The organism is Occallatibacter sp. (genome assembly GCF_035317045.1).
Lineage (GTDB): Bacteria > Acidobacteriota > Terriglobia > Terriglobales > Acidobacteriaceae > Telmatobacter.
In genome coordinates this window covers 57,672-114,842 of sequence record NZ_DATHHT010000042.1, presented here as the reverse complement: position 1 = coordinate 114,842, position 57,171 = coordinate 57,672, and the positions used below count along the sequence as shown (strand labels likewise).

The 57,171-nt window shown below is 59.0% G+C and carries 54 protein-coding genes (2 of these 54 running past the window's edge); 36 read left to right on the top strand and 18 right to left on the bottom strand.

Annotated features, from left to right (window positions below):
* Positions 1-815 carry the 5' portion of a hypothetical protein gene (locus VK574_RS21590; protein WP_472801952.1) on the bottom strand. 187 nt of this gene lie to the left of the window's left edge, so the window shows 815 of its 1,002 coding nt (coding positions 1-815); the start codon lies at positions 813-815; its stop codon lies off the left edge, out of view.
* A gap of 299 nt (positions 816-1,114) precedes the next feature.
* Here VK574_RS21590 and VK574_RS21585 point away from each other — a divergent pair, with 299 nt between their 5' ends.
* The 3 genes from VK574_RS21585 to VK574_RS21575 all read left to right on the top strand — a co-directional run bounded on the left by VK574_RS21585 (position 1,115) and on the right by VK574_RS21575 (position 5,273).
* Complete coding sequence (locus tag VK574_RS21585; protein ID WP_472801951.1) at positions 1,115-3,907, top strand: ATP-dependent helicase; 2,793 nt, start codon at positions 1,115-1,117, stop codon at positions 3,905-3,907.
* A gap of 60 nt (positions 3,908-3,967) precedes the next feature.
* Entirely contained in the window at positions 3,968-4,660 is a 693-nt protein-coding gene (locus tag VK574_RS21580) for a dienelactone hydrolase family protein (RefSeq protein WP_472801950.1), read from the top strand.
* 145 nt (positions 4,661-4,805) lie between these two features.
* The gene (locus VK574_RS21575) at positions 4,806-5,273 is read left to right on the top strand and encodes a hypothetical protein (protein WP_472801949.1); all 468 of its coding nucleotides are present in this window, start codon (positions 4,806-4,808) and stop codon (positions 5,271-5,273) included.
* 79 nt (positions 5,274-5,352) lie between these two features.
* Here VK574_RS21575 and buk read toward each other — a convergent pair whose 3' ends face one another.
* A complete protein-coding gene (gene buk / locus VK574_RS21570) occupies positions 5,353-6,483 on the bottom strand; it encodes a butyrate kinase (RefSeq protein ID WP_472801948.1) in 1,131 nt (376 codons plus the stop codon).
* 138 nt (positions 6,484-6,621) lie between these two features.
* Between buk and VK574_RS21565 the strand changes: the two genes are divergently transcribed.
* The 3 genes from VK574_RS21565 to VK574_RS21555 all read left to right on the top strand — a co-directional run bounded on the left by VK574_RS21565 (position 6,622) and on the right by VK574_RS21555 (position 8,352).
* Positions 6,622-6,822, top strand: a complete 201-nt coding sequence (locus VK574_RS21565) for a cold-shock protein (protein ID WP_472801947.1) — start codon at positions 6,622-6,624, stop codon at positions 6,820-6,822.
* Between the two features lie 527 nt (positions 6,823-7,349).
* Positions 7,350-7,838, top strand: coding sequence for a cytochrome P460 family protein (locus VK574_RS21560; protein WP_472801946.1), 489 nt, complete (start codon positions 7,350-7,352; stop codon positions 7,836-7,838).
* A 166-nt stretch (positions 7,839-8,004) separates the two neighbouring features.
* The gene (locus VK574_RS21555; protein WP_472801945.1) at positions 8,005-8,352 is read left to right on the top strand and encodes a hypothetical protein; all 348 of its coding nucleotides are present in this window, start codon (positions 8,005-8,007) and stop codon (positions 8,350-8,352) included.
* Positions 8,353-8,536: 184 nt separating this feature from the next.
* On the opposite strand, the gene VK574_RS21550 is transcribed toward VK574_RS21555, so the two are convergent.
* Both VK574_RS21550 and VK574_RS21545 read right to left on the bottom strand, forming a co-directional pair.
* Positions 8,537-9,325, bottom strand: a complete 789-nt coding sequence (locus VK574_RS21550) for a LytR/AlgR family response regulator transcription factor (RefSeq protein WP_472801944.1) — start codon at positions 9,323-9,325, stop codon at positions 8,537-8,539.
* Complete coding sequence (locus VK574_RS21545; protein ID WP_472801943.1) at positions 9,306-10,589, bottom strand: sensor histidine kinase; 1,284 nt, start codon at positions 10,587-10,589, stop codon at positions 9,306-9,308. The genes VK574_RS21550 and VK574_RS21545 overlap by 20 nt, the downstream gene beginning before the upstream one ends.
* 337 nt (positions 10,590-10,926) lie before the next feature.
* On the opposite strand from VK574_RS21545, the gene VK574_RS21540 reads away from it, so the two are divergent.
* Complete coding sequence (locus VK574_RS21540; RefSeq protein ID WP_472801942.1) at positions 10,927-11,127, top strand: cold-shock protein; 201 nt, start codon at positions 10,927-10,929, stop codon at positions 11,125-11,127.
* A 93-nt stretch (positions 11,128-11,220) separates the two neighbouring features.
* Here the strand turns inward: VK574_RS21540 and VK574_RS21535 are convergent, their stop codons facing one another.
* Positions 11,221-11,445 carry a DNA-directed RNA polymerase subunit omega gene (locus VK574_RS21535; protein WP_472801941.1) on the bottom strand — a complete coding sequence of 75 codons (225 nt, stop codon included), beginning with the start codon at positions 11,443-11,445 and terminating at the stop codon, positions 11,221-11,223.
* Between the two features lie 336 nt (positions 11,446-11,781).
* Between VK574_RS21535 and VK574_RS21530 the strand changes: the two genes are divergently transcribed.
* The 3 genes from VK574_RS21530 to VK574_RS21520 all read left to right on the top strand — a co-directional run bounded on the left by VK574_RS21530 (position 11,782) and on the right by VK574_RS21520 (position 14,439).
* Positions 11,782-11,937, top strand: coding sequence for a hypothetical protein (locus tag VK574_RS21530; protein ID WP_348264133.1), 156 nt, complete (start codon positions 11,782-11,784; stop codon positions 11,935-11,937).
* A gap of 180 nt (positions 11,938-12,117) precedes the next feature.
* Positions 12,118-13,695, top strand: coding sequence for an amino acid permease (locus VK574_RS21525; RefSeq protein ID WP_472801940.1), 1,578 nt, complete (start codon positions 12,118-12,120; stop codon positions 13,693-13,695).
* 186 nt (positions 13,696-13,881) lie between these two features.
* The gene (locus VK574_RS21520; protein WP_472801939.1) at positions 13,882-14,439 is read left to right on the top strand and encodes a thioredoxin family protein; all 558 of its coding nucleotides are present in this window, start codon (positions 13,882-13,884) and stop codon (positions 14,437-14,439) included.
* On the opposite strand, the gene VK574_RS21515 is transcribed toward VK574_RS21520, so the two are convergent.
* Entirely contained in the window at positions 14,436-14,813 is a 378-nt protein-coding gene (locus tag VK574_RS21515) for a DUF4406 domain-containing protein (protein WP_472801938.1), read from the bottom strand. The two genes, VK574_RS21520 and VK574_RS21515, sit on opposite strands and share 4 nt — an antisense overlap.
* A gap of 91 nt (positions 14,814-14,904) precedes the next feature.
* Here VK574_RS21515 and VK574_RS21510 point away from each other — a divergent pair, with 91 nt between their 5' ends.
* The 10 genes from VK574_RS21510 (at position 14,905) to VK574_RS21465 (ending at position 25,107) form a co-directional block, all read left to right on the top strand.
* Positions 14,905-15,681: a DeoR/GlpR family DNA-binding transcription regulator gene (locus tag VK574_RS21510; protein ID WP_472801937.1), complete on the top strand. Its 777-nt coding sequence runs from the start codon at positions 14,905-14,907 to the stop codon at positions 15,679-15,681.
* Positions 15,682-15,775: 94 nt separating this feature from the next.
* Positions 15,776-16,789, top strand: coding sequence for an adenosine deaminase (gene add / locus VK574_RS21505; protein WP_472801936.1), 1,014 nt, complete (start codon positions 15,776-15,778; stop codon positions 16,787-16,789).
* A gap of 139 nt (positions 16,790-16,928) precedes the next feature.
* Positions 16,929-17,150, top strand: a complete 222-nt coding sequence (locus tag VK574_RS21500; RefSeq protein WP_472801935.1) for a hypothetical protein — start codon at positions 16,929-16,931, stop codon at positions 17,148-17,150.
* A gap of 549 nt (positions 17,151-17,699) precedes the next feature.
* Entirely contained in the window at positions 17,700-18,089 is a 390-nt protein-coding gene (locus VK574_RS21495; RefSeq protein WP_472801934.1) for a zinc metalloprotease, read from the top strand.
* A gap of 111 nt (positions 18,090-18,200) precedes the next feature.
* Positions 18,201-20,261 carry a DNA mismatch repair endonuclease MutL gene (gene mutL / locus VK574_RS21490; protein WP_472801933.1) on the top strand — a complete coding sequence of 687 codons (2,061 nt, stop codon included), beginning with the start codon at positions 18,201-18,203 and terminating at the stop codon, positions 20,259-20,261.
* A gap of 158 nt (positions 20,262-20,419) precedes the next feature.
* Positions 20,420-22,000 (top strand): hypothetical protein, encoded by a 1,581-nt coding sequence (locus tag VK574_RS21485; RefSeq protein WP_472801932.1) that lies wholly within the window; start codon positions 20,420-20,422, stop codon positions 21,998-22,000.
* On the top strand, positions 21,997-22,743 hold the full coding sequence (gene cmk, locus VK574_RS21480) for a (d)CMP kinase (protein WP_472801931.1): 747 nt from the start codon (positions 21,997-21,999) through the stop codon (positions 22,741-22,743). The genes VK574_RS21485 and cmk overlap by 4 nt, the downstream gene beginning before the upstream one ends.
* A 634-nt stretch (positions 22,744-23,377) precedes the next feature.
* Positions 23,378-23,941 (top strand): hypothetical protein, encoded by a 564-nt coding sequence (locus VK574_RS21475; RefSeq protein WP_472801930.1) that lies wholly within the window; start codon positions 23,378-23,380, stop codon positions 23,939-23,941.
* Between the two features lie 235 nt (positions 23,942-24,176).
* The gene (locus tag VK574_RS21470; protein WP_472801929.1) at positions 24,177-24,383 is read left to right on the top strand and encodes a hypothetical protein; all 207 of its coding nucleotides are present in this window, start codon (positions 24,177-24,179) and stop codon (positions 24,381-24,383) included.
* A 157-nt stretch (positions 24,384-24,540) separates the two neighbouring features.
* The gene (locus tag VK574_RS21465) at positions 24,541-25,107 is read left to right on the top strand and encodes a DinB family protein (protein ID WP_472801970.1); all 567 of its coding nucleotides are present in this window, start codon (positions 24,541-24,543) and stop codon (positions 25,105-25,107) included.
* Between the two features lie 259 nt (positions 25,108-25,366).
* Here the strand turns inward: VK574_RS21465 and VK574_RS21460 are convergent, their stop codons facing one another.
* On the bottom strand, positions 25,367-26,677 hold the full coding sequence (locus VK574_RS21460) for a vanadium-dependent haloperoxidase (RefSeq protein ID WP_472801928.1): 1,311 nt from the start codon (positions 26,675-26,677) through the stop codon (positions 25,367-25,369).
* A 127-nt stretch (positions 26,678-26,804) separates the two neighbouring features.
* On the opposite strand from VK574_RS21460, the gene VK574_RS21455 reads away from it, so the two are divergent.
* The 4 genes from VK574_RS21455 to VK574_RS21440 all read left to right on the top strand — a co-directional run bounded on the left by VK574_RS21455 (position 26,805) and on the right by VK574_RS21440 (position 32,029).
* Positions 26,805-28,781 (top strand): winged helix-turn-helix domain-containing tetratricopeptide repeat protein, encoded by a 1,977-nt coding sequence (locus tag VK574_RS21455; RefSeq protein ID WP_472801927.1) that lies wholly within the window; start codon positions 26,805-26,807, stop codon positions 28,779-28,781.
* Positions 28,782-29,045: 264 nt separating this feature from the next.
* Positions 29,046-29,615 (top strand): bifunctional pyr operon transcriptional regulator/uracil phosphoribosyltransferase PyrR, encoded by a 570-nt coding sequence (gene pyrR, locus VK574_RS21450; protein ID WP_472801926.1) that lies wholly within the window; start codon positions 29,046-29,048, stop codon positions 29,613-29,615.
* An 87-nt stretch (positions 29,616-29,702) separates the two neighbouring features.
* On the top strand, positions 29,703-30,734 hold the full coding sequence (locus VK574_RS21445) for an aspartate carbamoyltransferase catalytic subunit (protein WP_472801925.1): 1,032 nt from the start codon (positions 29,703-29,705) through the stop codon (positions 30,732-30,734).
* A complete protein-coding gene (locus VK574_RS21440) occupies positions 30,731-32,029 on the top strand; it encodes a dihydroorotase (RefSeq protein ID WP_472801924.1) in 1,299 nt (432 codons plus the stop codon). Before VK574_RS21445 ends, VK574_RS21440 begins: the two co-directional genes overlap by 4 nt.
* A 66-nt stretch (positions 32,030-32,095) precedes the next feature.
* Here the strand turns inward: VK574_RS21440 and VK574_RS21435 are convergent, their stop codons facing one another.
* Positions 32,096-32,332, bottom strand: a complete 237-nt coding sequence (locus VK574_RS21435; RefSeq protein WP_472801923.1) for a DUF2934 domain-containing protein — start codon at positions 32,330-32,332, stop codon at positions 32,096-32,098.
* A gap of 308 nt (positions 32,333-32,640) precedes the next feature.
* Between VK574_RS21435 and VK574_RS21430 the strand changes: the two genes are divergently transcribed.
* Positions 32,641-33,573, top strand: a complete 933-nt coding sequence (locus tag VK574_RS21430; protein WP_472801922.1) for a hypothetical protein — start codon at positions 32,641-32,643, stop codon at positions 33,571-33,573.
* A gap of 21 nt (positions 33,574-33,594) precedes the next feature.
* On the opposite strand, the gene VK574_RS21425 is transcribed toward VK574_RS21430, so the two are convergent.
* Positions 33,595-34,551, bottom strand: a complete 957-nt coding sequence (locus tag VK574_RS21425) for an AraC family transcriptional regulator (RefSeq protein ID WP_472801921.1) — start codon at positions 34,549-34,551, stop codon at positions 33,595-33,597.
* Positions 34,552-34,703: 152 nt separating this feature from the next.
* Here VK574_RS21425 and VK574_RS21420 point away from each other — a divergent pair, with 152 nt between their 5' ends.
* The 3 genes from VK574_RS21420 to VK574_RS21410 all read left to right on the top strand — a co-directional run bounded on the left by VK574_RS21420 (position 34,704) and on the right by VK574_RS21410 (position 37,395).
* Positions 34,704-35,687, top strand: coding sequence for an aldo/keto reductase (locus VK574_RS21420; protein ID WP_472801920.1), 984 nt, complete (start codon positions 34,704-34,706; stop codon positions 35,685-35,687).
* Positions 35,688-35,880: 193 nt separating this feature from the next.
* Entirely contained in the window at positions 35,881-36,849 is a 969-nt protein-coding gene (locus VK574_RS21415; protein ID WP_472801919.1) for an alpha/beta hydrolase, read from the top strand.
* Positions 36,850-36,933: 84 nt separating this feature from the next.
* A complete protein-coding gene (locus VK574_RS21410) occupies positions 36,934-37,395 on the top strand; it encodes a cupin domain-containing protein (protein WP_472801918.1) in 462 nt (153 codons plus the stop codon).
* 753 nt (positions 37,396-38,148) lie between these two features.
* On the opposite strand, the gene VK574_RS21405 is transcribed toward VK574_RS21410, so the two are convergent.
* Positions 38,149-38,901 carry a hypothetical protein gene (locus tag VK574_RS21405; protein WP_472801917.1) on the bottom strand — a complete coding sequence of 251 codons (753 nt, stop codon included), beginning with the start codon at positions 38,899-38,901 and terminating at the stop codon, positions 38,149-38,151.
* Positions 38,902-38,934: 33 nt separating this feature from the next.
* On the opposite strand from VK574_RS21405, the gene VK574_RS21400 reads away from it, so the two are divergent.
* Positions 38,935-39,228: a hypothetical protein gene (locus VK574_RS21400; protein ID WP_472801916.1), complete on the top strand. Its 294-nt coding sequence runs from the start codon at positions 38,935-38,937 to the stop codon at positions 39,226-39,228.
* A gap of 70 nt (positions 39,229-39,298) precedes the next feature.
* Here VK574_RS21400 and VK574_RS21395 read toward each other — a convergent pair whose 3' ends face one another.
* Together VK574_RS21395 and VK574_RS21390 are read right to left on the bottom strand one after the other, a co-directional pair.
* On the bottom strand, positions 39,299-40,291 hold the full coding sequence (locus VK574_RS21395; RefSeq protein WP_472801915.1) for an acyl-CoA desaturase: 993 nt from the start codon (positions 40,289-40,291) through the stop codon (positions 39,299-39,301).
* A 301-nt stretch (positions 40,292-40,592) separates the two neighbouring features.
* Positions 40,593-42,017 (bottom strand): hypothetical protein, encoded by a 1,425-nt coding sequence (locus VK574_RS21390; RefSeq protein ID WP_472801914.1) that lies wholly within the window; start codon positions 42,015-42,017, stop codon positions 40,593-40,595.
* Between the two features lie 83 nt (positions 42,018-42,100).
* Here VK574_RS21390 and bcp point away from each other — a divergent pair, with 83 nt between their 5' ends.
* The 5 genes from bcp to VK574_RS21365 all read left to right on the top strand — a co-directional run bounded on the left by bcp (position 42,101) and on the right by VK574_RS21365 (position 47,716).
* Positions 42,101-42,574 carry a thioredoxin-dependent thiol peroxidase gene (gene bcp, locus VK574_RS21385; protein ID WP_472801913.1) on the top strand — a complete coding sequence of 158 codons (474 nt, stop codon included), beginning with the start codon at positions 42,101-42,103 and terminating at the stop codon, positions 42,572-42,574.
* Entirely contained in the window at positions 42,553-43,263 is a 711-nt protein-coding gene (locus tag VK574_RS21380; RefSeq protein WP_472801912.1) for a DNA-3-methyladenine glycosylase, read from the top strand. Before bcp ends, VK574_RS21380 begins: the two co-directional genes overlap by 22 nt.
* Positions 43,264-43,294: 31 nt before the next feature.
* Positions 43,295-43,816 (top strand): c-type cytochrome, encoded by a 522-nt coding sequence (locus tag VK574_RS21375; RefSeq protein ID WP_472801911.1) that lies wholly within the window; start codon positions 43,295-43,297, stop codon positions 43,814-43,816.
* 896 nt (positions 43,817-44,712) lie between these two features.
* The gene (locus VK574_RS21370) at positions 44,713-45,072 is read left to right on the top strand and encodes a PadR family transcriptional regulator (RefSeq protein ID WP_472801910.1); all 360 of its coding nucleotides are present in this window, start codon (positions 44,713-44,715) and stop codon (positions 45,070-45,072) included.
* Position 45,073: 1 nt separating this feature from the next.
* The gene (locus tag VK574_RS21365) at positions 45,074-47,716 is read left to right on the top strand and encodes an ABC transporter permease (RefSeq protein WP_472801909.1); all 2,643 of its coding nucleotides are present in this window, start codon (positions 45,074-45,076) and stop codon (positions 47,714-47,716) included.
* A 249-nt stretch (positions 47,717-47,965) separates the two neighbouring features.
* On the opposite strand, the gene greB is transcribed toward VK574_RS21365, so the two are convergent.
* Entirely contained in the window at positions 47,966-48,574 is a 609-nt protein-coding gene (greB, locus tag VK574_RS21360) for a transcription elongation factor GreB (RefSeq protein WP_472801908.1), read from the bottom strand.
* A gap of 352 nt (positions 48,575-48,926) precedes the next feature.
* Between greB and VK574_RS21355 the strand changes: the two genes are divergently transcribed.
* Positions 48,927-49,256: a PadR family transcriptional regulator gene (locus tag VK574_RS21355; protein ID WP_472801907.1), complete on the top strand. Its 330-nt coding sequence runs from the start codon at positions 48,927-48,929 to the stop codon at positions 49,254-49,256.
* 24 nt (positions 49,257-49,280) lie between these two features.
* The gene (locus tag VK574_RS21350; RefSeq protein WP_472801906.1) at positions 49,281-52,010 is read left to right on the top strand and encodes an ADOP family duplicated permease; all 2,730 of its coding nucleotides are present in this window, start codon (positions 49,281-49,283) and stop codon (positions 52,008-52,010) included.
* A 45-nt stretch (positions 52,011-52,055) separates the two neighbouring features.
* Here VK574_RS21350 and VK574_RS21345 read toward each other — a convergent pair whose 3' ends face one another.
* The 5 genes from VK574_RS21345 to VK574_RS21325 form a co-directional block, all read right to left on the bottom strand.
* The gene (locus tag VK574_RS21345; RefSeq protein WP_472801905.1) at positions 52,056-52,688 is read right to left on the bottom strand and encodes an ankyrin repeat domain-containing protein; all 633 of its coding nucleotides are present in this window, start codon (positions 52,686-52,688) and stop codon (positions 52,056-52,058) included.
* 40 nt (positions 52,689-52,728) lie between these two features.
* Positions 52,729-53,265 (bottom strand): cyclic pyranopterin monophosphate synthase MoaC, encoded by a 537-nt coding sequence (gene moaC / locus VK574_RS21340; RefSeq protein WP_472801904.1) that lies wholly within the window; start codon positions 53,263-53,265, stop codon positions 52,729-52,731.
* Between the two features lie 9 nt (positions 53,266-53,274).
* The gene (locus VK574_RS21335) at positions 53,275-54,531 is read right to left on the bottom strand and encodes a molybdopterin molybdotransferase MoeA (protein ID WP_472801903.1); all 1,257 of its coding nucleotides are present in this window, start codon (positions 54,529-54,531) and stop codon (positions 53,275-53,277) included.
* A gap of 500 nt (positions 54,532-55,031) precedes the next feature.
* Positions 55,032-56,987 (bottom strand): CocE/NonD family hydrolase, encoded by a 1,956-nt coding sequence (locus VK574_RS21330; protein ID WP_472801902.1) that lies wholly within the window; start codon positions 56,985-56,987, stop codon positions 55,032-55,034.
* 147 nt (positions 56,988-57,134) lie between these two features.
* Positions 57,135-57,171 carry the end of a tetratricopeptide repeat protein gene (locus tag VK574_RS21325; RefSeq protein ID WP_472801901.1) on the bottom strand. 1,172 nt of this gene lie beyond the right edge of the window, so only the last 37 of its 1,209 coding nucleotides appear in the window; its start codon lies off the right edge, out of view; the stop codon is at positions 57,135-57,137.

Below are 57,171 nucleotides of genomic sequence, written 5' to 3'. Positions count from 1 at the left end.
TCTTTCGCAAAGACGTCTGCGAGCGATGCTGGCTTTTCCGTCAAGAATTCGCTCTGATGATCGTTGCGACCGTGAAGTGAAAAATCCACGCGAATTCTGGCACTGAAGCGTGCGCCAATCATCAAGACTTCCGCACCATCGAGCAGCCGCGTCAACACGCTATTCGGTTGCGTGAGAGCAAGACTCCCTTCGGTTTTTGGGGATCCCATGAGAATCGTCCACGAAGTTACGTCGCGACGCATCTGCGCCAGCCGTTCCATGAGCGGCATATCAATGTCGGCATGAGTGGCGTAGCGCCGCAATGCGCTTTGAACCATCGTTCGTGTGCCCAGCATCGCGATGTGGTCGTTCAGGATCACCAGCCAGCGCGCGTCCAGCATCTCTCCCTGTTCGCGGTCGAATGGTTTGATGAGCAGAGCCGTTTCGCCCTGGAACTCGCTGCGTTGCGCGCCGTTCAATTCGGCGGCTTTAAAGATTCTCTCCCGATTGAAATGTCCCGCCACCAACAGGAGGTGTTCGGTGAGTCTTCCACTCGCGGAAGAGGCGGCCACTTCGATCACTTCATCGATAACCCTTTTGCTGTCGACTCCCGCAAGCCCTTGCCAGTCGTCCAGGTCAAGCCGGTCGTTATGCGTGGACAGCAATAGCCGGCCGTGCTCGTGACCAGTTGGGTGGTTGTCGAACCCCGCAACGATCTCTGCGCCGGGCGGAACCAATGGAAGTAGCGGGTTATTCAGCGGCGAAGCGAAGCCGGATGCAGCGAAGACAACAGTCGAAACCAGTATCCATAAAAGCCTGTAAATATAAGGGCGCACGGGCCAACCCTTTTCCCTGGGTGGTCTCCATGTGACCTCGGATCATTCCTGATTCCGTGGCTGAGGCGACGCTACCAGATCCAAAGTTGAATCTCTGGAGTGAACGAGCAGAGCGTACTCCGCCTTTTCCCCTCGTGCTATGTCAGCGATCACATGAACGGTCGATGGGAAAGAAGTCCAGCTAAATTACTTCGATCAAAGCGGTTTCAGGTTGATCCCACGCGTAAATCCTCTCGATCGGTGTGGTCATCGCGCGGCAGGTAAACTAGAGGGAGGAACCTTTCCGCCGGACGCCACCTTTGTCGCAGTCGCTCATCGAAAATCTGAACCCAGAACAGCGCGCCGCCGTTGAAACCACGGACGGTCCACTGCTTATCCTGGCCGGCGCAGGATCAGGCAAAACGCGCGTCATCACCAGCCGTATCGCGTGGCTCATCCAGGAGAAGGGCGTAGCGCCCGATTCGATTCTGGCGGTTACGTTTACCAACAAGGCCTCAGCCGAGATGGCGGAACGTGTGGAGCGCCTGATCGGCCACTCTTCGCTTTCCAAACCGCTGATCTCCACGTTCCACTCGCTTTGCGTACGCATTCTGCGCCGTGATATCGAAGCCTTGAAGGTGGACGGTCAAGGCCTCACCCGCTCCTTCGCCATCTACGATGAGAACGATCAGCAAGGCATTGTCAAACAGGTCATGCGCCGCATGGGACTCGATACCAAGCAACTCACCCCGCGCACCGTCCTGGGTCGCATCTCGTGGGCCAAGAACCACATGGTCGATCCGCAGGATTATTACCTCGGCGCAAAGGACCCCGACAGCGAGCGCATCGCGCACATCTACAAGGGCTACAAGGAAGAGTTGCGCAAGAACAACGCGCTCGACTTCGACGATCTGCTGCTGGAGGCGGCGCGGCTGCTCAAGGTTTCCGCTCCCACCCGCGAGTACTACCAGCGGCGCTATCGCTACATCCTCGTCGACGAGTATCAGGACACCAATCGCCCGCAGTATGAACTGATGAAGCTGCTTGCCGGCGAGCACAAGAACGTGTGCGCCGTCGGTGATGAGGACCAGAGTATCTACTCCTGGCGCGGCGCCGACATCCGCAACATTCTCGAATTCGAGAAGGACTTTCCCAATGCGCACATCGTCCGCCTCGAACAGAACTACCGCTCCACGCAGATCATCCTCGAAGCGGCCGGTGCGGTGGTCGCGAACAATCTTCGCCGCAAAGGCAAAAAGTTGTGGACCGATCGCCAGGGCGGCTCGCTGATCGGCTACTACGAAGCCCCCGACGGTGAAAATGAAGCCCTGTTCATCGCCGATCGCATCCAGAAGTTTCTCCGCGCATCGATCGAAGCCGGCGACGAGGCGCATTGCGCCGTTTTGTATCGGACTAACTCGCAATCGCGGCTGGTTGAAGAGGCGTTGCGCCGCTACGGCATCAAGTACACCATGGTTGGCGGATTCAGCTTCTACGAGCGCGCCGAAATCAAGGACCTGCTGTGCTATCTGCGTCTGATTCGCAATCCGCACGACTCCATGGCACTCAACCGCGTTATCAATACCCCCGCACGCGGTATCGGCAAAACCACGTTGGAGACGCTGGAGCGCCTGGCGCTTGAAACCGGCCAGTCCACGTGGGAAGCACTGGGAACGGCGATTGGGCAAAGGCTGATTCCAACGCGCGCGCAGATGGCTCTCGAGTCGTTCCGCCAGCTCATTCTCGATGCGCAGGCCATGATGGATCCGGACTTCGCGGGTAAGCTCTCCGCGGATGTGGGAGCCGACGATGCCGGCACCGACTTTTCCTTCGGGACGACCGAGCCCGGCCCGGAAGAGAAGCAGCAAGTCACCGACGCGCTTGAAGCGGCAACCGAATTCAGCTTTGGCGATAACGAGAATCAGATTCCTCTGCTCGACCCAAGCCACTTTTCGCCCTTCACAGAAAAGTCCTTTGCCGAAAAAAAGGCACGCCCCTTCCTCCAGATGCCGAAGCAGACCGCGCGGCCAGACCAGGCAACAACCAGGGTGCCCCCGGTCTCGAATTTGAAACCGGGGATGGATGCGTCGAGTATCGAGAGCGACAGGTCATCGTCCGAAGAAACCCCGGAAGCATTTCGCAAACCCGGCGATCCTGCCACCCTTCCCGAACTCATTCGCTTCCTCATCGATCGCACCGGCTACATCAAGGCGCTAGAAGCCGAGGCATCGCCCGAAGCGTTCAGTCGAATTGAAAACCTGAAAGAGCTGGCCAACGCCGCCCACGACGCCGAGGTCCGCGGCGAAACGCTCGCTGAATTCCTCGATCATGCCGCGCTGGCCTCCGATACCGATCAGTTCGATCCCAGCGCGCGCGTTACATTGATGACCCTCCACGCCGCCAAGGGTCTGGAATTTCCTCTCGTCTTTCTCGCGGGACTCGAAGAGGGCCTGTTCCCGCATTCACGCACACTCATGAATCCCGAAGAGCTCGAAGAAGAGCGGCGCCTGTGCTATGTCGGCATGACCCGCGCCATGAACACGCTGATCCTCACCCGCGCACACTACCGCCGCCGCTACGGCAACGACGCGCCGGAGCAAAGCGTCCCATCGCGCTTCCTCGAAGAAGTTCCGAACCAGCTTGTCGAGAATCTCGGCGGTCGGTCGCCGGCATGGTCCGTTCCCGCCTACGGAAACGGCCGTGGAAGCGGTTATGGCGGACGGCGAAGAGGAGAATCGAACGAGATTGACAGCCGGCACTACAACTACGAGGACGAGAGCCAGGAAGTGACAAGGATTTCGGGCAGCCAAAACTCAACTCCAAAGAGTAAAAGCCCGGAGGGCTCGATCGACAACATTGCGCACTTCTTCGGCGGAAAAGCAGTTAAGCCCGGCTCGTTTGTGCGGCCAACCTCCCGCCCGAAGATGGATATTCCCGCGCCCACCGGTGCTGCCGGCCTCAAGAGAGGGCAGCGGGTGCGCCATAGCAAATATGGCGAAGGGCAGATTGTGATGCGCGAGGGCGACGGCGACGAAGCCAAGCTTACCGTGCTCTTTTCGCGGCATGGCATGAAGAAGCTGATGGAGAAGTTCGCCAACCTCGAGAAGCTCTAGCCACCCGCCCGCAGTAGAATCCATGCGATGCTTTGCAAGCTGAAATTGCCGTGGCCTGCAGTGAAACTCAGGTTGCTGGCGCTAATCACAATTTCGTTTTTCTCTCTTCCAACGCTTGCGCAATCTCAGCAAGTCGCCCACTTCACCAGCGGAGAACGGCAAGTCTCCTACGAGATCTTTGGACCTGCGAATACCGGCCCCATCGTCATCATGTTGCACGGAGTGGGCGGACCCGATGTTCCCCTCTACCGTGGACTGGCGCAATACCTCGCAACGAAGAATTACACAGTCCTTTTCCTGCATTACTTCGACGCGACAGACACCCATCGTGCCTCGGACCAGAATTATGTTGCCTGGGAAAAGGCAGTCAGCGATCTTGTCGACGAATGCCGCAAGAATCCCGCGTGGGCCAAACGCCGGATCGCGCTTCTGGGTTTCTCGCTCGGGGCATCCGTCGCGCTGGCTGCCGGCTCGCAGGCCCTTCCCGTCGATGCGGTAGCGGAGTGGTACGGCAGTCTGCCCGATGAATTCTTTTACAAATTGAAGGGCATGCCCCCGCTGCTGATTCTGCATGGCCAGCACGACGACAACATTCCCGTGGCGAATGCGCAGCAGATCCTGCAACTCTGCGGGATGAAAAAATTCACCTGCGAAAGCCACATCTATCCCGACCAGGGGCATGGATTTCTGCCACCCGCCTACGATGACGCGGTGAAGCGCACGCTCGATTTCTTCTCGCGCCAACTCAAATAGGAAGCCGAGATTCCCATCCGTATTGCAGGAGAATTGAGCCGCCCCGCCCGCCCGCGCATCCGTCCCGTCGCAAACACATTGCCCCATCGATCAAGATCAGCGACGATGTCCTCACTAAGAACGCACCGCCTTACCCGAGGTCGCGATGTCCACAGCTTCTATCTCCGCAGCGGCGCGAAAGACCAGCCTTGCGCTTCCGATTCTGGTGGGAGGCGGGGTCGCCGGCCTGCTCGACATGACTTCCGCCTACATCAGCTTTGGCCGCTACATGCCGATTGGAATCGCCGGCGGCCTGGTCGGTGCAGCGGGGCGTCATGTGTCGGTCGGTCAGTACATCCTCGGCCTCGGCATCCACTACTTCATTGCCTTCTCAGCCGCCGCCGCATATTGCCTTGCCAGCAAAAAACTGGACTTCCTGCGTGACCACTTCATCGTCTGCGGGCTCTTCTACGGGATCGGGTTCTTCCTGTTCATGCAACTGGTTGTGCTGCCGCTCAGCGCTTACCATGCGATGGGGCCGTACCAATACCGCGGCCTGGTTCAGGGCCTGCTCGTACACATGTTTCTCATCGGCCTGCCGATCGCAGCCAGCCTCCGCATGTTTTCGCGCTGACTTGATGCGGAACTCAGATCCGGGGTTGGGTCGCCTCGGAGCCGTGCAGGTCCCGAGCACGCAATTCCAGCCGCCTGATCTACTCCAGCCCGATCACCAGCGCTTCGCGGCACTTGGCTGCCGCCTCATGCGTCGTCAACCGCCTGGCTGGTTCCTCGCCGTTCAGTACGCGAAACACACCCTCAGCGAGCGCCTGTAATTCATCTTCCCCCGGATACACAGTCACCGGCGCGATCCATTCAATGTACTTGCGGAGGCCGTTCACCATGCGGTCGGAGTGGGCCATGCCACCGGTCAGCAGCAACGCATCCACGCGTCCCTCCAGAACTGCAGCCATCGCGCCACACTCTTTCGCGACCTGATAAATCATGGCTTCGTAAACGGCTGCTGCCTTCGCGTCGCCTGCATCGATTCGATGTTCCACCTCCACGAGATTGCGTGTCCCGAGGTAGGCAAATAAACCGCCCTCGCCGAAGACCTTGCGATCAAGCTGCGCCTCAAAAAACTCGCCGCTGAAGCAGAGCTTGATCAGTTCGCGTACCGGCAGCGATCCCGTCCGGTCCGGCCCAAGCGGTCCTTCCTCAGGCGTGTTGTTGTCGATCATCCTTCCACCGCGGTGAGCCGAGACGGTGATGCCGCTCCCCAGGTGCGCGATGATCAGTCGCAAATCGGAGTACACACGGCCTGTCTCGCGTGCAAATCGCCGCGCGACGGCCTTGATATTCAGTGCGTGGCCAATACAGGATCGTTGAATCTGCGGCAACCCGGAGATTCGCGCGCAATCCTGCCATTCGTCCACGGTGACGGGATCGACGATGTAGGCATTCACTCCGGCGGCTTGAGCGAAGTGAAGAGCCAGAACGGCTCCCAGATTGCATGCATGTTCACCCCGGCGCGCGAGACGGAGTTCCTCAACCATCGCCTTGTCCACCAGGTATGTCCCGCAAGCCATCGGCGGTAGTAATCCACCTCGACCGCCGACGGCAGCGAAGTCCTTTGCATCGTATCCCGCCTCCGCCAATGCCTTTCCAATGAGCCCGGCACGGTAACCGGTTCGTGCCAGCATCGAGCGCCCGCGAAACTGCTCAATCTCCTCGTCGCCATGAGGAACTGACCTCTCCCATTCCGCCCCTTCGGCCGTGAAAACACCGTACTTAGTCGAAGTGGAACCGGGATTGATGACAAGGACGCGGTTACTCTGGTGTGGCACGAAATTCTCCCCAGCCATGCTACACTCTTTACCAATCCCAGAATTCGATTAGAAGTTCTTGCCTGTTCCGAGTTACCGCTCCACACGCAACACTTCCACATTGCGTTCGCGGTAATAGCATCAAAGGAGCATTTTCAAATGGAACAAGGCACAGTCAAGTGGTTCAATGACGCAAAAGGTTTTGGTTTTATCACCCGCCAGAATGGCGAGGACGTATTCGTCCATCACACCGCCATTCAGTCGCAGGGCTTCCGCTCGCTGGCGGAAGGCCAGCAGGTTCAGTTCAACGTGGTCAAGGGACCCAAGGGCTGGCAAGCTGAGAACGTTCAGGCTCTCTAATTCAGAGCTATAAGATCCGAAACAGCAAGAGGGACGGCCAAACAGCCGCCCCTCTTTTTAGTGCCACTGTTGCAAATCTGGCGCCCGCCACTCAAGACAAAACTTAGCTGTACCTTCCCAATTGGCCACAGACCACTCCTTGGAAATTGCGCGGGGATTTATGAAGTCTTCTTTCACCCTGGGCCAGAGATCGGACTCAAGACGCGCGTGCTAAGGGGCACCGCATCAATCGATACTTTGCGCCTCAATATCGAAAGTAGCGAGGGCAGTTCATTTATTCCGTCGGCGCAAATCAATGTGGTTGATTTATTTCGCCTTCACGGTACGATGCGCGTGATCCGCGTCGATCATCGGAGCGGCTGGAACGTCTCGCGAAGTCCAACTGAACACCGAGCTGGGGCGTTGATCAACAATCCTTTCTGACTGTTCTGTGGTCCAGTTCGTCAGATCATTTCACCGCCCGGTCAAAATCAACTTTTCGCAGCCGTTGGCTGTGGTAGAGACTGCCTTCAGAATGGAGGTAACGAGTGAAAAGAAATTTGGTTTTGCTCCTTGCCACCGCAGTCTCCGCCGGTGGCTTTTCTCTGTTAGCGCAACTCGACGATGCCGCTCCATTCCCTAAGGAATTCCGCACGTGGGCCCACGTCAAGAGTGTGCTCGTCGGGCCTCAGAGTGCCGCCTTTGCGACCGAGGGTGGAATCCACCACATATACGCAAACGATAAAGCCCTTGAGGGCTATGAGACGGGCAAGTTTCCTGACGGCTCTGTGATTGTCTATGACTTGCTTGAAACCAAGGAGGTCGCGGGCAATACCGTTGAAGGGCCAACGCGCCGGATTGATGTAATGGTGAAGCAGGGCGAGCTCTATCGCGCAACGGCTGGCTGGGGATTCATGAGTTTCCCAAGTGGCAATCCGGCTGAGGGGAGGCTAACGGCCGAGCGCCAAGCGGCCTGTGCAGCTTGCCACGCGAAGCGCGATGACCATGATTCCGTCTTCAGCGAATTCCGCAAGTAAAACCTGGCGATTCTGCCTTGCACTGCTCAGGTTGTGTGTCCGGCAACCGGGACACTGAGGCCAAATTCTTGAAGACGTCAGCATTGCCGACAATACGGACCCAGGCAGTAGACTCCAATCAACATCGAAAATGAAATTCAATTGGCTCGAATCTAAAGTAGTCTCCATGCTGATTTTCTGGTCGATTGTCGTGTGCTTAACCTGTTTTGCGTATGGCCTCTCATTCGCAGTGCCGTGGATTCGAAACTTCTTGAACACCTCATCGGCTAACAATGGCCTGGGGAATCTATTCGCCGCGCTAGTCGTCCTGACGATTCCCTGTATGCTTATTGTCTCCTTCGGCATGGCGATGTTCTGTGCATTTACGGATCGTTCACCAGTCTGTGTAAAGGTGCTTTGGTTTCTCCTCTTCCTGGTGACTTGGCCCTTTGGATCAATGGTGTATTACTTCACGGCGTATCGGGCTTTTATCAAGAGGAAAAGTACGGGTGGTGCGCCGGTCCGCGAGTCGTGAGCATATAAATTCAATCGAGCAGGAGCAGAAGCCCGGACATCTTTTGGGAGCTTTGCGGCACGCGACCCACTCCGTGGGTTCCCCCAGTCGTGCCCTGTTTCAAAACCGATCTGCGCGATTGGGTCACCCCGCTGAGAAAGTATGCACCTTTCACGACGACCCGATTTGGCTCGCTCGCTCAGTTCTACAGCGGCTGGCCAAGCCGCTTTTCCAGTTGCACCCGATACGTCCGGCTGACCCGAGTACGAGAGCCATTCTTGAGGACCGCTTCAAACTCCCCGTGCGAAATCGGCTCCAGTTGCAGAACGCTTTCGATATTGATCAGCGCCGAGCGATGCACGCGCACAAAACGCCGCGGATCGAGCTTTTCAGCCAGATCGTTCAGTGCCGCCCGGTACAGCAGTTCCTTGCCCCCCACATGCAGCGTGACGTAGACGCCTGCGGCTTCAATCCAGTCGATATCGATGACGCGCACAAAGCGGGTAGTTCCCCCGGCCTTTACCACCAGCCGGTCGAGCCTGCGCTCTTGTGCGGCCGGTGCGGTGCTCACCATCTTCACCACGCGCTGGCCAAACTCCTTCATGCTGCGCTCATCAAGCCGAGCTTTGGCGCGCGTCATCGTTGCTTCGAATCGCTCGTCGCTGAAGGGTTTCAGCAGGTAATCGAGCGCGTTGGCTTCAAACGCCCGAATGGCATGCTGATCGTACGCAGTCACGAATACGGTAAGCGGCATCTGTGCCGCGCCGATGGCATCGATCACGGCCAGTCCGTCCAATTCCGGCATCTGCACATCGAGAAACAACAGGTCCGGATTTTGCCGCTGAATCATCTCCACCGCGGTTTCTCCGTCTGCAGCCTCACTCACTGAATTCACCTGCTCATCGCGTCGCAGCAGGTCCATCAGACGCTGACGCGCGGGAAGCTCGTCGTCAGCTACGAGAACGTGAATGGGCTCAAGCGTAGGCGCGTTCATTCGCTACCTCTCCCAGGCGCAACGGCAGCGAAACCTCTACCTCGGTCCCGCCGTCTGCGCGATTTCTCACCACAAACCGGCTCGCTCCATTTGGATGAAGGCCGGCGATCCGTTGTCGGGTGATCGACAGGCCAAGCCCTTCGGAACTCTCCAGCGTCCAACCTAGCGGCAGACCAACCCCGTCGTCCATCACGCGAACTTCCAGCCGGTCGCCCAACGGTTTTGCGCGTACTACCAGGGTTCCACCGGAAGCGCGGCGCGAAATGCCGTGGCGAATCGCGTTCTCCACCAGTGGCTGAATGAACATCGAAGGCACCGCGGCGTACTTCACCTCCGGCGCAATATCCATCACCACGCGAAGCTGATCGCCAAAGCGGATCTTCTGGATCTCCAGATAATGTTCCAGGAATGCCAGTTCCTCAGCCAGGGGCACTTCCTGCCGGTCTTTCGATTCGAGGGACATGCGCAGCAGGTCGCCGAGGTGCTCGATCATGCGGCGGGTCAGTTTCGGATCGCGCTCTACATGCGACGAAATGGTGTTCAGCGCGTTGAAAAGAAAATGCGGATCGAGCTGCATGCGCAGCGCATTCAGCCGCGCCTCGCTGTAGCTGTGCTCCAGCCGCTCCAAGCGCAATTCGCTGTTCATGTAGCGCTGGTAGTAGTGGTACGCCTGTATGCCGCCCAGAATAATCCAATAGATCAGCCAGCACCAGATCTGCCACCCAATCACCGCGGGGCTGAAAAGCTGCGAAACTCGAAGCGAACTCCACGGCGTAACACCCACAAGGGCGCGCATCGTTGTAAAGAGGCAAAAGTAGATCTCGGTAAAGACGATGCTCGCCAGGATATGAGCTCCCAGGCGGCGGCCCAATTCGCGCTCGGGAATCGGCAAGCTCCTGTCCAGCAAAACGATGGCGGGGGTCAGGAGTCCCCAACTCCAGAATTGTGCGAGATAAGTCCGCAATTCATCGTGCCAGTGACTCGTACCCAGAGTCGGCAAAGCAAACAGGGTTCCGGCTCCCGTGCACACTACCGCTCCCAGCAGCGCCATACCCCACCACCGGCTGCAGAGCCGGCCGAGGAGGGTGGTTTGCGGCTGAACCGCGTCAGTACCGCCCCATTCTCCGGAAGTCGTGTTCTTTACTCGCACGTTCTCTCTCACCCGTCGCCATTCCTCGCCCGTTGCCCGCCGGCCGGCATCCCCAATCCCTGAAGCGCCCGCATCGACGGCGACCATATTATCTCGCAGCGATCCTTTTCGCATTCAATCGGGCCTTCTATCCACCTGTTTGTGGGTTCGCGCAGACGATCTGCCAGACTGCAACATACCCGGATGTCCGCCTCCCAGCCACCGATATGTCATCATCAGGTCCGGTCACAGCGCAGGACGGTTCCCTTGTTCTTTCAATGGGGCGGGCCATTTGTCTTAGGCCCGCCGCCCCTCAGAAACGAGTTTTTTTGAAGTCAACAAGCGTCCTGTGTTACACTTGAGGTAATCGTAGAATTCGATCTAGAAGTCATTGCCTGTTTCGCTTACCCGCTCACTCGCAAACTTCCTCATTGCGTTCGGACGGTAATTTGCAACAAAGGAACAACACACAATGGAAACAGGCACAGTCAAGTGGTTTAATGACGCCAAGGGATTTGGATTTTTGAGCCGTGAAAACGGCGAGGACGTCTTCGTCCATCACACCGCCATCCAGGCAAACGGCTTCCGTTCGCTTCAGGAAGGCCAGAAGGTCCAGTTCAACGTGACCAAGGGCCCCAAGGGCTGGCAGGCAGAGAACGTACAGCCTGTCTAAGTTTGGACGAGAGTTCGAAGTGAGACCAAAAAAGGACGGCATAACAGCCGTCCTTCTCATTTTTATGCGTATGTATTGCTAAAGTACGCCGGCCTACGCGGCCGGTTTCAGGGATTTGTCACCGGGCTTGTTCGATATGGGGTGCATGGACTTCTGATCCGACTTGTGGGTACCCAGAAATTCCAGAGCACTGTTGATGGTGTCTTCGAATCGCCCACCTGTCTTGTGCGTGGCCTTCACGCCTTTTGAAACAAGCTGGCACATTTCAAATCGGTTCATCCCTTGCTTAAGGGCGCGATGTATCTGATCAGAACGCATGAAGAACTCCGTTCACGAGGAGAATGCCGACAGTTGAACCGACGACATGTGATTGCTGCGTGGGCTACGGGGCTCGTCTGAAGCAAGGGGAACGGCCAAAGGCCGAGCAGGCTGGGTAATACCAGATTGCGTCTTACCTTCATTCTACGCTGAGATTCGACGAATTCAGCGTGAATTCGCTCGTTGCTGTGCCGCTATTTACGCTTTTCGAGGCTGTTTACGAGAGCCGCAGCGGGTCTGCGGGCTTTTCCCTGCACATCTATCCCTGTTACCATAAGGTTCACATCGCCCGTTCACACGGGACACATTGATTTGACTCAGTAAGAGAGGTTGTCATTGGCAAATACCAAGAAGATTGAAGACAAGCTGGAACGCAAAAAAGTGAAACGCGCCTCCCGCAAGAAGGCCGCACCGAAGGCCAAGCGCACGACGCCGCGCGGGTCCAACAAGAAGAAACTCAAGAAAGCGGCACGCGGCCAGTCGAAGCGCTAAACGATCAGTTCGCATAAACAATAAGGGCCCGGATCGGCAACCAGCCGGTCCGGGCCTTGCCGTGTAATCCCTTTCTACGCAACGATCCTGCCTCACATCGCACCTCTCTCCTGGTCCAATCCCCATCATGTACACTGCCGCATAAGGCTTCCCACAGCACATCGGAACCGCCTGCACTGCATGCCGGACCGGACGAGGAGAACTGCCCTGCCAAGCCAACTGCTTGCCTGCAAGTCCATCGATAAGCTGATCCGCGAGTCGGAAGAACCCGAACACGCGCTGAAGAAGACACTCGGCCCCTGGTCGCTTACCGCGCTCGGCATCGGCGCCGTCATCGGCTCCGGCATCTTCACCGTCATCGGCACCGCCATGGCGGGACAGAAATTCGACACCCCTGAAGTCAGCAATACCCCCCTGATCCACTACCTGCTCACCCACACCGCCATGGCCGGAAGGCCCGGCGCAGGTCCTGCACTCGCGTTGTCACTCGTTCTAGTGGCCATCGTCTGCGTCTTTACCGGCCTCTGCTATGCCGAACTGGCTTCGATGATCCCCATCGCCGGTTCAGCCTATACCTACACCTACGCCACGCTAGGCGAACTCGTCGCCTGGATCATCGGCTGGGATTTGATCCTCGAATACGCATTCTCCAACATGAGCGTCAGCGTCGGCTTCGCCGCGCACATCGAGGCGCTGCTGGAGTGGTTCGGATTGCATCCGGATCTCAAGTGGATTTCGCCCGCTTACCTGCCCACCGGCCTGCAGGATCTCGCCGGCAAAGATCTCTATGCCCCCGGCTGGCACTTCGGGTTCAACATCCCTGCCTTCCTCGTGGTCATGGTCCTCACCGTCGTACTGGTGCGCGGCATTCGCGAGTCGGCACGCACCAACAACATCCTCGTCCTCGTCAAGATTGTCGCCATCCTCACCTTCATCGGCGCGGCAGCCAGCTTCGTCAAGCCGGTTTACTGGCATCCGTTCATGCCCAATGGCTGGACCGGCATGCTCTCCGGCGGTTCCATCATCTTCTTCACCTACATCGGATTCGATTCCGTCTCGACCGCTGCCGAAGAGTGCAAACAGCCACAGCGCGATCTGCCCTTCGGCATCCTCGCCACGCTCGTAGCCTGTACGCTGCTCTACGGTGGTGTCGCCATCTGTCTCAGCGGCATCGTGCCGTGGAACTCCATCATGGGCGATGGCGCCCCGGTGGTGAACGCCCTCAAGCGCCTCTCGCTCCAGCCCGGCGGCAGCAGCCTGCGCTGGGTCGAACTGGTCGTACTGATCGGCGCCATGCTGGGCATGATCTCGTCGATTCTCGTCTTTCAACTCGGTCAGGCGCGCGTGTGGTTTGCCATGTCCCGCGACGGACTGCTGCCCAAGGTCTTCGGCAAGATCCACTCCCGCTATCGCACCCCCGCCGTCGCCACCTGGGTCGCGGGATTCGTCGTCGGCATCCCTGCTGGCCTGCTCGACATCGGCACCGTGTCGAACCTCTCCAACATCGGCACGCTCTTCGCGTTTGTCCTGGTCTCGATCGCCGTACTCATCCTGCGCTATCGTGAACCGGAGCGCCCCCGCTCCTTCCGCGCCCCATGGGGACCGGTGTTCCCCGTGCTCAGCATCATCTTCTGCATCATGCTGATGATGGGTCTCGAAGTCCTCACATGGGAGGCGTTCTTCATCTGGCTCTTCACCGGCCTGCTGATCTACTTCTTCTACAGCCGCCACCGGTCCGAGTTCGCTCCACAACGCTGATCGCCAACTCCTCACAAAGCGTGTCATCCTGAGCGGAGCAGCTTGAAGCCCTGCGATTGCGCAGCAATCGCGGGGAGGGCGGAGCGAAGGACCTGCTTTCTAAAGTCCTGGCGGTGAGCGCGAATCAATCGGGATCACCTTCGTCCCCGCGCTATCATGCTTTCAACCTCATCTTGGAGACCTGCGTTGACAAGGAACAGAAAGCTCATCCTGACCGCGATATTTGCCTGCGCAACCGTGCTGGCCGCACCTGCGCTCGCAGCGCCGCCTCAAACCGCCGACTCCATGTTTGCCCATGCCAAGACCCAAGCACAGAGCGAGCACAAACGCATCCTTCTGGTTTTTTCCGCTTCATGGTGCGGTCCGTGCAAACTCTACGAGCGCTTCCTTCAGGACCCGCAGATGAAACCCATCACGGAGAAGGCTTTCGTGGTCCAGCGCATCGACGTTGGCGAGTTCAAGAATGACACCAAACACGCCAATACTCCCGGCGGCACCGAACTGCGCACGGCCCTCGGCGGCGTGGGCGAGCCCGGCTTCCCCTTCCTCGTCATGACCGACGAGAACGGAACAGCCCTCGTCAACTCCTACCTCGATGGAAAAACATCTGGAAACGTCGGCTATCCGGCACTACCGGAAGAGGTCGACTGGTACATCGAAATGATGAAACGCGCCGCGCCGTCCGTGTCGCCCGCAGAACTCGCCGCGACGCATACATGGCTGCAGAAGCACGCGCCGCACTAATTCGCAAGAACCGGCACATCCTCAAGGCTGGAATAAACCGGCAGACCACGCTCACGCGCAATCCGCACGTCTTCGTCTGCACCCTTCGACGCTCCTTCAATGCGCAACACCGCATCGCAGCGCTCCAGCAACCGCCCCGCCACGGGATAAAGATACTGTTCAGATATGGCATCGCCCAACGCGATCGATCCCGCCTGCTTCATGACCGGCAGCGCAACCCATTCGCCAATCATCGGTATGTGTCCGGCGCGATAGATGGGCAGCGCAAACGATTCGAGCCGCTCCAGATTCTGCGCCATTAAGTAGGGATCGTCGTTTGTGCCCGAACGATAGGGCCCGGCAATCAGGATGATCAAGGGTCTAAGCGTGTCCATTACGGCCTCCGTTTTTCACACGGTACCAGAAAAATGCAGTTTCGTGCAATATCGTGCTATTTCGTGCAACAAGGATCCGAAATGTGCGATAGTGGCGGAAGTGCTTACCACTCATCGCAAGCAACACATTCTCGAGGTTCTCCGCCAGTCCGGCCAGGTTGTCGCCAAGGATCTGAGCCAGGAACTGGGGCTCTCAGAAGACACGATCCGCCGCGATCTGAGAGAACTGGCGGCGGAAGGCCTGCTGCAGCGGGTTCACGGCGGAGCCCTTCCCGCCTCACCTGCCATGGGGAATTTCGCTTCGCGCCTCAGTGTGGCAACCGACGAAAAAAGGCTGATCGGACGGGCGGCGGCCGGCATGGTTCGCGCCGGCCAGGTTGTCATTCTTGACGGCGGAACAACGGCTGTCCAGATCGCGCGCCATCTTCCCCCGGATCTGAAAGCCACTGTCGTGACTCACAGCCCAACCATCGCGATCGAATTGGTGGAACATCGGAATATCGAAGTGATTCTTATTGGCGGAAGACTCTTCAAACACTCCGTCGTTGCCGTGGGCGCCCCGGCCATTGAGAACATCGCAAGAATCCGAGCCGAGATTTACTTCATGGGCGTAACCGGGATCCATCCCGAGGCCGGGCTAACGACTGGCGACTTTGAAGAGGCGCACGTGAAAAGAGCTTTGAGCGCCAGTGCCGCAGAAACGATCGTGCTTGCTTCTCCTGAAAAGCTGAATGCGGTTTCGCCTTATGTCATTGCCCCACTTTCTGAAATCACCGGCATGATCGTCGCCGCCCAGACAAAGCAGAAGATCCTCGCGCCCTATGCGCGGTTGGGAATCACAATCACAAAGGCTCCCGCCCAGGATTGAATGACGCACCTGCAACAGCGTTCTTCCGTGACTCAGCCAATGCAGGAGTAGCCCGTGCATTTGAACCGCACCTGAACTCGCCTACACTGGAGGAATGGACGATATTCAGGCGTTCATCCGCCGCCTTCCCAAGGCTGAACTGCATCTCCACCTCGAAGGCACCATTACCCCCGCCACACTCGTCGAGCTGAGCCAGCGCCACGACGCCACGCCTATCACTCTTCGCGAAGCCGAAGCCCTCTATCGTTTCACCAACTTCACCGAATTCATCAATGCCTTCCGCGCCGTTACAAAGCAACTGATCCACGCTGACGACTATGAGCTTGCCGCCTGGCGCATGATGCAGCATCTCGCCGAGCAGGGTGTGGTCCACGCCGAAGTCTTCATCTCCGTCGGGGTCATTTACATGTGGCGCAATCACGACCCGGCCTGCTTTGAGCCGATCTTCGCTGGATTGGAGCGCGCCCGCCTCCGCGCCGTGGGCGAACTAGGTCTCTCGGTCTACTGGATCTTCGACGCTGTGCGCCATTTCACCGTGCCGGAGGCCGAGCGCGTCTTCGCGAAAGCCGCAGCGATGCGCGCCGAGTTTCCCTCCATCGTCGGCATCGGTCTTGGTGGCGACGAGCGCCAGTGCGGCTCTGAACCGTTTCGCGACATGTATGCGCATGCCAAAGAAGCCGGCCTGCATCTCACCAACCACGCCGGCGAAACCACCGGACCCGAAGCCATCTGGGAAGCGCTCAGCATCGGCTCCGAGCGCATCGGCCATGCTCTCTCGGCGTCGGCCGACCGGGAGCTACTTCAAGAGTTGAAAACGCGGAGTGTTCCCCTGGAACTTAACCCCACCTCGAATGTCCGTACCGGCGTCTGTCCCTCTTTTCGGGAGCACCCACTGCGCCAATATTTCGACGCCGGCATGCTCGTGACCCTCAACTCCGACGACCCGGCTTTTTTCGGTTCGGATATCGCCAACGAATACCTGCTCGCCCACACCGAACAGGGATTTACGCGGGATGAACTGCGAAATCTTGCAGCGAATTCCTTCCGCGCCAGCTTTCTTCCGGCGTCAACAAAAAATTCATGGTTAAACAAAATTGCTGAAACGTAAGGTCGCCTATACGCACTTTATTTATGAGATGTGTCAAACAATGTACGCATCAAACAGAAGTTGTAGTCTCACTTCACTCCGGTGGGATACGTCAAACCAGAGTTGGGCTATCATCGATACCAGGAGACTGATTCACGCCATGTCAGCAGAAACCGGCAACCTGACGCTCCTCGACGAACAAGACGACAGCAAGACCCTCAAGGTCATTGGTTGGGTCTCCGTCGGCATGGCCGTTGCCGCCCTTGGCCTCTACGTGGGCCGCGAAATTCGCCAGCGCTATAAATTCAACAAGCGCACGCCCTACGATTTCTACTCGAACGCCGGCAATCGGCAGTCGACCGAGTTCGGCGTCGGCATCTAAAGTTCGCCACACCGCGAAGATTCAAAATGCCGCCTCGCGCGGCATTTTTTGTTCCCTCTCGTTTTCGGCAGCGCAGGAACGCTCGCCGGTCCCTCCTTCTTCCCAGGGAACCCCGGCCTCGAACCCCGTACCTTCTTCGCGTTGCTCGTCCCGATTCGCGTAGGAGAGTGTGGTTTTTGCTTTGGTTGATGTCGGGGTTTTCCACTTTCGAGCAACACGCGCGGAGGAATCATCACCTTTCGCATTCTCGTTTCATTCGCACTCGATGCGGTCGGCATTCTCGCCGCATTTTTTTGGCCGGGCGGCGTCTGGATCTGCTGAGACTCCGCGTGCAAGTCAGCGTTGATTCACCATCACAATCGTGTTCATCGCGGATTCACGTATTCTGTAGCACCCAAACCGCGTAGTAATCACCTTCGCACACCGCACGTAACCATTTTCCATTGTTACTTCTTTATTCCCACACATTTCGAACGATCCAGTGTCGATGTACGTACATCCAGATGTGGTCGAAGCACATCAGATGAAAGTGTACGGGAGCTTGTTTATATGAATTACTTATTTACCCATTGGCTGCTCTCGCTGGCTGGAACAATGTTCCTCGGCATTTCTGCGATGGTGCTCCATGAATTTGGACACCTCGTTACATCGCTGATGGTCGGCATCAGGGTGAAGAGTATTGGCATGTGCATGAAGGGCATGTACATCGTGCGCGAATCCGGACCGCCGATGAAGAATATGCTCGTCGCGCTCGCAGGTCCACTTACCAATGTCGCTCTGCTTCTGCTGTTCTGGCACGTGTCGACCACTTTCGCGCTCGCGAATCTTTGCTTCGCCATCTGCAATTTGGCTCCCGTGAGAGGCTCAGACGGCGATCGCGCCTGGACGTGCCTCGAAGAGATGCAAAAAGAGTCCTCCCCCGCCACACAATTACAGTAGCGAGAATCTCGATCCTCGAGAGCCAGAAGCAGACGCTTCTGGCTCTCTGCTTTTTACTCCCTGTTCCCTAATCCCTATTCCCCGCTGTTGCGTCCCTGATACCCTTTTCTTATGGGGCGCATTCGTGTTCTTTCCGACCAGGTAGCAAACCAGATTGCTGCCGGTGAGGTAGTCGATCGCCCTGCCTCCGTCGTCAAAGAGCTGCTGGAAAACGCGCTCGATGCCGGCGCCCACCGCATCCGTGTCGAAGTCGAAGCAGGCGGCCGCAAGCTCATCCGCGTCGCCGACGACGGACAGGGAATGAATCGCGACGACGCCCTCCTCGCGTTCGAGCGTCACGCAACCTCAAAGCTCCGCACCGCCGACGAGTTGCTCTCGATTGCCACCCTCGGCTTTCGCGGAGAAGCTCTCCCGTCCATCGCTTCTGTCGCACGCGTTGCGCTCGATACATCCACTGGTGAAGATGGCCCCGGCACGCATCTCGAAATTGCAGGCGGCAAAATCCTCCACGTCGATGACGCCGCATTGCCCCGCGGCACCACCATTTCTGTGTCCGATCTGTTCTTTAATACTCCCGCACGCCGCAAATTTCTTCGCGCCGAGTCGATCGAACTCTCTCATGTAACCGCGCTTGTCACGCATTACGCTCTCGCTCATCCTGAAAAGCATTTTGAACTCGTCTCCGCCACACACACACTCGTCTCCGCGCCTCCCGTCAGCAGACCCGCCGAGCGCATCTACCAGATCTTCGGCAAAGACACGCTCGCGCAATTGCTTCCCGTAGCCGCCGAAACGCAACTCGACCGCGCCGGCCTGCCGGAGCCTCCGCCGTGGAAGCGCGATCCCGACCAACCCTCGCGCGCGCCAGGCGCGATTCGTGTCTCCGGCTTCTACTCCAAGCCGGAATTGCAGAAACTCAATCGCAACTCGATCTACATCTTTGTCAACAAGCGCCTTATCCGCGACCGCCTGCTCCTGCACGCCATCGCCGAGGCCTATCGCAACATCATTCCGCCCACCAGCTCGCCGGTGGTGCTGTTGTTTCTAGAGATGCCGCCCGAAGAGGTGGACGTGAATGTTCATCCCGCAAAAACCGAGGTGCGCTTCCGCCAGCAGTCGCTGATTCACGACTTTGTGCGCGACAGCCTGCGCAATGCATTGATCGCCGCGCGCCCAGCCGCCGGGTTCATGGCCGCGCTCGATTCATCCCCCGCTGCGACGCCCTCGCTGATCCCTGTGCCCATCTCGCGCCTTCCCGGTGCCCCCCAAGATTCGCGGCCCGACATGCCGCCCGACAGCGACGGGGGTGCAGTCCTCGCCTCAGAAGCTGAGACCTTTCGCCTGACCTCACGCCCGCTCACGCCGGTCCCGGGCAGGCTTCCTTTCGGCGAGCGCGAAATCGCCGCGCGCGTCGAACAACAAACCATGCGCGAAGTCGCCGCGGCCCTCATGGATCCACCAATGGATGCCGCCGGCCATCTCGGTTGTTCACCGAACGATGCCGACGACGCCTCCAGCGTGCAATCGGCGCAGTCCGCAACAGCCCAGGTCGAAGCCGAGCAGGCGGCCGCCAACCTCAACCGTCTCGGCTCCCTCCGGCCTCTGGGACAGCTGAAAGAATCCTTCATCCTCGCAACCGGAGATGAGGGCCTCTGGATCATCGACCAGCATGTGGCACACGAACGTGTACTTTTTGAGAAGATTCTGCGCGATCGCCAGGTGGAAAAGGTCCAGCGTCAGCGCCTCCTCATGCCCCTTCTGGTGGAGCTGAAACCCTGGCAGATGGTAATTTTTGCACAAATTGCTCATGAACTTGAGCAAAATGGCTTCGAAGTAGAACCCTTTGGCCCTCAAACACTTGCGGTCAAGGCCGCTCCGGTGGGTTTGGAGGGCGCGGCTCTCGAACGGATGCTCCACCAAGTCATCGAGCAATCCGAGGCCCCGAGCGAAGCCTCTTTGAATCAGGATCTTACATCCCTCCGCACCCGCATCGCCGCGTCCATTGCATGCCACTCCGCCATCAAGATCAACACCCCCCTTGACCCGAAGCGAATGGAGTGGCTATTGTTGGAACTTGCAAAGACCGAGCATCCAACGAGTTGCCCCCACGGCCGTCCGATAGCTCTGCTGTACTCCTGGAAGGACATTCAGCGGGCCTTCCATCGAATTTAAAAGGCATTTAAGATAGAACTTGGGTGCATTCCTCCGCTTTACGTGAGGTTGCCGGGGCTTAGCGCCCGACCCGGAAGTGAGGTTTTTCTTTGACATCGGAGCAATTACTACAAGCGCGCGCCGAAAGAATGCGCCAAAACGGCCTTGGAACACTTACCTTGGACGAAGCCCGTACGTGGTTGGAAGAAACTGGACTTTGTCTTTTTCTGCCGAGGCGTCAATTCTCCTCTGCCGTCGCACCCTCTTTTGTTGAGGCTGTAGCGGGACGGCCGGAGGCCACGCCGGATCAGAAGATCGTTGCCATCGCGGAAGACCTCCTGATCCGTCTTGAAAATGAGGGAGTTGCGGTAAGGCTCAACCTGCAGGGCCAACCGGGCGAGCAGCCCGATTTCGTGGTCGCTGCCTGGGTTCTGCCCTACGTGTATGCGCTTCGTGGCGATCGCGACTGGCGCCGCAGCCCGCAACTTACCGGCTCGCGTCAGGTTTCGCAGCTCGCCGTTCACGTCTACAAGCAGCTTGAGGGCGGCGATGAAAACGTCTCCCGCCTGAAGCAGGCTCTTGGGCGCGAAGTGTCTGAGTCGGCCGTCGTACGAGCCATTACTGAACTCTGGCAGCAGCTGCGCATCATTCCGGTGATCGCAGCCAAGGGGCAGGCCGCCAAATGGCAGCTCCTCCGCACCCGCTTTCAGCGCGCGATTGCCGAGGGCGCTTCCACGTCGCAGGTTACGGCGATCTCAGTACTTGCCTCCATCTACCTCCAGGCTGTGATTGCTGCCAGCATGGAAGATGTAGAGCTTTTCCTGGCCGCTCTGACGGCACGCAGCAAGATACGCGAAGTCATCCGCGGTCTGGTGGCAACGCGCCAGGTGCACACCATCTCGCTGGGCCATGCACCGCACTTCTACGTAGCAGGCACGCTGCCGGAATTCGAGCCGGTTTCGACCATGTACGCCAGCTCGTCCATGCCGGCTTCCGCTTACTTCCTGCGCTCCTTCGAGCGTGATGAGGAAGCGCACGGCCCAGCCATTTCGCTGCAGCGCGCACATCAGCCGATGCCTGTTCCGCAGCCAGCGGCGCCTCCGATTCACGTCGACCAACCCGTTCAGGCAGAAAGCCATGTTCCGCGCACACCTGTGCGCCGACCCTCCGCGAATGGAACGTCCAACGGATCCACCAATGGGACTTCCAATGCCGCGCGGCCGCATTTCAACCGCACCTCTTCGAATGGGCACGATCGCAAATCAACCGGTGCCGGCAGGCCGGCGTCGTCAGCCTCCAACGGACGGACAGCGCGCCGCAGTTCTGAGGCACGGCCCACTTCGAGCCGCACACCGAGCACTCGGTCTTCTGCAGGCACGCGCTGGGGCGCCGCCAAGAACGGAAAGTCTAACGGCACACATGCTCCCTCGCGCAACGGCAATGGCACACATGCTCCTTCGCGCAACGGCAATGGCACACATGCTCCCTCGCGCAACGGCACACGCTCGACAGCACCCTCGTCGCGCGTTTCAAACGGTAACGGCGCCCACCGCAATGGCAAGTCAGCAGCACCCTCGTGGACCAAGCGCGCGGCAAGCGCCAAGAGCGTGAAGCCGATTGCGAAGTCGTCATCGGCACGCAAAGAAGCGCGCCCTGTGCGCAAAAGCCGTCCCACGCTGGCAGCAGCAGGACGATCCGGGACGAGCGGCAAGCGTTTCTTTAACAGCCGCGGCAAGCAGGGGACAAAGAAGCGCGGATGAGGGCGGACGAGACTCCCGATTCGAAACTGAAACGAAACTTTGTAGTTGCCATCGACGGGCCGGCTGGTGCGGGGAAGAGTACCATCGCACGACATCTGGCTCGCCATTTCGGCCTGCTCAACCTGGAGACAGGCGCGATGTATCGCGCCTTTGCCCTGAAGGCGCTGCGCCTCGATGTTCCTCTGGACGACCCAGGGGCCCTTGAGCGTGTCGCCGCTGAAACAGAGATCAAGCTCGAGCCCGGCGAGGACGAAAACCGGGTCCTGCTCGACGGTGAAGACGTAACCGGCCAAATCCGTAACCAGACCGTTACCGATGCCGCATCGCGCGTGAGCGTGTTCCCCCCGATCCGCGCTGCCATGGTGAAGCGTCAGCAGGAGATGGGCGCGCAAGGCGGTGTGGTGATGGAAGGTCGCGACATAGGAACCGTCGTGTTTCCCAATGCCGAAGTCAAGATCTTCCTCGACGCGGCGCCCGAGGTGCGAGGCATGCGTCGTTACGACCAGATTGGCCAAAGCGGTCACCCCAGCGCAAAACCAGTTCCTCCGCCCGAAGAAGTGATTCGCGACCTCAGGGCCCGCGACGAGCGTGACCGCAATCGCGCCGACTCCCCCCTGCGGCCTGCGCCCGATGCATTTCTGCTGGACTCAACCAACCTTTCTCTCGAAGAAGCCGTCCAAGCGGCAGAGGACACCGTTGAGGCGTGGCTGGCAAAACAGGGGCATACCGCCTCCGACCGGTAACCTGTTCGGTTTCTTGATTTAATCTCCAATTCTTGGGGGCACGGGACCTTCGCGCATTGCCGTTTTTTTAATCAAGCTGAGATCGCCCTGTGTCACACTGAATTGGCATCATCTCCTCCCAGCCACGTCTCGGAGTCCGGAGGCTCAGATGTCTCTCTATTGCCATGAATGCGGTTCAAGCAGTCTGCGTCAGGCACACTTTCGCTTGGCCGATACGCTTCACCTTCTCGCTTTCAAATATCCGGTTCGCTGCCGCGCATGCAGGAGACGTTGGTACGCTTCCATGATGGTCGTGCGGCGGTTGCCGCATGCTCCCCATCGCCGCCAGGACGCCGAAAAGGTGTCATGAATTCAGTCTTCTGTGCGGCGGGCAATCCCATTTCCAGTTGCTCCCGCCAACCTAACCCGTGCGTGCAAACCCATCCCTTGGTCGCTGCTTCCCGTAGAGCGTATTCCTCGCTCCGGTAGCCCGATGCGTTAGGCTTGTTTCAGGATGGAGATTACCTGTAATCGCTGTCATCAATCTGTTCCGGCGGAGAGCTGCTATTGCCCTGCCTGCGGACTGCCTCAGCTTGTCTATAGCGCCGAGGGCGACAGCACCATACCACCTGCCACTGAACGATGGCCCGAGCCGATGCGCGATGCCAGTTCCATCGACTGGAAGCCGGGCATGCGCGCGGCCTTGGCGCTTGCAGTCCCGGCTGGCCTGCTCTCCTCGGGAGTTTCCCCACTCAGCGCGCTGGGCATCTTCTGGATGACTGGAGCCGCAGCGTGGGCGGTGGTGCTGTACATGCGCAGCCAGCGGCCGGCATGGATCACCATCGGCGCCGGTGCACGCATCGGCCTCGTTACCGGTTTGATCGCGGGATGGGTCACGTTTGGTGTCAGCGGAATCTGGCTCTTCGTTGAGCGCGTGTTTCTCCACCAATCGGGACAGATTGACGTCCTCTATTCGGCGTTTCTCACCACATTCGAGCAAAAGACGCATGAATCGATCTCCAGCATGTCCGGGCCGGATGCCGCACAGGTGCAGGCATCGCTCGCACAGGTGCAGGCGTGGCTCGCTTCACCGGAAGGTCATGCGGGAATCTGGGCGCTTTCCATCGGGGTCAACTGCGCCTTCCTCGTGCTGTTTGCTGTCGGCGGAGGCGCCCTCGGCGCGCGCATCCAGGGACGCAAACGACGGCCTGAGGCTTAAGCGAACATCTCGGATTCGAATCCAAACCGGCGGCTTCACTTCTCTTGCGACGATTCGGTTAGTAGAGGGTTGCCACCCAACGCCCGAAACTAAACCAGGTGCGCCGACTGTCACACTCTGGGAAGTGTCCCAGTCTGCCAATTCCCTACGAATTCCTCGACTAATATCGCTACGTGTTGCGATGAATCTCTCATCCCGCATCCGGTGGTGTTCTGAACGAAGAGGGAATATTGCCATGCGCAATTGGCTTTCGATGGGCTTGCAGTTGCCGCTGTTGATGGTCCTGAACAACGGAGCCTATGCGCAGAACGAGCATCCCGTTGCCGCGCCCGATTCTATAATTCTGTCCGGACGGGAATACGGCGGACGTCTTTTCGTTACCACCCCAGCTGGGAGCTTTCCGGTGCAGGGGCCATTTCTTGACTGGGTTCCTGCGACCTGAATTGCGAATTGCCCAATCCAACCGGATTCTGGAAAATCTAACCAGCTCACGATTCTGCCTGACCTGCCTGAGCCGACCTCGGACGCATAGAACACTTTCCGGTATTTAAGCCGTTCGAGATGTGGCATCATTTCACCGGAGGTTTTCAGTGAACAAAATGCGTTGTTGTTTCTTTGCGATGGTGGCAATTGCGCCACTAACTCTGCTCGGGCAGGACAAGCCGCAAGCGCCGGCAGCTCCCCTCGCAAATCCGATCACCCTGAGCGAAAAAGGACTCTATGGGTTTTTAAGCAATGCGGTAGTCCGCGGGGCTGAAAAAATGCCGGAAGAAAACTACTCCTTCAAGCCGACACCGGACGTTCGCAGCTTCGGCCAACTGGTTGGCCACGTAGCCGATGCCAACTACATGTTCTGCGCGCAGGCATCCGGTGAAGCAAATCCATCGAAAGACATCGAGAAAACGAAGACCTCCAAGGCCGATCTTGTGGCTGCGGTAAAAGACGCGGTTGCGTACTGCAACAAGGCCTTCGGCGGCATGACGGATGCCAAGGGCAGCGAGATGGTGAAGTTCTTCAACTTCAACCTCGCGAGGCTCACTTTGCTGTCGCTGAACACAGCACACACCGATGAGCACTATGGGAATATGGTGACCTACATGCGACTCAAAGGCATCGTGCCGCCGACCAGCGAAAGCCAGACTCCGCCCCCGCAAGCACCGAAATAAATTCAACGAACGGCCTGCAAGCGGGTCACCTTTTATCTCGCAAGAATGGTGGGGCCCACCCTTCGCCTCTTTTGGCCGAAGGGTGGGATGAGCACAAACCACTGGAATGACTGAACGCCATCCTGTGGCTCTTCGGATGCGTCGTCCAGGCTCTGGAGAACAACACTTCGGGACCATGTGCGGTCTCGCTTTCGGGCAACGAGACCGCACAATCGCGTACCGCATGACGCGAACGGTGAATCGTTTTCGACCTGATCACTCAGTCATCGTCGTGGTCATCATCCCAGTCGTCATCGTGCACCGGGCGCAGGTTGTGCTTGTAGACTTCTTTGCCGATAGCCAGCCCCAGCACCGCTCCTGCGTCCTGGTCGGTTCGAAAATGGATGCCGCCGTAAACACGAGCATCGCTGATGTCGTTGGTAATCTGCTTGAACGAAGTGTACTGCAGGACGATGGTGGGCACGGCGGGGTTTGACAGCGTCATCGAATGTCCAGCTTCGCCGTAGAGACGCCTCATGACCGCGGCTGCCGCATTGGCTGCGCTCCCGTGGTTTGAGGGATAGCTCGGGAAACATGGGGTCACGATGAAGGGCTGAAAGTTCGGATCGGCTTCGGTTTTCCGGTTGCCGTCCGTGTCACCTGCGTGAATCGCGGTTTCGGGGCGCCAGAAGTTGTAGTGGTATTTGTTGAAGAACGCAGCGACCAGGCTGTCGTTGATCGCCATGTTGATGAGGGCAAGAGCCCGGGCATTCTCTGACAGCGAACGCCTCTGTTCCTGCGCGATCTGCCTTGCGGCCTGATTGAAGGCCTGGGTTGGCGAAGTGGCCGCGTAGTAGGTCGCGACATCTGACCGATCGGGCGGCCGCTCAGAGCTGTCGAGGCTTCCCACCGTCATCACCTCGTTGTATGTCTTCGCGTATTCGTTGCTCCTGAGGGCCGGCGGCGGACCGAGGAGAAAGTCCTTCGCGCTCCGGATACCGAACGGGGTTACGTTCTGCCATTGAAAGGCGATTCCCGACGCGACTCCATTCACAATTGGACAACTCACTGTAGCCTGCCATTCGCCTGGAACGGCTGGACCGGGTGTCTTGAATTGCGCCGGCGACGAGCCGTCGTTGGAACGAAGAGCGATCAGGGTACTAGCTGCGGCCTCGCCCGTCGCGATGCCGTCAGTCTTGGCCTTGCCGTCCGGTATCGAGGCCAGCGAGTTCGCGAGTGCAGCATCGAGCGTGGGCTTGCTGGGCAGAAAATAGGTGACGAGCACCCGATAGGCAGCCTGGATGGCAGCTGCGTCGGCTGAGGCGCCGCGAGGCGCATCGATGTTCCCGATATACGATCGATAGTCGCCAGTGACGGCGTTGACGGCTTCAAAGACAGCGAGCTGCACAATCGCTGCATCGCGCGCCTGGGCGAACGGGTTCTGGCCATTCGCGACGGCTGTATTGATCGCTATTACGTTCCAATCCAGGACTGGATCGGCTTTCGCGACAGCAGGCCCGAACAGCAGAGTCGCCATCAACATGCACAGGCCAAAAATCCATTTCCTCGCGCCACCATGCATCCTCATCATTGTGCTTCCTCCTGATTTCCACGGCCCTCGGCCAGTGGTAAGCGACATTGTTGCGGCAGCGGGCGCGAAAGTCGTTGTTTTCCGGCTATGCTTTTGTGAGGGTTTCCTGAGGTTTCTGTGGACAGCTATGCCGAGCTACCGTTTCCTGGATTTTGAGCTGAGTGAGGGAGAGTTTTTCCTCAGCCGCAGCGGACAGCGCGTCGCACTGGAACCAAAGGCCTTGCGTGTGCTGACGTTGTTGGTCCGGCGGGCGGGACACCTGGTGGACAAGCGGGAACTGCTGGAAAGCGTCTGGCCGAATAGCTTCGTCGAGGAGAATACGCTCACACGAACGATCGCGATCCTGAGGCGGGAGCTGGGCGACACCAGCAGAGATTCGAAGATCATCGAAACTGTGCCGACTCGAGGATACCGGTTCATTGCGCCGGTCACTCCTCTCCAAGAAGAAAACCGGACGGCCACGCCCAACTCCGAAGCATCGACCGCCCCCACGAACGGGCAGAAGATCGCCTCGGAGCCCGGTGGCCCGTCACAGCCCCCAAACCTTCGACTCGTGGACGAGGAGAAGGATCAAACGGCTGAGAGAGTGCCTGTTGCCGAAATCGTTCGCGGACAGAGGAATTGGCATGCCCGCAAGTGGCTTCTTGTTGGAGCAGTGTCTTTGCTTCTACTGGTCGCAGTCACAACGTACATCCTCACCCGGAGACGCCCGGCTGATGCGAAAGCTCCCAAAATCACCTCCATCGCCGTACTGCCTCTGAAGAACCTCTCCGGCGATCCCGCACAGGAATATTTTGCCGACGGCATGACCGAGGAAGTGATCGGACGTCTATCGATGATTCGGGGCCTGCGTGTTATCTCCCGCACATCGGTGATGCAATTCAAAGACACCCACCTCTCGACGCCGGAGATTGCCAGGAAGCTTGGAGTGGATGCGCTCGTTGAGGGATCCGTGGTTCGGGACGGCCAGCGGATCCGGGTGCACGCACAGTTAATTCGTGGATCAACCGACGAGCACTTCTGGTCTGAGTCCTACGACCGGGAACTCGGTGACGCCCTCACCTTGGAAAGCGACGTGGCACAATCCATCGCCCGAAAAGTGGAGGTTACGGTCACCGGCGAAGAGCGCGCCAGGCTTGTCACCGCCCGTTCTGTTTCGCCGGAGGTATATGAGAGCTATCTCAAGGGTCTGGCCGCCAAAGGCAACAGCAGGGCTGAGGTCGAAAAACAGATTGCCTGGTTTGGCGAAGCGATCAGGAAGGATCCGACATTCGCGCCGTCCTACGTCGGCCTGGCCGACGCCTACGCGAGCCTCGGCACGGTTTTTGTAGGCGCTCCCCCCGCTGAAACGCGTCCCAAGGTGATAAGCGCCGCGCAAAAGGCGCTCGAGTTAGATCCCGAACTCGCCGATGCACACGTTGAGCTGGCAAACATCTACGTGCGACAGTGGAAGTGGGCCGAGGCCGAGGCGGAATACAGGCGCGCCCTCGATTTGAATCCGAACGATGCTGTCGCGCACGAAGGATTCTCTGACTGGCTATTGTGCCATGGACGTACGGAGGAGGCGCTGGCGTGGGCCCGCCGCGCCCGCGACCTTGACCCTCTCGGAACTTCCGGCCACACCATCGGGTGGACTCTGTTCAACTCACATCGCTATGACGAGGCGATACGCGAGTTCCGAGATGTTCTGACGGTAAGACCGGACGACAGATTGCCCCTCTGGCCTCTTGGATGGGCGCTTATTGGCAACCATCAAGCCGATAAGGCAATCCCTGAGTTGGAGGAGGCGGTCTCTGCTACGAACAGGAGCCCAGGGGTTATCAGTGCGCTGATCTGGGCGTATGCCCACGCCGGTCGGCGAGCGGATGCACTTCGGCTCCTTGGAGAACTGAAAAAACGCCAGCAGACTGGCTACGTTCCTGCCGGTGCCTTTGTACATGCTTATTTGGGGCTCGGCGACAACGATGAGGCATTTGAGTGGTTTGAGCAGGCCTACCGGGAACAATCCAATATTTTGATTTATATCAAGGTCTTCCCTTTGTATGATCCTCTGCGCGGGGACCCGCGCTTTCAGGATTTGGTGCGCCGCGTCGGGCTGAATTGACCCTGGCTGAAAGTCGGGGAGCTATCTCCGTTAGTTATTTGATGGAAAATTGCCGAGCCCTGCTGACCTCGTCCACTTCTCCACAACTTGCCGCTTAACCCTCAAGCCTTCTATCATCCGGCGAGGGATAAAGGTGAAACCACAGAAACCGCCTAAGGGCCGCCCTTTGCACGACGGCGCCTCCATGACGGTTCCATACCCCTGAGCGTTCCGGCTCAACAATGCTTCTGCTGTAGTTTCCTGAATCGCGGTTCGAGAGTGCTTATGACCGAAAAAACAAATGCAGCCGCCCTGCGCGTGAAGGGCAGGCTGATGTCCGCCTCGGAGGTTGAGCGCACATTGGTGCGCCTCGCTCACGAGATTGTGGAGAAGAGTAACGGCAGCGAAGACCTGACGCTGATCGGCATCAAGCGGCGCGGCGCGCCCCTGGCCGAGCGCCTGGGCAAGCTGATCGCCGGCATTGAGAAGCGCCCCGTCGACACTGGCACGCTCGACATCCAGTTTTATCGCGACGATCTCACCACAGCCGGTGTGCGCCCCGTCGTCACGCCCGGCGCTCTCGGCTGCGAAGTGGAAGGCCGCGACGTCGTGCTCTGCGATGACGTGCTTTATACAGGCCGCACCATTCGCGCCGCTCTCGATGCGCTCTTCGATCACGGGCGTCCGCGACGCGTGCAGCTCGCGGTCCTTATCGATCGCGGACATCGCGAGCTGCCCATCGAAGCCACCTATGTCGGCCGCCACGTCCCCACCAGCAGCCGCGAAATCATTGAAGTCAAGTTCCACGAGATCGATAACGACGAGCAGGTGTTGCTGGTCGAGCGGGTGGACTGAAAAAAACAGCTGTCAGCCGCAGCTTTCAGTTTCATGTCGGAAGCGAATGGCTTGAAAGCTGAGAGCTGAAAGCTGAGAGTCAGGAAAATGACCGCAATCGCGCCAACGCCACTCGCCCGTCGCCACCTCACAACACCACAACCGCCGGCATCCCCGTTTCCCTACAATCCCGGTTCGCTGCTTTCGATTCAAGACCTCAGCATCGAAGACATAAGCCACCTGCTCTTCCGTGCAACCGTGCTCGAAACCCTCGATCCGCTGATCCGCGACCGCATCTTGCTTAAGCGCCGCGTCGCTCTCTTGTTCTACGAGTCCTCGACGCGCACCCGCACCAGCTTCGAACTCGCCGCCAAGAGCCTCGGTGCCGATACCACGCTGGTTTCGAGCCTTTCATCCAGCATCGAAAAAGGCGAGACTCTCAAAGACACCGGACTTACCCTGCGCGCGCTTGGAGCAGAGGCGATCATTCTGCGCCACAACTCCTCCGGCGCTGCATGGCTGCTTGAAGAAACAACGCGCCTGCCCATCCTCAATGCCGGCGATGGAATGCACGAGCATCCTACGCAGGCCCTGCTCGATCTCCGCACCATCCTCGCGCATCTGCGCTACGGAGTCGAAACCCTCACCGCCGATACACTGAGCGGCGTCACCGTCACCATCGTCGGCGACATCCTGCACAGCCGCGTCGCGCGCTCCAACATGCTGCTGCTACCCCGCTTGGGCGCACGCGTCGTTCTCTGCGGTCCGCCGCAGTTGCTGCCCGACTCCGCCGCCAACGCCGGCCCGGGAATCTCCGTCGAACGCGACTTCGAAACCGCACTGCGCCAATCGCAGGTGGTCATGATGCTGCGCATTCAGGCCGAACGCCTCGCCGGCCTCCAACTCGATCTCGCACAATACAAAGACGCCTACCAGCTCACCGGCCAGCGTCTCGCCGCGCAGGCGCCGACCGCCGTGGTCATGCATCCCGGCCCCATTATTCGCGGGCTCGAACTCACCGCCGGCGTCGCCGACGGCGCCCAATCCGCCATCCTCGAGCAAGTCCGCCACGGCGTAGCCATCCGCATGGCCGTCGTCGAACGCGCGCTCACAGCAGCGAAGAAAGAAGGCCGCCCATGAGCGCTCTCGTAATTCGCAACGGCCACCTCGTTGATCCTGGCGCCGGTGTGGACGCGCCGAAAGACATCCTGCTCAAAGATGGCCGCGTAGCCGAAATCGCCGCCCCTGGAAAACTCAAGCTCGCCAACGGCGCTGAAGTCCTCGATGCCGCCGGCCTCACCGTCGCTCCCGGCCTGATCGACATCCACGTTCATCTCCGCGAACCCGGCCAGGCCTACAAGGAAACCATCGCCACCGGCACCGCCGCAGCAGCCACAGGCGGATTCACCGCCGTCGCCGCCATGCCCAACACCACGCCGGTCAACGACTCTCCCGAGATCACCCGCTGGATGCTCGCGCCGGAGCGTAACGCTTGCGTTCGTGTCTTTCCGATAGGAGCAGCCACCCGTGGATCCAAAGGTGAAACGTTAAACGACTTCGCCGCTCTCAAAGCAGCCGGCGCCGTCGCCATCACCGACGATGGCCATCCCATCCTGAAAGACAGCGTGATGCGCGAGACCCTCGCCGCCGCAGCACGCGTGGGCTTAAGCGTCATCCAGCATGCCGAAGACACCCGCATGACCCAGGGCGCCAGCATGAACGCCGGCCCCATCGCATTCAAGCTCGGCCTGCGCGGAATGCCGGCTGAAGCTGAAAGTTCCCTCGTCGAGCGCGACATCCGCCTCGTCACTGAACTGCGCGACGCGCGCGTACATCTTCACGTCGCGCACACATCCACCGCAGCCGCCATCGCCGCCGTACGCCAGGCGCGCCGCAACGGACTTCGCGTTACCTGCGAAGTCGCGCCGCACCACTTCCTGCTCACCGAAGAGTACGTCGGCCAATACAACACCAACGCGAAGATGAATCCACCCCTGCGCTCCGCCGCCGACCGCGATGCCATGATCGAAGCCATTCTCGACGGTGTTGTCGACGCCATCGCCACCGATCACGCGCCGCATGCCACGCATGAGAAGGAAGTGGAGTTTGAGAATGCCCCCAACGGCATCACCGGTCTTGAGACAGCCCTCGGCCTCTGCCTGCGCTGGTTGCACAGGGAGTGGAAGCTGCCCTTAGGCCGCGTGCTCAGCCTGCTCAGCGCGCAACCCGCCGCGCTGCTCGGCCTCAAAGGCCGCGGCACCCTCGCCGTCGGCAGCTTTGCCGACGTGGTGGTCTTCGATCCCAAAGCCGAGTGGACGTATCACGCCAGGGAAACCCTCTCCAAGGCGCACAACACTCCATTCGACGGCTGGGCAATGCAAGGAAAAGTTCGCTGGACAATCAGTGAGGGCCGGATTGCGTATGGAAGCCATTAAAAAATGAAAACGGAAAGTGACCTTCCAGCGCCCTGCTGAATTGATGCCCTGCTAAACGTCTGTCCTTTACGAGGCCTTGCCCCTCAACTCCTGCTCTGCGCGCAGCCAGTCTTCCGCGTCGTGTCCGTGCTGTCTGCCGCGTTCCGCCCAGAACTTGTGTGCGAGTCGCGCAATCTCTTCGTGCGAAATACCGATCGCGGTCACTTTGGCGCTGGCTTGCCGTTTGGGTGCGATCTCTTTGGTTGCCGATGCAGACGCGCTGCTCATCCTGCGAGTCGACGGTTTCTTCGGGGTCTCTGCCATTGGAATCTTCTCCTTCGTGTGGCGTGGGCCAACAAACTGGCCATCCTCTCTAGGTTACTAAATAGTCAAATCCCAATAAAGCGCGAACCGGCGCAGCGTACCATTTCTGTCAGGGCAGCCACGCATCTCCATTTATTGCAATGTGCCCGCCACCTGCATCCAGCGCAGGGTTTCGTAATGCGGCACAAATGTCCAGTCCGATTACCGCCGCGCCCATCTCGTTCTTCTCTCGTTAACATTCATCCGCACGACTCCGCTTCTCGCCCATGCCTTTCCAGCCCCAAAAACACCGCATGCTATAAAAACCCATGCGCCATGATTACGCATCCCGTCCCGCGCATATCCGCTGGCTCCTCGACTCTGACCCCGCCATCCGCTGGCAGGTTATGCGCGACCTCACAGACGCACCTCCCGACGCGATTGCCGCCGAGCGCGCGCGCGTCGCCACTGAAGGCTGGGGAGCCGAACTCCTTGCCCGCCAATCTCAGCGCGGTCACTGGCCCGGCGGGCAGTGGGACCTCGTCACCCTATGGAGTCTCGTCGTTCTCAAGGACCTTGGCCTCGACTCCGCCAGCAAACAGGCGCGCAAAATGATCGATCGCGTCGACAAGCGGCTCGTCTTCAAGCCGCTCAACAACCGCCCTTACCTCAGCGGCGAAACCGAGCCCTGCATCAACGGCAGAATCCTCGGCATCGGCGCGTATTTCAAGGAACCCAACGACGCACTCGCCCGGCAACTCCTCCGCGAACAACTCAAAGATGGCGGCTGGAACTGCCAGGCCCCCCAAAGCACTCGCTCTTCCTTCCATACCACCATCTGCGTGCTCGAAGGTCTGCTGCAGCACGAACGCGCAGGCCGCAAATCGCCGGCCATCACCCGCGCCCGCAAACGCGCCGAGAATTATCTCCTCAGCCGCCGCATGTTCCGCTCGCTCAGCACCGGCGACATCATCGATAAACGCTGGCTCCGCTTCACCTACCCCACGCACTGGCACTACGACGTCCTGCGCGGGCTCGACTATCTGCGCAATGCAGGCGTCAAGCCCGATGACCGCATCCACGAAGCCATGCAGATGGTGATCGCCCGCCGCCACCAGAACGGCCGCTGGCCCCTCAATCTTCTCCATCCCGAATACATCCCGTTGCAGATGGAGACCGCCGTAGCCGGCGCCAGCCGCTGGAATACCCTCCGCGCCCTGAGAGTCCTCCGCTGGTACACCAACTCAACGTATAGGTTGTGACCCGCGCTTACACGCGTGCCGTCAGGCGGCGCTCATCACAACGATCTTGCCTTCTCGAAGCGCTTTGATGTCCCGCATCGGAGGCTGGCCGAAGAAGCGGCTGTATTCACGGTTGAACTGGCTGACACTTTCGTATCCGACCTCAAACGCCACAGTCGAAGCGTCGATGCCATCGAGCAGCATCCGCCCTCGGGCTGCCTGCAACCGCAGTTGCTTCTGATACTGCAGTGGACTCATATGGGTCAGCACACGGAAATGGTGGTGCAGTGTCGAGACACCCATGCCTGCAATCTCAGCCAGATCATCCACGCGCACCGACTTCGCGTAGTTGTCCCGGATCCAGGAGATCGCTCTCGCAGTGCGATGGCTCTGATCTCCTGAAGTTGCAATCGCCCGCAGCCGAACTCCCTCAGGTCCACACAGCAGCCGGTAGACGATCTCGCGCTGAATGAGGCCACTCAGATAGGGAATATCCTGTGGAGTCGCCAGCAGGTCCACCAGCCGGCAGCATGCGCTCAGCAACTCGGCCGTGATCTCACCGGTCACCATGGCAGGGCTGTCGGAGGACGCGTGACGCACTCGGACTTCTTCCCGGCTGAGAAGCTCGCGGACAACCGGCATTTCCAGTTTGATGGCCATCGCGAGAAGGGGCTTTGCTTCGCTGGCACCGACCACCTGGCTGACGATCGGCAGGTCGATCGAGGTTAAAAGGAAGCGTGACTGGTCATAAACGAATGTGGTCCGGCCGAGATCGACGCGTTTGCTGCCTTGAGCAACGACGATCACGCTGGGCGTATAGGTCACGGAGCAGGGCGCACTCGGTGCCGTCCTCCGCACCAGCATCACTTCCGGTATCTGAGTGATCAGCTTCTCTGAGGAGCCGATCAACCAGGCAATTTTATCCGCCAGCTCGGTTCTCAAATCCTGGATCGAAAGACCGGGTAAAGGAGCGGCGGGATGCTTGCCATTTCTGCTCATTTCGTCTGCCCTCCTTCTTCCTGAGCATAGCTGTGCCGTTCGTTTGAGGCGAGTGCAAAGACTCGCCATTAAGAGAATCAGGCAAAAGATCGGCAGAATCGGGATAACAGCTCGCGTTCGCTTCTCCCTAAACTGCAGGTAGAGGGGAAATAATGCAAAAGCGAACACTGGGAAATAGCGGATTGGAAGTTTCAGCACTCGGCTTCGGCTGCATGGGACTCAGCTTCGGCTACGGCCCTGCTGTCGAAAAGAATGAGGCAATCAAAGTAATCCGCGCCGCTTATGACGGCGGTGTGACCTTCTTCGATACCGCCGAAGCTTATGGTCCGTTTGCTAACGAAGAACTTGTCGGCGAGGCTCTGGCACCTATTCGCGACAAGGTAGTCATCGCATCGAAATTCGGCTTCAAGAACGGGATCCCGAGTCAAGGGCTGGATAGCACGCCGGAAACGATCAGGGCCGTCGCTGACGGCGCCCTGAAGCGCCTCAACACTCACGTAATCGATCTGTTCTATCAGCATCGCGTCGACCCACATGTCCCGATCGAAGATGTGGCAGGCACCGTGAAGGATCTCATCCAGCAGGGGAAGGTCAAACATTTTGGTATGTCTGAGGCTGGCGCAGCAAGCATTCGCCGCGCTCATGCTGTGCAGCCGGTAACGGCGCTTCAGAGTGAATATTCGCTGTGGTGGCGTGAGCCGGAGAAGGAGATCCTTCCGACACTGGAGGAACTCGGTATCGGGTTTGTTCCATTCAGCCCGTTGGGCAAGGGCTTCCTTACTGGAGCAATCTCAGACAAGACGGAGTTCGACAAGACTGACTTCCGCAACGTCGTTCCACGCTTCTCCGCCGAGGCCCGAAAAGCGAACCAGGCGCTGGTGGATGAACTCGGGCGGATTGCAGAACAGAAGAAAGCGACCAAGGCGCAGATCGCGTTGGCGTGGCTGCTCGCTCAAAAGCCGTGGATTGTGCCGATCCCTGGAACAACGAAGCTGCACAGGCTCGAAGAGAATCTTGGCGGAGCAGACGTGGATCTGACGACGGAAGATCTGAAGGCGATCCACGATGCCATATCGGCGATCGATGTTCAGGGAGACAGATATCCGGCTCAACTTCAGAGCCTTGTAAATCGCTAGGAGAGAATGGGTGCACAAAGCACAAGGGAGAGCAATGCAAAAGCGCATTCTCGGACAAAATCTCGAGGCTGACCGAGGCTGATCTCAGCAGATCAACGAAGTTTCTTCCACTCTGAGGCTCGAAGGCGCGCGCCTTCCTGAACATGTGTTGAAAATGACCTGACTCTGGGAGCTGAAAGAAGAAAAGGAGATCATGAAGATCAATCGAGCAGACTCAATGAGCAGGCGGCGTCACAAGCTTTTCGTTGCACTCTCCCTGATTACAGCATGTGCAATCACTTCGGCCAACGCACAGGAAACCAACAATAGCAAGCCTGCACAGCCCGGAACGCCAGCGCTCGCGCCGAAGGTCATCAACATCTGGCCTGGTGTCGCGCCGGGCTCCGAGCAGTGGAAGCAAAAGGAGACCACGATTCGGTTCGGTCCGATGGAGTCGATTGTCAACGTGACGACCCCGACGCTGACAGCTTACCTTCCAGATGCGGCTAAGGCGACAGGAACCGCCGTCATTATTGCCCCCGGTGGAGGCTTTTTATTCCTCGGTACCGATACGCACGAGGTCGCGGAGTGGCTCGCGGCCCGAGGCATCGCGGGATTCGTCTTGAAGTACCGGACGGCTCAGATAGAGGGCGAGAACGACGCGCAGTTAGGCCAGGCCGGCCGTGCGCGCTTCGGGGCTCAGATTCGCAACTACGCCTTGATCGCTCAGGATGGTAAGTACGCACTAGACGATGGCGTTCAGGCCATCAAGGTCGTACGTGCCCACGCTTCCGAATTAGGCGTGTCTCCCGATCGCATTGTCTTCATGGGACTCTCGGCTGGCGGAATGATCACGGAGTATACGGCCATCCAGCCGGATGTGAGCGCCCGTCCCAACTACGCGGCTCCGATTTACGGCGCCTATTTTCCTAGTGTGCCTCCGATACCGAAAGATGTTCCGCCCTTTTTCATGGAGATGGCTGAAGACGACAATCTCGCCGGTCCGCAAATTATCAAGTTCTATGACGCGCTCAAGGCAGCCGGATACAAGCCCGAATTTCACCTTTATGAACACGGCGGTCATGGCTGGAGCATGCGCAAGCAAGGCACAACGAGCGATCACTGGATCGACGAGTTCTACTGGTGGCTGGAAGCGCACGGACTGACGAAGCCGGGCAAATGACCCTGGCCGAAAATCGCTCAAACGGTTCCAGTGATGTCGAGTTGGCAGCACCACCGAATAAAAGCATCAAGGAGAAGATAAGACATGAGAACGAAACTTCTAACCATCGCTTTCGTGGTGAGTGCCCTATGCCCCTTCCAGTCCCAGGCACAATCAACGGATTCAGGTTTCCCGAAAGGTGAACTGTCCACCACCAAGAATCACACGGGGAATATCTGGCTCAGTGAGCTGAACGTAGGAGACAGTACATTCGATCCCAGCATTGCCATGGCAACCTATGATGCCGGTGCAAGGCTGGATTGGCATGTTCACCCAGGTGGGCAGGTTCTACTGATCACCGAGGGCACCGGCTATTACCAGGAAAGGGGAAAGCCGGTACGAATCGTTCACAAGGGAGATGTAATCAAATGCGCTCCGGGAATAGAGCACTGGCACGGCGCATCACCGGGAAGTGGTTTTGCCTATATCGCGGTTACTCCGACCATAAAGGGAAAGACAATTTGGTTGGAGCCTGTCAGCGATAAGGACTACAACAGTGTGAAATAAGAGATTCCTGGGTTAACCCGTCCCGGTGCCCATGTCCCGGTTTTGGGACTTGGATACCACCAATTCAGCAATTGGCGACCAGCCCATGGTGCCGCTTTGATGCGCGCCTTTTGCGCATGAGTGTGCGGGCTCTCTATCGGGCAGTCAAGTCTCATTTGCAGGATCCACAGCCTAAACTCCTCAATCCAAACGCAAAATAGATTTTCTGTTTTTGCAGGTTATTTCGCGGATCTTGCTATTCTTGATCTATTCAGCAATTCCCGCCATCGCTCCTGCGCTCGTCCATCGGCCCGGAGAAATCGGGAGACTCAAGCCCTTGCAAGCATGAGATAAGCTGCCAAAACACGCCAAAAAACGCCGTGCCCAATCTGCTAACTATATATTCCGAAACAGGTTAACCTCCGCCGGGCCGCACTATCGCAAATCCGCGCTGTGAAACTGTGAAGCTGTGAAAGGAAACCGCTCTTGTTCACTCGTGCCCTTGTTCCCTTATTCACTCGCTCCCTGGTTCACTTGTTCACGTGTTCCCTTTCTTCCTAACTCCAATGCTGAGAAGCCTCTACAAGCAACTTCAATCCGCAGAGGACTTTGCCGGCAGGGAGGGCTGTAAACCAATGGAAGTACACTCTTTCCCCAAAGAGTGTATATATACCCCCCCAGCAAAACTTCACCACAAAGCTGAAAGCACCGCAGGCCCTCCCGCGCGACCAACGGGCCCCTGCTCACTGTCCACTGCCCACTGCTCACTGTCCTCTACCCTTTGCGGCGGTAGAGAATCTGGAACTCGTAGCCGGCGTTCGGGGGAAAGAGACTGGCGATATGGCGCAGGCGCTCCGCCAGGGCCGGGGCGGCCAGCAGCGGATATTCGCGCTCGCGCAGATCGTGATAATCGAAATCGACCGCAAGGGACAGCATGTAGATCGCCAGCGAATCAGAGAATGCCGATTCGTAGAATGTCGTCCGCGACCGCTCGTCGATCGTCTTCTGCTGCCCGTTGTGCGAGTCCTGCGCGCGACGCCGAGACTCCCACGCATCCTGGCTGGTTTCCCCGCGCACCTGCGCCTCGGCCTGCGACCAGATCAGCTGCGCAAAGCTCTCCGGCACGCCCGCCACATCGGCAAAGTTGTGCGCCACGTTGATGAAGAATTCAAATGCCAGTCCAAAGCGGTCCTCGACCAGCCGTGTCGACAGAAACACCGCTTCGGTTGTGCCGAGGCTCGCATTGCGATGGCACACCGCACGGTCGCCCAGATCGACGGTATACGAAGGCGCGATCAACACTTCGCCGGTATCGGCAATCGCCAGCGGAACAAAGTAGTAGGCGCGGCTCTTGAGTGCAGGCGCCAGCAGCGGAGGAACGGCGGCAACCAGCCGCTCGAGATCGGTCTCGCTCACACGCGTCTCGCCCCATCCGGCAAAGCTGATACCGTTGGAGGCCCGTCCCACCTGCGCCTGCGCAGCCACCTTGTCGGCTGGCCAAAGCTCGATTTGCGCGCTGCTCGGCATAAGAATGTATTCTAGACGACAGAGGTCGCGTCGATGCAATCCACGCACAGCCAGCGCCACCCCGGCGGCAGAGTTTTCGGATTTCCCCTCGAAGGCTTCAGCCTGTTTCAAAGCCTGCTGCTGGCGTTTACCTCGGCGTTCTTCACATTTTTCGCAACGACCTGCCTGGCGATCTTCGCTCTGCTCGCGTGGAACTTATTCGGCCATCACTCCGTGAATTATGCAGACACTTATCTTTACGTCGGGTTCCCTGCAGGCGTAGTCGTTCTCGTCGTCGCGCTCCCGGTTTTCGCCACTCTCTGGATTCGCGCCAAGCTCCGCAAGTAACCAATCAAGACCAAAAGCAACGGCCATTCCCGAAGGAATGGCCGTTTGTACTTGCGTTGATGCTCTGTGCCTAAAGACCCGCGGGCTTGGGGTTGGCGGGATCGAACTTGGCCACGTGAATCTTCTTGGCCAGGCCGATCTTTGAGAGCAGCCAGATGCCCCAGAAGTTGGGATCGATCTCGTACCACTTAAGGCCATGCCGCGCAGAGACAGGATGCGCATGGTGATTGTTGTGCCAGCCTTCGCCGCCGGTCAGCAGCGCAACCCACCAGCTATTGCGCGAGTCGTCGCGGGTCTCGAAGCGCCTGCTGCCCCAAAGGTGCGTGGCCGAGTTGACCAGCCAGGTGGCATGCAGCCCGAGGGTGACGCGAAGTGCTACACCCCATAGAACCATCGCGACTCCGTTGATCCATCCGCCCCAGATCCAGCCACCAGCCAACAGAAGCAGGCCGCTGACGGTGATGGGGAGCCAGTGATATTTGCTGAGCCAGAGGTAAAACTTGTCGCGGCTCAGATCTGGCGAATAGCGCTTCAGAATTTCAACCTGCCCATGCAGTGCCTCACCAAACAGGATCCATCCGGTGTGCGCCCACCAGCCACCCTCTTTGGGAGTGTGGGGGTCGCCTTCCTGATCGCTGAGCTGGTGATGGACGCGATGCGTCGACACCCAGAAGATGGGGCCGCCCTCAAGCGACATGGTGGCAAAGATGCTCATGATGTACTCGACCCACTTGGGGGTCTGATAGCCACGATGCGTCAGCAGCCGGTGATAACACATGCCGATGCCTACGTTGATGGCCAGCACATAGAGAATCGCCATCACCGCTAAACGCTGCCAGCTGAAAAAGAAGAAAGCGGCCAGCGCCCCCGCGTGAAAGGAGCCGATGATTGCCAATGTCGACCAGTTAATCCCATAGCCAACAGTTGCAGCTTTGCCCATATGGACAAGAAACTTCGCAGGAACTCTGCCGTGAGGCGACGAGTAGTCGTGCTCTACGGCAACCTTTTTCGCTGCAGTATCAGGAGCATTGGCGGGAGGGGGAGCGGACACGAGTGATGCCATTCGGTAGCTAATTCCTTTAGACGGGGATCTGATAAAGCCAGCCTTACAAGGATTGTATAGGAGGGATAAGTTTTCTCCACGACATAAGCGCATCATTGTCACGAAAGTTACTGGTGCTGTTCCGGTGGGATAAAAATCCCGAGTGCGCTTAGTTAATGTCATTGCAACACATCTAGTTGTCGCCGGTATCGCCCCACGTTCTCTTCGAAGGTCGCATTGCACCGGAGTTGGAGCATCTCCAAACGGCACCAACCGGGATTCAGGCGGGACTCACCGGCGGAGGGGCTTGAGGGCCGGGTGATTATTCGCCTGGCGCTATGCCGTATTCGCCTCCGCCGGTAATGAAGATTTTTTCGGCGGTTCCGCGGAGCACCCGGTACAGCGCGAACTGCCGCTGTGTAGCGCCGCGCAACTCGAACAGCAACTCGCCTCGATTGTCGGCAAGGGCATCCACAGCGTCGATAAGTTTCATCCGGGGAGTCTCATCGAGATGCTCGCCGTCAGTGACGTTCTTGAGAAGCACTAGTGCATTACCGTAGAGGTCCGGCTGGGCGATCAGGGTCACGAATTTTTGCTGCTTCGCGGGTCCGTCAGTATGCGCCGAAAGAACCATAGTGGCGCCGGAGCCATATGCAAGCTCGAAGACGCGGAACTTCTCGTCCATCAGTGGCGGAGGCTCGGGCGGCGGAGCGGGCTTGGCATGCGCCTTGGCCGCGACACGCTTCGTCTTTGGAGCCAGAGGAGGAGTGAGGTCGAGGGACTTACGCGCGATGTCTTCCATGTCCTCTTTCATCTTGAGTTCGTCGTCGGGGTTGGCCCACGCGTAATTCCATTGATGCTCGGGATGGTTTCTTTCGTCGGAGACGGCGACAGCCTGCTGCATGTCGGCAGGAAGGCCCATCAGGCTTGGCAAGACGTCAGGGCCATTGCCGGTGGGCTTGCCGCGCATGAGATGGGGACGATCGGGATCGGCGGCTCCGGTCCGTTCCCCATCGTTCGTATCGGCCGATGACTCTGTGCCCTTGTGCAGAACCGGGTGGTCGGAATTGCTGCTCGACGTGCTGCCGGATGGGGATGAGTCGTCGGAAGTCTTCTTATGCATGGTCGGACGATCTGGATCGGCGGCAGGACCCGAACTGGAAGTGGACTTTCCGGAATCGTCTGTACCGGACTTCTTATGCAGGGTGGGCCGGTCAGGATCGGGCGACGGCCCGGAGGCGCCGGAGTCAGAGCTGCCGGAATTCCCTTCATGCTTGCGATGCAGCACCGGCTTGTCGTCATTGGCGTCGAAGCCATCGTCCACGACAGGTTTCGGTGCAGCCGGTTTGGCGGAAGGCAAGGGCTTCCACAAGCCGTAGCCGACCCAGGAGCCTTGCTCCTGGCCCGCGGTCCTGATGTCGTAAAGCCCGAAGCGCGCACCGTTCTTCTCTAGCTCGTATTCAACCTCGCTGGTGAGCGCGAGCGGTTGGGGCCGAGCGAGGTAGACTCCGCCATCCTGCAGGGCTTGTCCGTCGTAGACGGTGATGGGAACGATGCGGCTGGTCTTCGGTTTGCCTTCATCGCCCGTCCACTCGAGAACAGCGATGGCTCGTAATTCAGGAGTCGCTTTGTCCTTCTTGATGATTTGTCCGGGATACTGAGCACAAGCGCCCGCAGCCGCCAGTCCCACAGCGAGAGCGAGGGATGTTGGTCTGGTAAAACGTGACTTGGAAGTGCGTGATGACACCCAGCGTGCTCCTAGGGAATAATGCAATCGAAACAACCGTGCCGAAACTTTATCCACCATACTGACGATACGAGGAATCTCCTATGGAAGTGAACCAGAAGGTTGCTGATTTCACGCTACAGACAGACGAAGACAAGACTGTCAGTCTTTCAGACTACGCCGGCAAGCCGGTTGTGCTGTTCTTCTATCCTCGCGCCGATACTCCTGGCTGCACCATTGAGGCGTGCGGCTTTCGGGATACTTTCAAGAAGATCCAGGCCGCCGGCGCCGTCGTTCTTGGCATTTCGAGGGACACGCCGAAGGCGCAGGCGAAGTTCAAGGCCAAGTACGACCTTCCGTATACGCTCCTTGCTGATGTAGACGAGAAAGTCTGCAATCAGTTTGGTGTGTTGAAGGAAAAGAACATGTATGGGAAGAAAGTCTGGGGGATCGAACGGACCACATATCTGATCGGGCCTGACCAGAAGCTCATTCATATCTTCCCAAAGGTTACGCCAGAAGGGCACGCAGAAGAGGTACTGGCGCTTGTAAAGGAATGGAAAAAATCGCACAAATAAGGGCTTCCAAGACCACAAAGGCGTTGCCGGGACAGCTGATTTCGCGTGAATTCTTTGAGAATTCGCCGGAATCTGTCTCCCCGATGCTGCTGGGGAAGCTGCTGGTGGCACGGACTCGCCGAGGTTCGGTGCTGGCGGGGCGGATTGTGGAGGTCGAGGCATACCTCGGGCCGCATCACGATCCGCCGGATCCGGCGGCGCATACCCATCGCGGGCCAACGCCGCGAAACCTGGTGCTGTTTGGGCCGCCGGGGTACGCCTATCTGTACTCGATCTACGGGAAGTATTTTTGCGCGAACATCAGCTGCGAGCGCGAGGGACTGGGAGCCGGCATTTTGTTGCGGGCGCTGGAGCCAGTGATAGGCATCGCGGAAATGGCGCGAAACCGAGGACTGGATAAGGACGCTCCGGTGCGGATGATTGCGTCGGGGCCGAGTCGGCTATGCATCGCGCTGGGGTTGACGCGTCCGCTGCACAATGGGCTGGATGTGACAAGTGCTGCGTCACCGCTTCAGGTAAGAGACGACGGCTGTCCCGCGGCGGAGGTGGTGATTACGCCGCGGATCGGCATCAGGCATGCCGTGGACTCGCCATTGCGATTTGCGTTGCGCGGGCACAGCTGTGTGTCCGGGCCTAAACGCCTTAACGGAACTTCAACCAAACCGAATCATGATTCGTCAGTAGAATAGAAGTCATCCCACACCGCGAGGAACTCTGCACTTGAAGCTCTCTTCCCCGTCTTTCTCTGCCCCTTTGACGGCCCTGGTTTTCGCACTGTTTGCCGTTGCCGCTCTTTCCCAAACCCCCGCAGCCCAGCAGGCGCCTGCCGAAGAGCATCATCATCACGAGGAACCCGCGCCGACCAATTTGAAAGTCCTTCCGAAGACCATGACGGGAGAGCAGGTTCACGAGCTGATGCACAAGTGGGAGGCCTCGCTGGGCGCCGAGTGCAGTACCTGTCACGCTGCCGATCCCAAGAACATCGGGCCCAACGGAAAACCACGGCTGAATTTTGCCGACGACTCCAAGCCGGAGAAGGCTACGGCGCGGCTGATGTACCGGATGGTAGACGACATCAACGGGAATTACGTGGAGAAGGTTGAGAACTCCGGCGTGGGGGTATCGTGCGGAACGTGCCATCGCGGACATCTCGATCCTCCGATCTTCACGCCGCCGAAGGAAGACCACGATCACGATCATGGTGCGCCACCTGCGCCGAGTGCGAAGCCGTCTTCGCGGTGAACCGGTGGTCGCTCAGCTGTCAGTTTTCAGCTTGATTGGCGACGTAGTGCCGGGGGGGTATATATGCACCCTGTAGAGAAAGTTTCTACTTTCATTGGTTTACAGCCTCCCTTCCCGGCAATGTCCTCTATGGATTGAGGTTGCCTGTAGAGTCCTCTCAGCAAAGGCGTTAGAGGACGAGGGAACTAGTGAACAGGCAACAAGTGAACAAGAGAACGGTGACCCGGGCCACTCCGTTCCCGGGGTTCCCGCCTGGGAGACCTCTCAGATTGCCCTTCCGGGGCGGTTTCCTTTCGCAGTTTCGCAGTTTCACGGCCTGGATTTTCGAGATACGAGGGTTGGCGAAGTCCAACCCACTGTGGGAGAGATAGTTACCTTCTTTTCGGATGGTGTTTTTGGGCTCTTTTTGGTCGATTTTGGCATTTTTTATCGTTTAAGGGCCTTAGTGAACGCGATCTGTGAGCCTGTGCCGGCGGGGAACCGCGCGGAAGCAGAGTTCTCCCCGATCTGACACAAGTTCATTGTGCGCCAGCGGGTCATAATTACCTGCAAAACGGAGAGCCGGTTTTTTGTGTTTGGATTGTGTGGGTTGGACCGGGTTGACAGGGCTCGGGGCTTGACATGGATTTGGGGTGAACACTTCAGTGACACGGTTCTGGCCTTCCGATCGAAATCGCTAGCGCAATCGGCGTTTTCGGGGGCCAATCGATCCGCAAATGACGGGGACCGAGGGCACACTGAGAATTGTTTGGAAGCTCAAAGGGGATCGGGGCCACCTGCCTGGATGAGTGGTTTGGACTTCAGGCATTCTTCGATGATCTGTTCTTGCCCCGCGTGCTTGACAAGTGACAGTCGAATGCCTACCATCACTTCTCATTGAGGGTCGAACGTCTTCCATGGCAAAAAAGCAAGCACCACCACGAGCGAATTTGCTGCAGGGTACGCTGGACATGCTGGTCTTGCGAACCCTTCTTTATGGGCCGGCACATGGCCATCAGATCGGGAAACACATTCAGCGGACCACAAATGATTTCCTGCAGATGCAGCATGGCTCGCTCTATCCGGCGCTGCATCGCCTGGAGGAGCGAGGATGGGTCGCCTCGAAATGGGAGACGGCTCCGGATCGCAACCGGGAGTTCAAGTATTACAGGCTTACGGAGATGGGCAGGAAGCAGCTTGTGGTCGAAGAATCGCAATGGCAGCAGATGGCGGAAGCTGTGGCGCGCGTGATGTGGCCCGCCGCCGAGGAGAGCTGAGATGCGATGGTGGCAGGGCTGGAAAGGAACTGCTAAACGGGATGCCGACCTTGCGCGGGAGCTTCAGTCTGACCTTGAACTGGAAGAGGAAGAGCAACGGGAGCATGGGCTGTCTGCAAGAGAAGCTCATTTTGCAGCGCGCCGCGCCTTCGGCAACATGACACTGATTCGCGAGCAGACACGCGAGGCCTGGAGCTGGGGCTGGTTGGAGCATCTGGCGAGTGACTTGAAGTACGGCACGCGCACGCTACTGCGCTCGCCGGAATTCGCAATCGTCTCTGTGCTGGTGATGACGCTGGGCATTGGCGCAACCACATCGCTCTTCACAATGGTACGCGCCGTACTGTTGCGGCCATTGCCGTTTCGCGATCCCGGCAAGCTTGTCATGCTCTATGAGCACTATCGCCACAACAACGGCGGCGACGGATTCAATGCGGTTGCGCCAGGCGACTACCGCGATTGGCGCAGTCAGACCCATGGCTTTGAGGACATGGCGGCGATGCGCGGCTACGGGGGCATTATCTCCGGCGTGCATTCCGAACTGCCCGAAGTCGCGCAGAGCGCGGGTGGCTCGGCCAATCTCTTTCCACTACTCGGCGTAGCCCCCGCCTTTGGCCGCATCTTCACCGAGGCAGAAGATCATCCGAAGGGTGAGCCGGTGGTCCTGCTCACCTGGAGCCTGTTTCAACGCCGCTTCGCTGGAGATCCTTCCATCATTGGCAAACAGATTCATCTGGACACCATCCCGACGACCGTCATTGGCGTGCTGCCAAGCTGGTTTACCTATCCGGATGCCCGCATCCAGTTCTGGCTGCCCTACGCGCAGACTTTTTCAGAGAGCGACTATCGCATACACGACGGCCACCAGAGCGAGGTGGTTGCGCGGCTGAAGCCGGAGGTGAGCGCAGAAGCGGCGACGCAGGAGGTGAGCGCGGTGCAGTACGGGATACATCTCGCCAATGCCTCCAAGCCCGTGGCTGAAGATGTCTGGGCCCGGCCGATGATCGATGACCTGGTGAAGGGTGTGAGAACACAGATGCTGGTACTGCTGTGTGCCGTTACTTGCATGCTTTTGATTGCTTGCCTCAATGTCTCGAACCTGCTTGTGGCGCGGGCTGCAGCGCGTCGGCGGGAGGTTGCCATCCGCGGGTCCCTGGGCGGCAGCCGGCTTGCTTTAATTCGCGAACAGATGACCGAAAGCCTGCTGATCTGCGTGGCGGGCGGCGTACTCGGCTTACTGCTGTCGCTGTCTTCCACGCGCTGGCTCGCTGCCAACTGGCGCAATCTACCCCGAGCCGACTCCGTACATATAGATGGATGGGTTTTCGCTTTTGCAACGGGCCTGGTGTTGACTACAGGATTGCTGGCTGGTCTCGTGCCGGCAGTCGCATCCACTGGCAAAGGGTTACTCACAGCGCTGCAGGAATCCTCGCGATCGGCCAGCGCCGGCGCCTCGCGTGCGCGTCTGCGCAAGACGATGCTTACCCTCGAAATCGCGCTCACGGTCATGCTGCTGGTCTCAGCCGGACTGCTTTTCAAGAGCTTCATGCGCTTGAGAATGGCGGACCTGGGCTGCCGAATCGATCACGTAATGACGATGAAATTCGGGCTCCCCGAAATCCAATACGATACGCCTGACAAAGTGATGCGCTTCCACGAATCGCTGCTTGAGCGCGTGCGCCGGCTGCCGGGGGTGAGCGGCGCTGCGCTCGTGTCCAATGCGCCTGGAACCGGGCCACAGGGCGACAGAGTTTTCACTATCCTGGAGCGGCCCACACCCACTTACAGCCTTCAGTACGATGCGATGACCCTCACCGCCGACCCGCAGTACTTCAACGTCATGCAGATTCCTCTGCTGCGCGGCCGCGTCTTCACGGAACACGAGCGCCTCGGCAACGCCCACTACATCGTTGTCAGCAAGCAATTCGTAGATCAGTTTTTCCCGGGCGAGGACCCCATCGGCAAACATGTCCGTTCAGGCTGGGATACCAACGTGGAAAACTACGAGATCATCGGTGAAGTTGGCGACACCGTCTACGATGTCACCAAGCCAGTCGCCGCCACCATGTACTTCCCTATCCTTTCCGGCATTCCCAACCGCACGAGCGAGGCTACCATCGTGGCCTGGAGCTCCGGCGATCCCCTGGCCATGTCGATACCGATCCAGCGACAAATCTCCGCGCTCGAACCAGAGCTGCCCGTTTACAACGCGCTGACCATGGACCAGATTCTCGGCAAGACCACGGCCACTCAAGGTTTCGCGGCAAATTTGGTCTTGGCTTTCGCCGCCTTGTCTCTTCTTCTGGCCGCAGTAGGCCTGTATGGAGTGCTCTCTTACCTGGTCACACAGCGAGTGTCGGAAATCGGCATCCGCATCGCCCTGGGAGCGCAACGCGAACAGATCTTGCGTCTCATTTTGTTCGACGGGCTGCGGCCGGCGCTCCTCGGGCTGATTCTCGGCCTGACAGCCAGCGCTGGAGCAACTCAACTCATCCGGTCGATGCTCTACGGAACCGCGCCGTATGACCCGGCTGTTATTGCCGCTGTGATTCTTACTTTGCTCTCGATCGCTTCGATTGCGTGCGCCTTTCCCGCGTGGCGCGCTTCGCGTCTCGATCCAATGCAAGCATTGCGAACAGAATAAGGGCCGCCGTTCTGACAATTTGGAACAGCCTCAATTGACATGCATCGTCAATCCGCTCATCCAGTTTCAGCTTAGTGCCGGAAAATCGGCATCGCGCAAGCTTTCCGAAAGCAAACGTCGACCATGCCTGTCCGGATGCCAGGGCGTTTATGAGGGCTCAACTCATCATCCTGTCGCCTGCCAAGAGCCGATAGCGCTCTATTACAGTCGTCGCTCTTTCACTAACTGTGCCGTATCGTCTCTTCTTCGTCAGGGGAGCGTCGGCGAGGGAGTCCCTTTGGCCGAGGCCGCGGATCCAGGTGGTTCGCGGAACGGTTCCACAGAAATGCGCTCGTAACAAACTTCCAGCACCGTCAGGTATTCTGTCCCGCCCGGCGCCTGGAGAACTACGCTGTCTCCCGCTGCCGACTTCATCAACGCGCGCCCCAGAGGTGACACCCAACTGATGTGGTTGCGGTTGAGATCGACCTCGTCGGTGCCTACGATGCTCACCACTCGCTCCGCTCCCGCGGCATTGGCATAGCGCACGGTCGCTCCGAAGAATGCCCGCGCCTCCGCTTGCCGCGATCTCGGAGCTTCCGGGTCCACCACTTCCGCGGCTTCGATTCGCTTGGTGAGAAAGCGAATCCGCCCATCGATCTGCCGCAGCCGCCGCTTGCCGTACTGATAGTCGGCGTTTTCACTGCGATCGCCGTTGCCGGCAGCCCACGTCACCACCTCCGCCACGGCCGGGCGGTCCCTGGTGAGCAGAAACCGGTGCTCATCTTTGAGGCGCTCGAGACCGCTCGGCGTTATGTAGTTCTTGACGTGCGTCGCGGGCTCGTCCCGTTGTGGTTCTCTCGTAAACCCTTTCCGCATTTCCTAGTCCTCTCAGCACGAATCCAGTGGCTCCCCTAATGAATCCGGATGAACGTTGATGGAAAACACTGCAGGTCATACCCGTTCATGGGAGTTCATCTGCGGCCCTAATTGATTTTTTCACGTCTTCCGGCCCCCCAGGGATCCTATCCGTCATCTCGGACAAGTGCCGGCTAAGGCATGCCTGGGACACCAGTCCTGATATCTCGGCTTTGGGTTTACTGATCGATGGTGCAGCGCGCTGGCCCTGGCGCATTCAGCGATTCGCACGCATTGAGGGTTGTGCGTAATGGTCTCCCCTTGACATTCGACAAGAAGACGGGCGATGCTATTGTCGAACGTCGAGGGGAAGATGCCACCATCCACTGATTTGCTGCAGGGCACGCTGGACATGCTGATTTTGAAGACGCTCGCTCCCGGCCAGGAGCATGGGTGGGCGATTGCGCAGAGAATCCAGGAAATGTCGAACAACATTTTGCAGATCGGGCAGGGTTCGCTGTATCCGGCGCTGCACCGGCTGGAATATCGCGGCTGGATTCGGGCGACGTGGGGCGCCTCGGAGAACAATCGGCGGGCGCGGTTCTATGCGCTGACGGCGGCTGGCCGGAAACAGCTTGAAGCGGAACTAGAAAACTGGGATCGGCTGACGGGCGCTGTGAACCTGGTGCTGCAGGGCGCATAGCCCGGAAATCTGGCGAGGGAAACCATGTTGAGTGAATGGTGGTCGCGGATTCGCTTTTTTGTCACCGGCAAGAAGCGCGCCGATGTGGATGAGGAACTTGCGTTTCACATGGAACGCGAGATCGCGGCGAATATTGCGGCAGGGATGTCGGCGGCGGAAGCAAAACGGCGCGCGATGATTGCGTTTGGAAGCAGGGAGCGTGCGCGCGAGGAATGCCGCGAAGAGCGACCGTCGTATTTTCTGGAGTCGCTGGGACGCGATCTGCGGTTTGGTCTGCGGGGGCTGTGGAGGAATCCCGGCTTTACGGTGATGGCGGTGCTGACGCTGGGACTGGCGATTGGGATGAACGCGACCATCTTCAGCCTTTTCGACCAGGCACTGATGCAGACGCTGCCGGTACGCAGCCCGAACGAACTCGTGGTGCTGAACTTTACGGGGTCACGCTCCGGACACTTGCATTCGGAAGGCGGAGACACACCGGGCCACGTGCACGAATTCTCGTACCCGATGTACAAGGATTTGCGGGACCGCAATACAGCATTGAGCGGGTTGATTGCCGAGGCTCCGGAAACGCTGGGCGTGACATGGAACAATCACGCGGAGTCGGTTTCGGCAGAGCTGGTGAGCGGCAATTATTTTGAGACGCTGGGCGTGCCGCCGGCGTCGGGACGGGTATTCGGATCCGGCGATGAAACGGCTCCGGGAGCAAATCCGGTAGCGGTACTCAACTTCGACTATTGGAAGTCGCACCTCGCGGAAGCGCCGGTCGCCGGCAAGACGCTGCTGATCAACGGAACGCCCTTCACGATTACAGGAGTCGCTGCACCGGGATTTCACAGCATGGTGTGGGGACACACGCCGGCTGTGTATGTGCCGCTCACGATGGAGCAGGTGCTGACGCCGGAGTGGACGTCTCTGGCCGATCACAAGGATTACTGGATAGCCATTGCGGGCCGACTGAAACCTGGCGTCACGCGTTCAGAGGCGGAGGCTTCGATCAATCCGCTTTTTCGTGCGCTGAGGGCCGAAGAGTTCAAGGACCTTTCCGATCAGTCTGCGAAGGATCGGCAGGACTTCGTCGGGTCGGCGTACCTGCATGTGGATGCGGGAGCAAAAGGCTTCAGTCCGATGCGCGGTGACGTGCAGGCGCCTCTCACCATCATTCTTGCGATGGTAATGCTGGTGATTGGGATGGCCGTGGTGAACGTGGCAAGTCTGCTGCTGGTGCGGGCAGCGGCGCGCGCGCAAGAGATTTCAGTTCGCTATGCGCTGGGCGCGACCAGCCGCCAGGTCCTGCGGCAATTGCTGGCGGAAGGAATGATGCTGGGGCTGGCGGGAGCGGCACTGGGACTGGCGCTTGCACCGGAGGCGCTTCGGCTGCTGATTCATCAGCTGTCAATCAACATGGAAGGGGAGTTGCCCTTTGCGGCAGTGCTCAACTGGCACGTGCTGGGCTGGTCCCTTGTTGTCACAATGGTGGCAAGCTTGCTGTTCAGTCTTGCACCGGCGTTGCAGTTCCGGAATCCGCGACTGGCCGAGGTGATGCAGCAACGGACAGGAACCAGTGGCGGCGGATCGCTCAAGTTTCGCCGCTCGTGCGTGGCGCTGCAGATTGGATTCAGCCTGCTGCTGATTGTGGTGGCGGGCATGTTTGTGCGGACGATCAGTAATCTTCGCCACGTGGAGACGGGGTTCGCTACCGATCATCTGCTTGCATTCGATTTGAATCCAACGCTGGCAGGCTATCCGGGAAACCAGGTGGCTCCGGTGGAGCAGCGGGTGCTGGACGCTACCGCGGCGCTACCAGGGGTGCGATTTGTGGGAGCGACCAATGACGCGGATTTGACGGGCGACGATATTCAGGGAGACATGGTGCCGGCGGGGTATGCAGGCAAACCCGACGAGGAATTCGACGTGGAGCTTCCCTGGGTGAGCAACGGATATCTGCAGACACTGGGCGTGCCTCTGGTGGTGGGACGGTACTTCAATGCGAGCGACACGGCTACATCGCAGCGCGTTGCCGTGGTGAACGAGAGCTTTGCCAAACATTATTTTGGCGGAGCGCAGCAGGCGCTTGGACGGATCGTGGCAAGACCGAAGAAGCCCGGCACCGACGCTTCGATTGTGGGAGTTGTGCGCGATGTGAAGCATTCCAGCGTACGCGATCCTGCGCTTGCCACCTGCTACACACTTTTTTCGCAGGCAACGCGGCAGACGGGGCTTAACTTTTATGTGCGGACATGGCAGCCGCCCGACACAGCCACGGCGAGCATACGCGCGGCAATCGCGAATATTGATGGCAAGCTGATTGTGGGCAATCTTCAGACCATGCAGGAAACGATTGACGCGAACCTGGTGGCGGAGCGGGCAATTGCGATGCTGGCCTCGGTGTTCGGCATGCTGGCGACGCTGCTGGCGGGAATCGGGCTATACGGAATCCTCGCGTATTCGACGGCGCAGCGGACACGGGAGATTGGGATTCGCATGGCGCTGGGTGCGCGGCGCACGACGGTGGTGGGATTGATATTGTGCGAAGTACTGATGCTGGCCGGAGGCGCTGTGGCGGTGACGATTCCGCTGGCGATGCTGGCAACGAGGACAGTGCGAAGCGAGCTGTTTGGAGTGTCGGTCGCAGATCCGGCGGTGTACGGAGCAGGGATTCTGATCATTTGCGTAGTGGCGGCGTTGGCAGGATTTATTCCGGCACGGCGCGCGGCAACGGTGGATCCAGCAAGTGCTCTGCGGACCCAATGAGAGAGCGTTGCCGGAACTTTGGATTCTCTTCGAGGAGTAATCGGACTAACGGCTCAATCGTCTGCTAAGTGCGGCGAGCATGGCGGGGTCGTTGCGAACACGGTCGGAGTTGATCCACTCGGGCTCGATGGTTGCACCGGCTACAACCAGGAGCGAGGCGACTTTGAGCTGTTTTTCCCGACTTTTTTCGAGAGGTTCAAAATATTGATGGATGGCCCAGCCAAGGGGCGGCGAGTTGTATTTCTCGTCTTTGAGATCGATGTCGGAGACGGGAATCAGCTTTCTGGCCAGTCGGTCTTCGCCGAGCAGTGCTGACCAGTGGAGCGCAGTTTCGCCGAAGATTCCGCGAAGCCTGGGATTGGCTCCAGCCTCAAGGAGACGGAGACCCACATCTTCCGCGATCAAGCTCGCGGCTCCGATTAGCGGCGTATCGCCCTTGCCATCCCTTTGGAAATCGAGGTCTGCGCCGGATTGAATGAGCGCTTCAAGCAGTGGCAAAGCAGCCCCGCGTTTCAGGGTTCCGTCGAAGATCATGTCGGAGACGTAGTGGAGCGGGTGAGTGTGGATGCAGTCGTTGTGGCCCCAGCGAATGAGTGCATCGGCAAGTGATGCATCTTCAGCAAGCAACAGGCGAAGAGCGGCGGCGTCTCCCTGGCGGATTGCGGTTTTTACGTCCATGACTTCATGTTCTTAGTTCTTAGTGTTGACAAGTGGCGCGTTATTTTTGGCGTTTGTAATCGCCTGATTTGCCGCCGGATTTCTGCTCGAGCTGGATAGCGCGGATGACGATGGATTTGTCGAGGGCCTTGGTCATGTCATAGACCGTGAGGGCTGCGATGGCGGCGGCGGTGAGGGCTTCCATTTCCACTCCCGTTTGAGCGGTCGTGGATGCGGTGGCGCGAATGCGGACTCCACCGGCAACGATGGTTGCCTCGACGTCGACGTGCGTGAGCGGCAGCGGGTGGCACATGGGAATCAGTTCAGACGTACGCTTGGCGGCCTGGATGCCGGCGAAACGCGCGACCTCAAGCGGATTGCCCTTGGGGTTGGTGGGGAGCGCGGCGAGAACTGCGGCGGAGAGTTCGACGAATGCCGAGGCGGTGGCGGTGCGCTTTGTGGCTTGCTTGGGGCTGACGTCGACCATACGGGCGTTGCCTGCGGCGTCGTAATGAGAGAGCTGCGGTTTACCACTCCAGCGACTAAGACCTGTCGCTGGGGACCCCGGGTTGCTGGCGGGTTTTAGTGACTTTGGCATTCTGGCTTCTTAATGTAGCAGGATGCGGACAGTGGTTCCGGCTGTCAGGAAGCCTGCGTCTTCAGGGATCACGAGAAAGCAGTTGGATCGCGCGAAAGCGGTGAGGTCGCCGGAGCCTTGCCAGGGGACGAGAGCGACTTGCGGGAGTTCGCTGACGGATGAGTTGAATGTACAGAAAGCGGGGAGGAAGCGCGTGAGGCCGGGTTTGGTTTTGCGGTCAGTGTCGCGGGAGAGGTTGGCGAGGACGAAGCGGGGATGAATTTCGCGGCTGCCGGCGAGGGCGGCGAGGATCGGTGCGGCGAAGAGGTGAAACGTAGCGGCGGACGAGATGGGGTTGCCAGGGAGGCCGAAGAAGACCTGCGCGGTCAAGGATCCAACGGTTCGCGGGATTTGGCCGAAGACTAGCGGTTTGCCGGGCTGGATGCGGACGCCGGTGAAGTGGAATTGTGCACCGAGGCGGGCCAAAGCGGGTTCGACAAGATCGAATTTGCCTGCGGAGACGCCGCCGGAGATGAGGAGTATGTCGGCTTGGAGGGCCTGAGCCAGAGCGGAGTCGAGGGCTTCTGCGGTGTCGGCGGCGGTGGGGAGGAGGATGGGTTCGGCGCCGGCACTGGCGACCAGCGCGGCGAGCATGGGGGCGTTGGAATTGCGGATTTTGCCGGGACCTGGAGTGGCGTCGACGGGAACGAGTTCGTCGCCGGTGGTTAGGATGGCGACGCGGGGACGGACGTAGACGTCGAGGTGCGCGTATCCGCAGGAGGCGGCGAGGGCGATCTGGGCGGGGGCCAGTTTCGTGCCGGCTGGGAGTTGTTCATCGCCGCGGCGGGCTTGAGCGCCTTTGGCTACGATGTTGTCGCCGGGGTCGATTGTGCGCGGAGCGATGAGTCGGATTGTGTTGGCGGATATTTCAACGTGCTCGAGCATGACGACGCAATCGGCGCCAGACGGGACGGGGGCGCCGGTCATGATTTCCCAGGCTTCGCGTTCAGGTAGCGGTCCGGCGGGGGCTTCGCCGGCGTGCGTTGTGCCGGCGATGGTGAGCGCGATGTGCGCTGAGGCTTCGGCGGCGCGGCAGGCGTAGCCATCGCGAGTGGAGCGCGCGAAGGGTGGCTGATCCTCGTCGGCTGCAATGGGTGTGGCGAGGATGCGGCCGCTGGCGTTCGCTAGGTCGACAAGCTCGGTGCGGGGGTGATGTTGGTGGATTTTTTGAGCGTGGGCGGCTACGAGGGCAGCGGCTTGTTCGTAGCTGGGGAGGTCGGAGGTCATCTTCGGAATTGTAGTGGTTGAAGGGCGCCAGAAGTGAGGTCTGCTCGGCATCGAATTGACATGCTCGTGCTTTCCCAGGTCTCAAAAGCGAGATCTGGGGCACCCAGGTTTTGAGTTGGGTTAGGTTTGAAAAGCTTGGGCAGGCCACCGGCCGCGAACTACGAAGGGTCGTGCTTTCCCACCCTTGACCAAAAGAGGGTCAAGGATGGGGCACCCAGGTTTTGAGTTGGGTTAGGTTTGAAAAGCTTAGGTGGGCCACCGGCCATCGAATTGACATGTTCGTGCTTTCCCAGGTTCGCTGCGGCGTGGCAGAGTGCAAAAGCAGATCCTTCGCGACGCTTACCCCATCGCGCGTTTCGCGCAACGGGGCCCCAGGCGTGCGTCGCTCGGGATGACACGGTGATTGATGATGACACCTCTTCTGCGGATTGCGCTCCTGCTTTCCCACCCTTGCCTTCGTCAAGGATGGGGCACCCAGGTTTGTGGTCGTCGATGCTTTGCTAGTGCTTCACTACGCTTAGGGTGAGGGTGGAGGGGTATTGGGTGGAGTGGTGGATCTGGTTGTGGGCGACTACTCCTTTTGCCTCGTCGTAGTTATTTCCGCCGGTGTTGAGGTTGCGATCGTAGCGGGGAAAGTTGCTGCTGCTGATCTCGATGCGGAGTTGTTCGCCAGGCGGGAAGTAGTTGCTGGTTTGCATGGGCTGGAGGGCGATCTTGTAAACCTTGTCCTTTTCCATGAAGACGGGCGGCTTTTCGTAGCCTTCGCGGTAGCGGGCGCGTTGAATGTTTTCGTCGATGTTGTAGGCGGTGCCGTCGGGGAGGACTTCGATGAGCTTCACGGTGAAGTCGGTGTCCTTGGCGTCGCTCGAAACATAGAGCGTGACTTCGACGGGGCCGGTGACTTCCAAGCCCTCTGACAGCGGGCCGGTCGAGTATACGAGGACGTCGTCGCGCGCTTCAAGGGGACGCTGATCGACGGCGCCGGGTTTGAAGTCTGCACCCATGCAGCAGAATCCGCCGCCGCGAGTGGGTACGGGATTCATGGGATCGTAGATAAATTTGTCGGAGGCATCTTTCTGCGGTGCGGCAGGAACGAGTGCGCCGTCGCCGGCGATTGAGTTGGCGTGGCCGCTGGAGGTGAGGTAGAACGTGACCGGCTTCGCTTCCCTGGGAGGCCAGGTGTCGGAGGATTGCCACTTGTTGAGGCCCATGGTGTAGTAGCGAACCTTGGGAGTTTTCTCGAGCAGTCCGTTGTCTTCGCCCTTGAGGAAATGATCGAACCAGCCGAAGGTCAGGGCATCGTAGTCGAGGCGTGCGTCGCCGAGATCGCGTTCGCCGACTATGGTGTGTTCGGCTGCGCGCTTGTAGCTGCAGTGAGGAACGGGCGCGATGATGGCGTACTGTTCATTAGCAACTTCGGGACTGGCTGTGCTGCGGACGAAGTTGTAAGCGGCGAGGTTGGGCGCGACGCTGACGTCGTACCAGGTCATCATCCACAGGCCCGGGACATTGATGTGCATCGAATCATTCCACAATCCGCCTTTGTACCAGGAGGGATCGTTCGGCGTGCGCTCGATCATGCCGGGTTGGCCTGAGGGGGTTTTGTCGGCGTAGATGCCTTTGGGCGCGCCGACGGCGGCGAGAATGTCTTCTTCGGGCAGGTGCGCGAGGGCTTTCGCCCAGTCGACTTGCGGAGGATGTGCGCCGAGGTCCCACCATTTCGCGGCCTCGACGAGCCCCTGTTGCGATGTGTTGGGCGGAAAGTTGGGCTTGGCTTCACTGGTTTGCAGGCCGGCGTCGTAGAGCCAGGTGGCGAAGAGCATCTGCACGGCCCCGCCGCGGAACCAGTTGCCCTGCTCGTAGTAGGGCCCGACGCGGCCTACGCCGGCGCCGTAGCTTTCGGGAATGATGGTCGCGAGCGCCTTGTTGCCGCGTGAGGCAACGTTGAGCTGCCACTCGGCGGTGGAGGAGCAACCGATGAGGCCGACTTTGCCGGTGGACCAGGGTAGGGCGGTCATCCAATCGAATTCGTCGTCGGAGTCGGTGAGCGGAACGCCGAGGATGTCGTAGTCGCCTTCGGAGAAGTAGCGTCCGCGTTCATTCATCTCGACGAAGGCGTAGCCGTGCTTGACTGCGTCGAGTGCCGCGGTCATGTCGCGCGGGGCGCCGAGGGAGATGTCCCAGTAGTTGAAGTCATAAGGCGTGCGGGAGAAGATGATGGGATATTTTTTCGATTCGTCTTTGGGACGGTAAATATCGGCCTGCATGCGCTTGCCATCGCGCATCGGGACCATGACTTTGCGCTCGATGATGGCGACGGCTTCAAGTTGCTGCTCGATGGCATTGCGGTGAGCGATGGTTGCGGCATCTTGCGTTGTACGCGCCTGGGAATGCACGGTGAGAGAACCTGCAAGGCAAACGAGGGTGACGGCCGCCAATTTGAATCTGAGTTGCATTGTGACCTCGAAGGATGTGCTGGAGGAAGTAAAACCTGTGGAGCAAATATACTGCAGTCGCGCGAGCATCCTGCATTGGCACGGAGAAAGAAGAAGGGCGCGCCCGTTGAACGGGAGCGCCCTGAGCAGGGTGTAGTTGCGCGATGCTTATTTCTTCTTGGTGGCCTTGTAGCTGGTGTTGATC

Bases quoted from the DNA above. Each gene is read 5' to 3' on its own strand.
- VK574_RS21575 (WP_472801949.1), top strand. From the start codon at position 4,806: ATGTCCACAGCTTCTATCTCCGCAGCGGCGCGAAAGACCAGCCTTGCG.
- VK574_RS21565 (WP_472801947.1), top strand. From the start codon at position 6,622: ATGGAACAAGGCACAGTCAAGTGGTTCAATGACGCAAAAGGTTTTGGT.
- VK574_RS21555 (WP_472801945.1), top strand. From the start codon at position 8,005: ATGCTGATTTTCTGGTCGATTGTCGTGTGCTTAACCTGTTTTGCGTAT.
- VK574_RS21550 (WP_472801944.1), bottom strand. From the start codon at position 9,325: ATGAACGCGCCTACGCTTGAGCCCATTCACGTTCTCGTAGCTGACGAC.
- VK574_RS21545 (WP_472801943.1), bottom strand. From the start codon at position 10,589: ATGCGAAAAGGATCGCTGCGAGATAATATGGTCGCCGTCGATGCGGGC.
- VK574_RS21540 (WP_472801942.1), top strand. From the start codon at position 10,927: ATGGAAACAGGCACAGTCAAGTGGTTTAATGACGCCAAGGGATTTGGA.
- VK574_RS21535 (WP_472801941.1), bottom strand. From the start codon at position 11,445: ATGCGTTCTGATCAGATACATCGCGCCCTTAAGCAAGGGATGAACCGA.
- VK574_RS21525 (WP_472801940.1), top strand. From the start codon at position 12,118: ATGCCGGACCGGACGAGGAGAACTGCCCTGCCAAGCCAACTGCTTGCC.
- VK574_RS21515 (WP_472801938.1), bottom strand. From the start codon at position 14,813: ATGGACACGCTTAGACCCTTGATCATCCTGATTGCCGGGCCCTATCGT.
- add (WP_472801936.1), top strand. From the start codon at position 15,776: ATGGACGATATTCAGGCGTTCATCCGCCGCCTTCCCAAGGCTGAACTG.
- VK574_RS21500 (WP_472801935.1), top strand. From the start codon at position 16,929: ATGTCAGCAGAAACCGGCAACCTGACGCTCCTCGACGAACAAGACGAC.
- VK574_RS21495 (WP_472801934.1), top strand. From the start codon at position 17,700: ATGAATTACTTATTTACCCATTGGCTGCTCTCGCTGGCTGGAACAATG.
- mutL (WP_472801933.1), top strand. From the start codon at position 18,201: ATGGGGCGCATTCGTGTTCTTTCCGACCAGGTAGCAAACCAGATTGCT.
- cmk (WP_472801931.1), top strand. From the start codon at position 21,997: ATGAGGGCGGACGAGACTCCCGATTCGAAACTGAAACGAAACTTTGTA.
- VK574_RS21475 (WP_472801930.1), top strand. From the start codon at position 23,378: ATGCGCGATGCCAGTTCCATCGACTGGAAGCCGGGCATGCGCGCGGCC.
- VK574_RS21470 (WP_472801929.1), top strand. From the start codon at position 24,177: ATGCGCAATTGGCTTTCGATGGGCTTGCAGTTGCCGCTGTTGATGGTC.
- VK574_RS21465 (WP_472801970.1), top strand. From the start codon at position 24,541: ATGCGTTGTTGTTTCTTTGCGATGGTGGCAATTGCGCCACTAACTCTG.
- VK574_RS21460 (WP_472801928.1), bottom strand. From the start codon at position 26,677: ATGATGAGGATGCATGGTGGCGCGAGGAAATGGATTTTTGGCCTGTGC.
- VK574_RS21455 (WP_472801927.1), top strand. From the start codon at position 26,805: ATGCCGAGCTACCGTTTCCTGGATTTTGAGCTGAGTGAGGGAGAGTTT.
- pyrR (WP_472801926.1), top strand. From the start codon at position 29,046: ATGACCGAAAAAACAAATGCAGCCGCCCTGCGCGTGAAGGGCAGGCTG.
- VK574_RS21445 (WP_472801925.1), top strand. From the start codon at position 29,703: ATGACCGCAATCGCGCCAACGCCACTCGCCCGTCGCCACCTCACAACA.
- VK574_RS21440 (WP_472801924.1), top strand. From the start codon at position 30,731: ATGAGCGCTCTCGTAATTCGCAACGGCCACCTCGTTGATCCTGGCGCC.
- VK574_RS21435 (WP_472801923.1), bottom strand. From the start codon at position 32,332: ATGGCAGAGACCCCGAAGAAACCGTCGACTCGCAGGATGAGCAGCGCG.
- VK574_RS21430 (WP_472801922.1), top strand. From the start codon at position 32,641: ATGCGCCATGATTACGCATCCCGTCCCGCGCATATCCGCTGGCTCCTC.
- VK574_RS21425 (WP_472801921.1), bottom strand. From the start codon at position 34,551: ATGAGCAGAAATGGCAAGCATCCCGCCGCTCCTTTACCCGGTCTTTCG.
- VK574_RS21420 (WP_472801920.1), top strand. From the start codon at position 34,704: ATGCAAAAGCGAACACTGGGAAATAGCGGATTGGAAGTTTCAGCACTC.
- VK574_RS21415 (WP_472801919.1), top strand. From the start codon at position 35,881: ATGAAGATCAATCGAGCAGACTCAATGAGCAGGCGGCGTCACAAGCTT.
- VK574_RS21410 (WP_472801918.1), top strand. From the start codon at position 36,934: ATGAGAACGAAACTTCTAACCATCGCTTTCGTGGTGAGTGCCCTATGC.
- VK574_RS21405 (WP_472801917.1), bottom strand. From the start codon at position 38,901: ATGCCGAGCAGCGCGCAAATCGAGCTTTGGCCAGCCGACAAGGTGGCT.
- VK574_RS21400 (WP_472801916.1), top strand. From the start codon at position 38,935: ATGCAATCCACGCACAGCCAGCGCCACCCCGGCGGCAGAGTTTTCGGA.
- VK574_RS21395 (WP_472801915.1), bottom strand. From the start codon at position 40,291: ATGGCATCACTCGTGTCCGCTCCCCCTCCCGCCAATGCTCCTGATACT.
- bcp (WP_472801913.1), top strand. From the start codon at position 42,101: ATGGAAGTGAACCAGAAGGTTGCTGATTTCACGCTACAGACAGACGAA.
- VK574_RS21380 (WP_472801912.1), top strand. From the start codon at position 42,553: ATGGAAAAAATCGCACAAATAAGGGCTTCCAAGACCACAAAGGCGTTG.
- VK574_RS21370 (WP_472801910.1), top strand. From the start codon at position 44,713: ATGGCAAAAAAGCAAGCACCACCACGAGCGAATTTGCTGCAGGGTACG.
- VK574_RS21365 (WP_472801909.1), top strand. From the start codon at position 45,074: ATGCGATGGTGGCAGGGCTGGAAAGGAACTGCTAAACGGGATGCCGAC.
- greB (WP_472801908.1), bottom strand. From the start codon at position 48,574: ATGCGGAAAGGGTTTACGAGAGAACCACAACGGGACGAGCCCGCGACG.
- VK574_RS21355 (WP_472801907.1), top strand. From the start codon at position 48,927: ATGCCACCATCCACTGATTTGCTGCAGGGCACGCTGGACATGCTGATT.
- VK574_RS21350 (WP_472801906.1), top strand. From the start codon at position 49,281: ATGTTGAGTGAATGGTGGTCGCGGATTCGCTTTTTTGTCACCGGCAAG.
- VK574_RS21345 (WP_472801905.1), bottom strand. From the start codon at position 52,688: ATGGACGTAAAAACCGCAATCCGCCAGGGAGACGCCGCCGCTCTTCGC.
- moaC (WP_472801904.1), bottom strand. From the start codon at position 53,265: ATGCCAAAGTCACTAAAACCCGCCAGCAACCCGGGGTCCCCAGCGACA.
- VK574_RS21335 (WP_472801903.1), bottom strand. From the start codon at position 54,531: ATGACCTCCGACCTCCCCAGCTACGAACAAGCCGCTGCCCTCGTAGCC.
- VK574_RS21330 (WP_472801902.1), bottom strand. From the start codon at position 56,987: ATGCAACTCAGATTCAAATTGGCGGCCGTCACCCTCGTTTGCCTTGCA.